Origin of the sequence: Actinomadura sp. DC4 (assembly GCF_030406325.1) — a bacterium.
Lineage (GTDB): Bacteria > Actinomycetota > Actinomycetes > Streptosporangiales > Streptosporangiaceae > Actinoallomurus.
Genome location: NZ_JAUEQY010000014.1, coordinates 56,512 through 113,674, shown reverse-complemented (window position 1 = coordinate 113,674; position 57,163 = coordinate 56,512). Strand labels below are relative to the sequence as shown.

Below are 57,163 nucleotides of genomic sequence, written 5' to 3'. Positions count from 1 at the left end.
CCACGTCGTTCAGCTTGCCGTTCGTCGTCTCCTGGTCGGTCGGCCCCGCCGCCAGGCGGCCCTGGGCCACGCCCACGCCGTCGTCGAGCTGGAGCAGCGCGGCGCGTTCCTTGGCCTCCAGCAGAGCGTTGGTGATCTGCTGCATCAGGAAGACGCCGAGCACCGCCACGACGACGCCGGAGATGACCAGCGTCGTCGTGACCACGCGGACGCGGATCGAGCGGCGCCAGCTCGCGTGCGCCGTGCCGAGCGCCAGGCGGAAGAGACGACGGACCACGCGCAGGCCGCGCCGGGCCGTCGCTTCAAGAGGGATCCGCATGGTCATGGCCGGGGGCGCACAGGCCCGGCCCTAGGCCGGGCCGGCCTTGTAGCCGACGCCGCGAACGGTGACGACGATCTCCGGGTGTTCGGGGTCCTTTTCGATCTTTGCTCGGAGCCGCTGGACGTGGACGTTGACCAGCCGCGTGTCGGCGGCGTGGCGGTAGCCCCAGACCTGCTCGAGCAGAACCTCGCGGGTGAAGACCTGGCGCGGCTTGCGGGCCAGCGCGACGAGCAGGTCGAACTCCAGCGGGGTCAGCGGAATGTGCCGGTCGCCGCGTTTGACCGAATGCCCCGCGACGTCGATCGCGATGTCGCCGATCTGCAGCAGCTCCGGTGTCGGGTCGTCGGTGCGGCGGAGCCGCGCGCGGACGCGCGCCACGAGCTCCTTTGGCTTGAACGGTTTGACGATGTAGTCGTCGGCGCCCGATTCGAGGCCCAAGACGACGTCGACCGTGTCGCTCTTGGCCGTGAGCATCACGATCGGCACACCGGTTTCGGCCCGGATCTGGCGGCATACGTCGATGCCGTCGATACCGGGAAGCATCAGGTCGAGCAGCACGAGGTCGGGGCGGGTCTCCCGGAACGCCTCGAGCGCTTTGTCACCATCGTGGACGAAGGAGGGCTCGAAACCCTCACCCCGAAGCACGATGCCGAGCATCTCGGCCAGAGCCAGGTCGTCATCGACGACCAGCACGCGTCCTTTCATGTACCCTCATCGCCGGTGTAGTCAGAGGCGGGTCCCCCCAGGCAGGCCAAGGTTACCCCCGTTCTCCCGTGTAATGACCCCCTGCTCAGTGACGATCGCCGTTACCAGATGTCCTGGAGTGACGTCGAACGCCGGATTGTACGCCCGGCTGCCCTCCGGCGCCATACGCCGACCGGCGATCGTGGTCACTTCGTCCGGGTCACGCTGTTCGATCGGAATGTCTGCTCCCGTACGGGCCTCCGGGTCGATCGTGCTCGTCGGCGCGACCACGACGAACGGCACTCCGTGGTGGTGGGCCAGCACCGCGAGGGGGTAGGTGCCCACCTTGTTGGCGACGCTGTGGTCCGCCGCGATCCGGTCGGCGCCCACGACCACCAGGTCCACCTCGCCCGCCGCGAACAGGCTGCCCGCCGCGTTGTCCGGCAGCACCGCGTACGGCATGCCGTGCCGCCGCGCCTCGTACGCCGTGAGCCGTGCCCCCTGAAGGAGCGGCCGCGTTTCGTCCACCCACAGGTGCTTCAGGCGGCCGGCCCGGTGAGCGGCGGCGACGACGGCCAGGGCCGTACCCTCCCCGCCCGCCGCCAGGGCGCCCGCGTTGCAGTGGGTCAGGACGCGGGCGTTCTCCGGGACGAGCGTCAGGCCGTGCTCGCCCATCCGCGCGCTCGCGGAGGCTTCCTCGGCGGCGATGGCGTGCGCCTCCGTGAGGGCGTCGCGACCCTCCCGATGGGCCTCCTGGACCCGGCGCGCGGCCCAGCCCAGATTGACCGCAGTCGGCCGCGCGTTCGCGAGTTCGCCGGCCGCCGCGTCCACGTCGAGACCGAGTGCGGCGGCGAGCGCGACGCCGTACCCGCCGGCGATGCCGAGTAGCGGCGCGCCGCGTACGGCAAGGCTCTTGATCGCCGCCACGAGCGCCGGAACGTCCTCGCAGAGAAGCGTGACCTCCTCGTTCGGCAGCCGCGTCTGGTCGAGCAGTGCCACCGCGGGGCCATCCGGGGGATCGATCCAGCGCAGGGGTTCCACGCCCCCATTTTGCCCCATTTGACACTGAAGCAAAGGAGTCCGAGCGCGTGATCACCCGGGCACCTTCAGGCGTGGCAGGATGAGCCGTACTCACAGGGGGGAGTAGGTGTGACCGACCCGCGGCCTTGGGCGACGCCGGGCTCTGACGAGCCCGCCGCCGACGCGCCCGCGCCCCTGGAGCCGGAGCCCCCCGCCGACGAAAGCGAGACCGAGGGCGAGGCCGAACTCCAGGCCGAGATCCCGCTGCGCCCGCTTGGCGTCTCGGAGATCCTCGACGGCGCCGTCACCTACATCCGCCGCAACCCGCGCGCCACTCTCGGCATGTCGGCGGCCCTGACCAGCGTCGTCGAGGTCATCGTCACCGTCGCGCAGTACTTCTTCATCGGCTCGAAGGCCCGCGAGGAGGTCACTCCGGGCGTCCTCGCGCGGACCGTCGGCTGGGCGTTCATCACGGTCTCGGGCGGCATGCTGCTCACGGCGTTCGTCGTGCTGCTGCTCAGCGGCCTGCTCGCCCCGGTCATGGCCCGTACGCTGCTGGGCCGTGCGACGTCGTTCACCCGATCGTGGCGCGCCGCGCGGCCGTCGGTGATGCGCCTGCTCGGCGTCTCGGCCCTCCTGATCGCGATCGTGATCCTGTCGGTGGCGGTGCCGTTCGTCCCGCTCGCGGCGGCGGTCGCGGCCGGCGCGCCCGTCGGGCTGCAGGCCCTGGCGTGGATCTTCGCCGTGCCGGTGTCCCTCGTGCTGATGGTGTCGAGCTATGTGTGGTTCGCCCTTGCCGCCCCGATCCTCATCATGGAGCGGCGCGGGGTGATCGCCTCGCTGCGGAGGTCGGCGGAGATCGTACGGGGCCGCTGGTGGCGGACGTTCGGCGTGCTGGTCCTCGCCCAGGTGATCGCGGTGCTGGCCGGGTTCGTCGTGCTCCCGATGCCGTTCTCGGTCGCCGGACGGATCGTGCTGGGCTTCGACTCCGAGCCGACCGGCTGGACCCTCATCGGCCTGGTGGCGCTCTCCGCGATCGGCCGCATCGTCGCCGGCACCCTGGCCAACCCCTTCAACGCCGGGGTCATCGCGATGCTGTACGCCGACCGGCGGATGCGGCGCGAGGCGTTCGACCTGGAGCTTCAGATGGACCCGCCGGACGACCCGCTGGCCGCGTGGCTGCCGGGGCCGCTGACCGCCGCGGGCTCCGGCCCGCAGCCCATGATGCCGCGAAGCGCCCCGCCGGCGCCGCACACGATGGCACCGCCGCCGGGATGGCACTGATGATCGAGTACCTCTCCCCTCCGGTCGGCCGGGACGACGCGCGCGAGCTCGCCCGCCGTGAGCTGCAAAAACAGATCTACCACCGCGACGAGCCGTCGTTCCTCGACCGTCTCCTGCGCCGGATCGGCGACTGGATCGACTCCCTGTTCGACCACGTGCCCGGCGACCACACCGGAGGCAGCGGAAGCTGGACCGCGCTGGCCGCACTCCTGCTCCTGCTCATCCTCATCGCCGCCGCGATCTGGTGGCGGATCGGCAACGTTCGCCGCAACGCCGCCGAGCGCGCGAGCCTGCTCGACGACGCGCACACGACCGCCGAGGACCACCGCTCCGCCGCCGAACGCCACGCCGCGGCCGAACAATGGCCCGAGGCCATCCGCGAACGCCTGCGCGCCATCGCCCGTGACCTGGAAGAACGCGTCATCGTCCAGCCGCGCCCCGGCCGTACGGCGGACGAGCTGGCCACCGAGGCGGGCCTGGCGCTGCCCGACCACGCCGACGAGCTGTCCGCGGGCGTACGGATCTTCGACGACGTCTGGTACGGCGGCCGTACGGGCGACGCGGAGGGCTACGGGCGGCTCACCGAGCTCGACCGCCGGCTGCGGTCGGCGCGTCCCGTGCCACTCGTCTCCGAGGGGACCCGGTGACCACGACGACAGAGACGGCCGCACCGCCGGCCGCCCCCGAGAGCGCCCGCAGCGTCGCGCGGCGCCGCTGGAACCGCTCGCGCGGCATCCTGGTCGTGGTCCTCGCGCTCCTCGTGCTCGGTGTGGCGCTCGCCGCACTGCGGCCGACGACCCGGCCGGAGTTCCTCGACCCCGACTCTCCCGGACGGCAGGGCACCCGGGCGCTCGCCGAGATCACCCGGCAGCACGGCACGCCGGTGACCGTGGCGCGCACCACGTCCTCGGCGGCGAACGCGCTGCTGACCCATCCCGACGCGACGCTCGTGATCGCCCGGTCGGAGCGGCTGCGGCCGGAGGACCTGAATACCCTGCGGAGCCTGCCCGGCGACCGGCTGCTCATCGAGCCCACCGCGGACACGCTGGACGCGCTCGCCCCCGGCGTCGTCGCGGCCGGCGGCAGCTCGGGCACCTTCGACGCCGGCTGCTCGCTCCCCGCCGCGACCTCCGCGGGTCAGGTCGGGCTCTTCGGCTCGACCGTCTACACCGCCCCGGCCACGGCGGCCAAGTGCTACCTCGACGGCGACCATCCGAACCTCGTCCAGCTTCCGGTGGGCGGCTCGACCGTCACGGTGCTCGGCTCCGGCCTGCCGTTCACCAACGAGCGCCTCACCGAGGACGGCAACGCCGCCCTCGGCATGAACCTCCTCGGCACCCGGTCCGAGGTCGTCTGGCTGCTGCCGGACCCCCCGCCGCCGGGCACCGGGCGCAAGTCGTTCGGCGACCTGGTCCCGTTCGGGGTCAAGCTCGCCGTGCTGCAGGCGGTCATCGCCGTCGTCCTCGTGGCGCTGTGGCGGGCACGCCGCCTCGGCCCCGTCGTGGTCGAGCCCCTGCCGGTCGTCGTGCGCTCGGCCGAGGCGGTCGAGGGCCGCGCCCGGCTCTACCGCGCGCGGCGCGCCGCCGACCGCGCCGCCGTGGCGCTGCGTACGGGCGCGCTCGAACGACTGACGGCGCTGCTCGGCTTGCCCAAGAGCGCCGCCGCCGACCCGGGCATGGCGACGGACATCGTCGCCGGGATCGCCGCCCATACCGGAGAGCCGCCCGCGATGATCGGTAACGCGCTGTACGGTCCTCCACCAGTGGACGACGCCGAGCTGGTCCGGCTCGCCGGCTACCTCGACGAACTCGAAAGGCAGGTTCGCAACTCGTGAGCGAGTCCAACATGTTCGGCGCCGAGCCGGTGGACGCGGGTCCGGCGGAGGACACCCGCGCCGCGCTGATGGCACTGCGCGGCGAGGTCGCCAAGGCCGTCGTCGGTCAGGACGCCGTGGTGACCGGCCTGGTCATCGCCCTGCTGTGCCGCGGCCACGTCCTGCTCGAAGGCGTACCCGGGGTGGCCAAGACGCTGCTCATCCGCACACTGGCCCAGTCGCTGAAGCTCGACTTCAAGCGCGTGCAGTTCACCCCCGACCTCATGCCCGGCGACGTCACGGGCTCGCTGATCTATGACAACCGGACCTCGGAGTTCGAGTTCCGCGAGGGGCCCGTCTTCACCAACCTCCTGCTCGCCGACGAGATCAACCGGACGCCGCCGAAGACCCAGGCCTCGCTGCTGGAGTCGATGGAGGAGCGTCAGGTGTCGGTCGAGGGCATGCCGCGCCTTCTGCCCGACCCGTTCGTCGTGTGCGCCACGCAGAACCCCATCGAGTACGAGGGCACCTACCCGCTGCCCGAGGCGCAGCTCGACCGGTTCCTGGTGAAGCTGAACGTCCCGGTGCCCTCCCGCGAGGACGAGATCGCCGTCCTGCAGCGGCACGCCTCCGGCTTCGACCCCCGAGACCTCGACGCCGCCGGCGTCTCTCCCGTCGCCGGCCCGGAGGATCTGGCCGCCGGGCGCGAGGCCGTACGCCGCGTCCGCGTCGACCCGAAGATCAGCGGCTACGTCGTCGACCTGTGCCGGGCCACCCGGCAGTCGCCGTCCCTGCAGCTCGGTGTCTCCCCGCGTGGCGCCACCGCGCTGCTCGCGACGGCGCGCGCGTGGGCGTGGCTGTCCGGCCGCGACTACGTACGCCCCGACGACGTGAAGGCCCTCGCCCGGCCGACGCTGCGCCACCGCGTCCAGCTCCGGCCCGAGGCCGAGCTCGAGGGGGCCACGACCGATGGCGTGCTCGACGGCGTGCTGACCACCGTCCCCGCACCCCGCTGATGGCGCTGACCGGCCGTACGGGGCTGCTGGCACTGCTCGGCGCGGTGATCATGGTGATCGCGCCGAGCTGGTGGACGCTGCTCGCGGTCGACGTTCTCCTCGTCGCGCTGGTCGCCGCCGATATCGCCCTGGCCGGCAACATCCGCGGCCTGGGCCTGCACCGCTCGGGCGAGACGAACGTCCGCCTCGGGGAGACGGGCTCGGTCTCGCTGATCGTGGAGAACCTCGGCACACGCCGGCTGCGCGCCGACGTACGCGACGCCTGGCCGCCGAGCGCCGGGGCCACGCCGCGCTCGGTCTCCCTGTCGGTGCCGGCGGGCGAGCGCCGCCGGGTCGACATGCGTCTCGCGCCCACGCGCCGCGGCGACCGCCGGGCCGTCTCGGTGACGATCCGGTCGTACGGGCCGCTGCGGCTGGCCGCCCGCCAGCTCTCACGGAAGGCGCCCTGGACCGTACGGGTCCTGCCGGCGTTCCCGTCGCGCCGCCACCTGCCCGCGAAGCTGGCCCGGCTGCGCGAGCTGACCGGGCAGCACGTCGCGCTCATCCGCGGCCAGGGCACCGAGTTCGACTCGCTGCGGGAGTACGTGGACGGCGACGACGTGCGCTCCATCGACTGGCGGGCGACGGCGCGCCGCAGCGACGTGGTCGTACGGACCTGGCGCCCGGAGCGCGACCGGCGCATCTACCTGGTGCTGGACACCGGACGTACGGCGGCGGGGCGGGTCGGCGACATCCCCCGGCTCGACTGCTCGATGGACGCGGCGCTGCTGCTGGGCGCGCTGGCGTCGCGGGCCGGTGACCGGGTGGACCTTCTCGCGTACGACCGTCAGGTGCGGGCGCGGGTGGAGGGCAGCACGCGTACGAGCCTGCTGACCGCGATGGTCCGCGCGATGGCCCCGCTGGAACCCGAACTCGTCGAGGCCGACGCGGCGGGCATGGTCTCGACCCTGCTGGCCCGCGTACGGCAGCGCTGCCTGGTGGTCCTGCTGACCGACCTGAACGCGACGGCCATGGAAGAGGGCCTGCTGCCGCTGCTGCCGCAGCTGACGGCCAAGCACCTGGTGATGATCGCCGCGGTGAGCGACCCGCGGGTGAGCGAGATGGCCACGGCCAGGGGCGACGCGGCGGCGGTGTACGACGCGGCGGCGGCCGAACGCGCCCACGCCGACCGGCGGCGGGTGACGGCGGAGCTGCGGAAGTACGGAGTGGAGGTCGTCGACGCCCCGCCGGAGGAGATCGCCCCGGCCCTGGCCGACGCGTACCTCTCTCTCAAGGCCGCCGGCCGCCTCTGACTTACGACTTGCCGTAGCCTGTGAGAACACAGGCTGAGCAACACGCCGCTCAGGGAGGTCTGACGTGACCGCGCTACCGGAATGGATGATGGCGCTTCCGGAGGAAGGTGTCACCGCCGAGGAATACGATCGCATGCCGGAAGAGATTTGCCGGCGCATCGAAATCGTCGACGGGAGCATTATCGTGTCGCCCTCCGCGACCCCAAGACACAATCGCATCGCGCGACTGCTCGCCAACTCCATTGAGGACGCCGCGCCCCCGCCCTGGCAGGTGACCACCGACGTGGACCTGCGGATTTCCGACATACCCCTACATAATCGGCGTCCGGATATCCTCGTCTTCTCCGGCGACCCGGACGAGCTGCCCGTGCGGCCACACCAGGTTCTCCTGGCCGTCGAAATCATGAGCAAGGGCAGCGTCAATGCCGACCGCTTGGACAAACCCGCCGAATTCGCCGTTGCCGGAATTCCGCACTATTGGCGCGTCGAACAAGAAAGCGTCGGATTGATCGCCTATACGTACGAACTCGACACGGCACAGAAAATCTATGTGCCACTCGGTACCCATCGTGCCGCTCTGAAGGTCGAGGCTCCGTTCCCGGTCACCGTCGACCTGGACGCGCTCGGCTGAGGGCCGCCCAGACGGGCTCGGGGTCGGTCAGCCCGCTCCGTTGACCTGGGGGTCGATGATGCCGCCGTCGGCGACGCCCCAGATGTCGGCGTACATCTTGTAGAAGCCGTCGCTGATCATGTTCTTGACCGTCTTCTGGATCGCGTCCAGCAGGTCGTCCTCATCCTTCGGGACCGCGATGCCGTACGGCGCGGTGTCGTAGGCCTTGCCCGCGAGCGCGAGCTTGCCGCCGGACTGCTTCACCACGTATCCGGCGACCGGGGAGTCGGCCAGGACGGCGTCGGCGCGGCCTTCGCTCAGGGCCAGATCGGCGGCGCCCTGGTCGTGCATGGGGAGCTTCACCGGCGCCGGCCTGCCGCCCCGCCTGCACTTCTCCACGCGGGAGCCGGCGCCTGAGTCGGCGGAGGACTTGGGGGTGAGCTCGTCCGCCTGCGTGGTCCCCTTCTGGACCGCGATCTTCTTGCCGCACAGCGACAGGTCGCCCGGCGAGAGCTTCTCCGGGTTGCCGGCCTTGACCATCAGGCTCGTGCCCGCGGAGAAGTAGGTGACGAAGTCGAGGCTCCGCTCACGCTGCTCGTTGTCGGTGATGGAGGACAGGCCGAGGTCGTACGTCTTGCTCCGCAGCGCCGGCAGGATGTCGTCGAACTTGACGTTCTTGAACTTCACGGTGACGCCCAGCCTTCTGGCGATCTCGGTTCCCAGGTCGATGTCGAAACCGACGATCCGCCCCTTCTGCTGGAACTCGTTGGGCGCGTACGTGGCGTCCGTGGCGATCACGAGCTCGCCGTTCTTCTTGATCCTGTCCAGGGCGTTCTGCGAGGGCGCGGTGGTGGCCCCGGCGCCGCACGCCGACAGCGCGAGGGCGCCTGCGACGGCGGCGGCGCTCACGGCGACACGGCGGTAGCGCGGACGGCGGGTGTGCACGGCGCCCTCCTCACAGCGACCGCGGACGGGCACGGCGGTCGCGCTCGGGCCAGTGGATGAGACACATCCTGGCTCTGATCCCGTCTCAGATGGTGTCGGCACCGTTAACAATCCCCCATTGAACGCACCCGCGCCGACGGGCGTTATGTGACGGCGGAGGTACGAACGTACAGGTCGTCGCCGTATCGGGAACAAGAGCCCCGGCCCTGGCCGACGCGTGCCCGTCCCCCAGGACCGCTGACGGGCTCTGAGTTCAGGCGGCGACGGGGGCCATGTCGGGGACGATTTCGGCGTCGCCGGTCTCGCCGTCGCGGACGGCGCGGCGGCCGAAGACGATCACGTACGTCAGGAAGGCCGTCTCCGCCAGGATGCCGATCGCGATGCGGAGCCACGTCACCGGGACGTGGCCGGTGACGAAGCCCTCGATGGCGCCCGAGATCGCGAGTACCCCGATCAGCCCCAGCGCGATGCTCATCGCCGCGCGGCCCTCCTCGGCCAGTGCCTGGCTGCGGCGGCGCGGGCCCGGGTCGATGACCGTCCAGCCGAGGCGCAGGCCCGCGGCGGAGGCGAGGTACACGGCGGTCAGTTCGAGCAGGCCGTGCGGCAGGATCAGGCCGAAGAAGATCGCGCCCTTGCCGTGGGCGAACATCAGGCCGGCCGAGACGCCGAGGTTGAGCTGGTTGCCCCACAGGACGAGGATCGTCGGGACGCCGAGCAGGATGCCGAAGATCAGCGCCTGCGCCGAGACCCACACGTTGTTCACCCAGACCTGGAAGGCGAACGCCCCGGCCGCGTGCTCGGTGTAGTAGTTCGCGAAGTCGTGGTCGACCAACTGCTTGATCTCCGAAGGCGACAGCAGCGAGCTCTGCACCTCCGGGTTGCGCGCCACCCAGATGGCGATCACCACCGAGATCAGGTTGCAGATGACCGCCGAGCCCAGCCACCACCAGCGCACGCGGTACACCGTCGCCGGAAAGGACACCGTCAGGAACCGGGCGGCGTCACGCCACATCGGCGCGTGCGCTCCGGTCACCGTCGCGCGACCCCGTGCGACCAGCGACGACAGCCGGCCGACGAGCGCGGGTTCGGGCGAACTGGAGCGTACGACCGACAGATGGGTCGCGGCCCGCTGGTACAGCTCGACCAGCTCATCGATCTCCGCGCCGCTCAGCCGTCGCGTACCCCGGTTGACGAGTTGCTCCAGGCGCCGCCATTCGGCGTTGTGCGCGGCTACGAAGGCGTCGACGTCCACAGACGGGCACACTACTCTCAAGCGGAGATCTCGACTGGAGGGCGCGTGCCCATCGAACTGGTGACCGGCGAGGCCGTCGCACTCGACATCCGGGTCGCACGGCTGGCCAGCCGTGCCCTCGCGCTGTTCGTCGACATGCTCCTGCAGGTCTTCGTGCTCTACATCTGCTTCATCTTCGTCGGCCTGTCGGCGGCGGTGATGGACTCCGCGGTCACGGTCGGCCTGGCGATCGTCTTCATGGTCACCGTCTTCGTGGGCTACCCGACGATCACAGAGACGCTCACGCGCGGCCGTACTCTCGGCAAGCTCGCGGTCGGGTTGCGCGTCGTCGGCGACGACGGGGGCCCTGAGCGGTTCCGGCAGGCCCTCGTACGGGCGCTGACCGGGTTTCTGGAGATCTGGACGCTGCTGGGCTCGCCCGCGCTGATCACCTCGCTGCTCAACCAGCGCGGCAAGCGCCTCGGCGACCTGTTCGCGGGCACGATCGTCATCCAGGACCGCGTGCCGGTCAACGTCTTCCTCGGCCCGGTCGCGATCATGCCGCAGCAGCTCGCCCCCTGGGCGTCGTCGCTGGAGCTGGCCATGCTGCCGGACAACGTCGCGATGGCGGCCCGGCAGTACCTCACGCGCTTCTGGGAGCTCGCGCCCCGCGTACGCGACGAGATGGGGCAGCGCCTGACCGGCGAGGTCATGCGGTACGCCAGTCCGCCGCCGCCTCCGGGCTTCCGGCCGGAGATCTACCTGTCCGCCGTGCTGGCCGAACGCCGGCGCCGCGAGGAGATCCGGCTCGCCGAACGCGCCGCCCGCCGCGAGGCGATCAGCCGGCGGGGCCTGCCGTACACCATCGTCCCGGTGCCGTCGGCGGTGACGGTCGCCGGTGGGCCGCCGCCTCCTCCGCCGTACGGGCCTCCGCCCGGACCGGGCCCCGAGTGGCTCGGCGGTGTGCCGGGGATGCCGCCGCGGTTCCTTCCCCCGCGCCCCTGAGTTCTCAGGGGAAGTTGGGCGGGTCCTCCAGCGCGGTCAGCTCGATGCCGGGCGCGGCCACGACGACGTCCCCGGCCAGGTGGAACTCCGACACCTCGCCGGTCTCCAGGTCGGTGACCTCGTAACGCTCGACCCGCAGCCGCGCATCGTCGGCCTCGTGCCAGGCGGTCTCGGCGAGCGCCCAGCGCTGCGGCACCGTACGGACGGCGAGCGCGGGAGCGGTGAGCTCGAGCAGCCGTACGTCGACGCGCTCACGCTCGGCTAGGCCCAGGAAGCGGGCGACGGCGACGAGGAGCCCGGGTGAGTCACCGAGAAACCCGGCCGCCTGCGCGGACCGCTCCCGGCCGGCGGTCACCCAGAGCAGCTCGGCCCCTGCCGCGCCACCGCGCAGGACGTGCTCACCCGAGGTGACCTGCAGGCGAGCGGGCCGCCACCGCCCGTCGGCGACGAGTTCGATCGTCCCCCCGTCCGACCGCTCGGCGGTGTACCGCCATCCACCCCCGTCGAGCGCACAGGAGAAGCGCTCCTCGACATCGGACCCATGAAGATACGTACCCCGCGGCATGCCCTCAATCTAGGGGTGACGGTGACACGCCGTGGAACGGCAGGAGGTCGACCAGGCTTTCGGCGTCGACCTGGGTCAGGGCCGCGTCCGGGGTGCGGTAGTAGCCCGGTCCCGGGCCCGGCACCGTGCCCGGGCCCAGGAGGACCCGGTGGTAGGACACGCGGAGCCACGGCTGGGGGCCGTGGCCGTCACAGCGGTCCAGGAGGATCACCTCCACGCACCGGCCGTACCGGTCGACCATCCGCCCGTTCACGGGCGTCAGCGTACGTCACCTGGGCAAACGTCTCAGGAACCCCGGCGCCACGACGACAGGTACTCCTCCTGGTCCTCCGTCAGGGCGTCGATGTCCACGTCCATCGACGCCAGCTTCAGCCGGGCCACCTCGGTGTCGATCTCCTCCGGGACCTCGTACACGCCCGGGGCCAGAGACCGGCCTACCAGCCACTCGCACGTCAGGGCCTGGTCGGCGAAGGACATGTCCATGACCGCGGCCGGGTGACCCTCGGCGGCGGCGAGGTTGACCAGCCGGCCCTCGGCCAGGAGCACGAGGCGCCGGCCGTCCGGCAGGAAGTACTCGTCGGCCTGCGGGCGCACCTCTTGGCGGACCTCCACCGCCAGGTCGGCCAGCTCCCGCACGTTGATCTCCACGTCGAAGTGGCCCGAGTTGGCCAGGATCGCGCCGTCCTTCATCACGGCGAAGTGCGCGGCGCCGATCACGTCGACGTTGCCGGTCACGGTGATGAACACGTCGCCGGCCGCGGCGGCCTCGGCCATCGGCTGGACGCGGAAGCCCTGGTGTACGGCGTCCAGGGCCTTCACCGGGTCGATCTCGGTGACGACCACGCGGCCGCCCATGCCGCGGGCGCGTTCGGCCAGGCCGCGGCCGCAGAAGCCGAAGCCCGCGATGACGATCGTCTTGCCCGCGAGCAGGGTGTTGGTCGCCCGGATGATGCCGTCGAGAGTCGACTGGCCCGTGCCGTACCGGTTGTCGAACATGTGCTTGGTGTCGGTGTCGTTGACCGCCACCATCGGGAAGCGCAGGGCGCCCTCGCGTGCCATCTGGTGCAGGCGGATGACGCCCGTCGTGGTCGACTCGCAGCCCGCGCGGATGCCCTTGGCCAGGTCGAGGCGTTCGGTGTGCACGGTGTTGACCAGGTCGCAGCCGTCGTCCAGGACCAGGTCGGGGCCGATCGACAGCGCCTGGTGGATGTGCCGGTAGTACCCGTCGCGGTCGACGCCCTGCCGGGCGAAGACGGCCGTGCCGTACTCCGACACGAGCGCCGCGGCCGTGTCGTCCTGCGTGGACAGCGGGTTGGAGGCGGCCAGGGCCACCTCGGCGCCGCCGGCCTGCAGCGCGCGCATGAGGTTCGCGGTCTCGGTGGTGACGTGCATGCACGCGGCGATCTTCAGGCCGTCCAGCGGGCGCTCGGCGGCGAAGCGTTCGCGAATTCGCCGGAGCACGGGCATCGAACGGTCGGCCCACTCGATACGCCGGACCCCGGACTCGGCGAGCCCGGGGTCCGTGAGATCAGCGCTCATGGTCGCGTTCGCCTTCTCGCTCGCTTCGCGGACGACCTCGTCCCTCGGCCGTCCACTTCGCTCGCTCGGCGGCTCTCCGCTCCAGCCATCAGTACCGGTAGTGGTCCGGCTTGTACGGGCCCTCGACGTCGACGCCGATGTAGGCGGCCTGCTCCTTGGTCAGCTCGGTGAGCTTCACGCCGAGCGCGTCCAGGTGCAGCCGGGCGACCTTCTCGTCCAGGTGCTTGGGCAGGACGTACACGTCGACCGGGTACTCCTCGGTCTTGGTGAAGAGCTCGATCTGCGCGATCACCTGGTTGGTGAAGGAGTTCGACATCACGAACGACGGGTGGCCGGTGGCGCAGCCGAGGTTCATCAGGCGGCCCTCGGCCAGCACGATGATGTTGTGGCCGTCCTCGAAGGTCCACGTGTGGACCTGCGGCTTGACCTCTTCCTTCTTGATGCCCGGGATCTTCGCCAGGCCGGCCATGTCGATCTCGTTGTCGAAGTGGCCGATGTTGCTGACGATCGCCTGGTGCTTCATCCGCGCCATGTGCTCGGCGCTGATGATGTTGAAGTTGCCGGTCGTCGTCACGAAGATGTCGGCGCTCTCGACGACGTCTTCCAGCGTGGCGACCTGGAAGCCGTCCATCGCGGCCTGCAGCGCGCAGATCGGGTCGATCTCGGTGACGATGACGCGGGCGCCCTGACCGCGCAGCGCGTCCGAGCAGCCCTTGCCGACGTCGCCGTAGCCGCAGACGACCGCGACCTTGCCGCCGATCAGCACGTCGGTGGCGCGGTTGAGGCCGTCGATCACGCTGTGCCGGCAACCGTACTTGTTGTCGAACTTGGACTTGGTGACCGAGTCGTTGACGTTGATCGCCGGGAAGGCGAGCGAGCCGGCCTTGTGCATCTCGTACAGGCGGTGGACGCCCGTCGTGGTCTCCTCGGTGACGCCCTTGATGCGCTCGGCGGCCTTGGTCCAGCGACCGGAGCCGTCGACCGTACGGCGCAGGAGCTCGAGGACGACCTTCCACTCCTCCGGGTCGTCCTCGGAGGCCGAGGGGACGGCACCGGCCTTCTCGTACTCGGCGCCCTTGTGCACGAGCATCGTCGCGTCGCCGCCGTCATCGAGGATCATGTTGGGGCCCTCGCCGCCGGGCCATGCGAGCGCCTGGTCGGTGCACCACCAGTACTCCTCCAGCGTCTCGCCCTTCCAGGCGAAGACGGGCACGCCCTGCGGGTCCTCGGCCGTGCCCTTCGGGCCGACGACGACCGCGGCGGCGGCGTGGTCCTGGGTCGAGAAGATGTTGCAGCTCACCCAGCGGACGTCCGCGCCCAGCTCGACCAGGGTCTCGATCAGCACGGCGGTCTGGATCGTCATGTGCAGCGAGCCCATGATCTTGGCGCCGCGCAGTGGCTGGGACTCGGCGTACTCCTTGCGGACCGACATGAGACCGGGCATCTCATGCTCGGCGAGATTGATCTCCCTGCGGCCGAAAGCCGCGAGCGACAGATCGGCGACCTTGTAATCCATGCTTGGTTTGCTCCCTGGAGTTCGGTGTCTCGGCCGAGTGTAGGTCGGACCGATGAAGGGACGCACGGTCGGAGGCCTGTATCTAACACAGATTTGTCAGAATAGGTCCCATGCGCATCACAGAGGCCGCCCAGCGACTCGGGACCTCGCCCCGCATGCTCCGCTACCGCGAGGCTCTGGGCCTGCTCCCCCCGACCCGTGAGCCCAAGGGACACCGCCGCTTCGGCGAGGACGAGCTGCGGGCGGTGGCGCTCGCGCTGACGCTGGAGAAGAGGTACGACGTCAACCCCGCCGAGCTGGCCTTCGGGCTGCGCGTGCTGGCGGAGCCCGACGTACGTGCGGCGGTGCGGGAGCTCGGCGAGCGCATCGGCCGGCTGTCGGCGCCTCCCGGACGTGCGCTGGACTTCGAGAAGGAGAAGGCGCTGCGCCTGCTGCGGGGCCGGAGGTAACCGGAACCCTCGCCGAGATGGCCGGATCGGGGAGACCCCAGCCCATGGTGTGCCCGATCGTGCCGCCGGTGGGGGGTACCCACAGGAGACCTGTGGCGGCCGACGGCCATCCCGGCGAGGGAGACCGGTCGCGCCACCCGAGCCGGGAGGGGCCGGATGGCGGACCAGGGAAGCCGACGCCTCCGGACCCCCTAAGAACAGAGGCGCGGCCGCCCTTGTCACAGTGAAAAACTACGCCGCGTACCCGCCGGACCGCGTCCCCCTGAGGGAGGGACCTGGCATCGTCCTCCAGGTGGACATGACACCGGTCGCAAGGATGGGGAAATCGCTCCGTACGGTGAGGCGAGCATGGCCGTCGGGGGGTCAAGATAAAGGGTGACTAGCGACAAACCTGACTTCCTCCAGGAAGCCGGACCCGCGGCGTGGCGCCTGGCAGCTCAGGTGGTCACGGCCGTCGGCCAGGTCCTCCTGTGGATCCTCACCGCGATCGGCAAGCTCTTCCGCCCGCTCACGAGCCGTCTCGTGGCCACCCTGTACGGCCGGAGCGCGCCGCCCGCCCCCTCGCACGTCTCCCCCGGCGGGACGATGTACGCGCGGCCGGGCCCCCCGGCGCCGGCCCCTCGTACGCCGCCATTGCTGCGCTGGGCGCACGCTTGGCGCCGGTTCGGCACCTCCTGGTGGTACGGGCCGGTCACCGGCGCGGTGCTCGCGCTGGCCGCCCTGTTCGAGCTCCCGCTGCACCACCTGCAGGCGGTGAGCCTCCAGGGGGCGTTCGCGGTCGCCTCGACGGCTCCGCTGATGTTCCGGCGCGAGTCGCTGCGGCCGGCCGCGGCCATCACGCTCGCCGCGTTCGCCGCGAGCCTGCTGTCCGGTCAGACGCTGCTCGCCATGACCGCCTTCGCCGCACTCTGCACGCTGTTCCTGCTGGCCCAGCAGTTGCCGCGCCAGTCCACCGGCGTGCTCGGCGTCGGCAGCGTCGTGGCCGTGGGCGTCGTCTACCTCGCCTCCGGCAGCCTGGACGCCATCCCCTGGCCGGCCTCCCTGGTCGCCGTCGTCGCCGCCCTCGGGCTCGGCGACGCCCGCCGTACGGTCGAGACGGCCGAGGCGAGCATGGACGAGGAGCGCGAGCGCAACAGCGAGACCCTGACGCGCCTCAACGCCGTCCAGCACGAGCAGGCGGTCCTGCGCGAGCGCGCCCGCATCGCGCGTGAGCTGCACGACGTCGTCGCGCACTCGGTCTCGATGATCGCCGTACAGGCGGAGACCGCGCCGTACACGATGCGCGACCTGTCCCCCGAGGCGAAGAAGGGCTTCGCCGAGGTGGCCGGCGCGGCGCGCGAGGCACTGGAGGAGATGCGGCGGCTGCTGAGCGTGCTGCGCGCCGACCCGGGCGCCGAGCCCGAGGTGACGCCGCAGCCGCGCCTCGACCGCCTCGGCGAGCTCATCGACAGCCACCGGGGCGCCGGCGGCGACGCCCAGCTCAACGTGCACGGCGCGGTACGGCCGCTGTCCACGACCATCGAGCTGTCGGCGTACCGCATCGTCCAGGAGGCGCTGACGAACGCCCGGCGGCACGCGCCCGGCTCGCGGGTGCGGGTCGACCTCAACTACCTCGGCGACCGCCTCGCCGTACGGGTGACCGACGACGGCTCGTCCGGGCCCCCGGTCACCTCGGTGGACGGGACCAAGATGATGGGGCACGGGCTCGTGGGCATGCGCGAGCGGGCCACGATGCTCGGCGGGCGCTTCGCCGCAGGTCCGCGTACAGAGGGCGGATTCGCCGTGCAGGCCGAGCTTCCGGTAGGCCAGAATCGGCGTCCATGATCCGAGTGCTGATCGCCGACGACCAGACGATCGTGCGCGCCGGTTTCGCCGCACTCCTCGCCGCCCAGCCCGACATCGACGTCGTCGCCCAGGGAGGTAACGGCCGGGAGGCGGTACGGCTCGCCGAGGCCCATCGTCCCGACGTCGTCCTCATGGACATCCGCATGCCGGAGATGGACGGCATCGACGCGACCCGGCGGATCCTCGCCGACCCGGCCAACGCCGCGACGCGTGTGCTGGTGCTGACGACGTTCGACGTGGACGAGTACGTGTACGAGGCCCTGTCGGCCGGGGCCAGCGGGTTCCTGCTGAAGGACTCGACCGCGGAGGACCTGGTGTCGGCGGTACGCGTGGTGGCGCGCGGCGACGCCCTGCTGGCGCCGCAGGTGACGGGACGGCTGATCCGGGAGTTCGCGCGCCAGCGCAGGGCGCGGCCCCGGCCCGCACCGGCGCTGGCGACGCTGACCGCCCGCGAGACCGAGGTGCTGGGCCTGATCGCGGCCGGCCTGTCCAACGGCGAGATCGCCGCGCGCCTCGTGGTGAGCGAGCACACGGTGAAGACCCACGTCGCCCGGGTCTTCACCAAGCTCGGCCTGCGCGACCGCGCCCAAGCGGTGGTCCTCGCGTACGAGTCCGGCCTGGTCACCCCCGGCGGCGCCGAGGAGTAGGCGGGGTCAGCCGGCGTTCTCGGGCCTGCTCCGGGCGCGGTCGAGGTCCGGCTCGATGTAGATGTGGCGAGCCTCGGGCACGGCCTCGCGGATGCGGCTCTCGGCGGCGTCGATCCCCCTGGCCACCTCGGCGGCGGTGTCGTCGGAGGTCACCGCGATCTTCACCGCGACCAGGAGCTCCTCCGGTCCGATGTGCAGCGTCCGCAGGTGGATGACCCGGTCGATCTCCTCCACCGACTCCAGCTCGGCGACGATCTTCTTCTCGATCTCGCCGACCGCGGACTCGCCGATGAGCATGCTCTTGGTCTCCACCGCGAGCACGATCGCGACGAACGCCAGCAGCAGGCCGATCACGACCGAGCCCACGCCGTCCCAGACACCGTCACCCGTGATCACGGCCAGGCCGACGCAGACGAGGGCGACGACGAGCCCGATCAGCGCGGCGAAGTCCTCCAGGATCACGACCGGCAGCTCGGGTGCCCGCGCCCGGCGGATGTAGGTGACCCAGCTCTGCTTTCCGCGGGTCAGGTTCGATTCCTTGATCGCCGTACGGAAGGAGTAGCCCTCCAGCAGGATGCCGAGGCCGAGGACGCCGAACGCCCAGATCGGGTCGTCGATGTCGTGCGGGTCGCTGATCTTGTGCCAGCCCTCGTACAGCGAGAAGAGGGCGCCGACCGTGAACAGGACGACGGCGACGATGAAGGCGTAGAAGAAACGCTCGCGGCCGTACCCGAAGGGGTGACGGCTCGTCTCGGCGCGCCGGGAACGGCTGCGGCCGAGGATGAGCAGGCCCTGGTTGCCGGAGTCGGCGATGGAGTGCACGCCTTCGGCCATCATCGAGGCCGACCCCGTGAAGGCGAACGCCACGAACTTGGCCAGGGCGATGCCGAGGTTGGCGCCGAGCGCCGCGGCGATCGCCTTGGAACCGCCCTCAGCACTCACGGTCGCTCCGGTCTGCGGAGGGCTTCATGTGATCCTCACTTTGAGTTCCTGGATGGCGGGTACGGGCGTCGGATCCGCGCCGAGGGCCAGGGCCAGATAGACACTCGCGTAGTCGACGTGGGCGATCAGCCCGGCGAGGCGTTCGAGCGGGTGCTCGCCCTGGGCGCTCAGCTGGGTCACCGGCACGCCGCGCTCGTCCGCGATCTCGATGGAGGCCTCGCGCCGGCGGGTCACCTGCGGGTGCTCCTCGGTGTCGCGGATGACGACCAGGCGCAGTCGGGTGGCCTCCGGCTCGTCCACGCGGTCGCGGAAGAAGTCGTCCTCGCCGGCGCCGGAGACGGCGAAGGGCCCGTCGAGGGTCAGCACCTGGTCGTGGCCGGCCTCAGGCAGCTCGCCCGCTATAGCGGGATATTTCGCGTTTATCGCGAGCTGGGCGGCGAACCGGTCGGCCACCACGCCCGTCAGCGGCGAGGTGCCCCAGATCAGCGGGATCGAGCCGGCGAGGTCCACCGCGGTCTGTTTTCCCGGGTTGACGAACGACTCGCTGGCCGGGCGGCACAGGTGGCTCATCTCCTCCAGGCGCTCGGCGGTGCGCTCCAGCACCGGAGGCGGCACCTGGGCCAGGCCGAGCGCGCCCGCGGCCAGCAGCGGCGGGACGGCCAGCCCCCAGAGGGCCGCGCGGGTCTGCGCGGCGGGCGCCACCGGGACGAACACCGCGCCGGACTGTACGGCGATCTCGGCGAGCGGCGAGCCGTTCGCGCCGACGCACAGCAGCCGGCAGCCACGGCGCGCGGCGTCGGCCGCGACGCCGAGCGTCTCCTCGGTCGCCCCGGACCGGGAGATCGCGATCACCAGGTCGGCCGCGCCGACCCAGCCCGGCAGGCGGTAGCCGTGCACGGTCGTGATCGGCACCGGGCAGCCCAGGCCGCAGACCGCGGCGAGCACTCCGCCCGCGATGCCCGAACCGCCCATCCCGGCCACCACGACGGCCCGCGGGCGCCCGCCCACGGCGATGCGCTCGACGCCGGCCTCGGTGGCCAGGAGCTGGGCCTCACGGACCTGTGCGGCCGCCGAGGCGACGTGACGCAGCATCTCGCCCGGGTCCGCCTCGGCCAGCGCCTCAGGATCGTCGAGGCGGCCGTAGTCGGGCTCGGAGAAGCTCATCCTCGCGCCGGCCCTCCGGTGCGGACGCGCGTCATGCAGGCGTCCTGGCCTCGTCCACGAGCAGGACCGGGATGTCGTCACGGACCGGGTAGGCGTACTTGCAGGTGCCGGTGCAGACGAGCTCGTCCGCGGCGTCGTCGGTCTTCAGCTCGCCCCGGCAGTTGGGGCAGGCGAGGATCTCCAGAAGCCAGGAGTCGATCTTCATTCGTTTCCCTTTCGCACGATTTCGAGCACCTCGTCGCGCACGGCGGCCATCGCGTCCTCGCCGTCGCCCTCGGCGTTGAGCCGGAGCAGCGGCTCGGTGTTGGACGGCCGCAGGTTGAACCACCAGTCGTCGTGGCCGACCGTGAGCCCGTCGAGCTCGTCGATCGTCACGCCCGGACGGCCCTCGAACTCCGCACGCACGGCGGCCATCGTGCCCTCTTGGTCGGACACCTTGCTGTTGATCTCGCCGGACGCGTTGTAACGCGTGAACTCGGCCAGCAGCTCCGACAGCGGCCGGTCCTGCCCGCCGAGGGCGGCCAGAACGTGCATCGCGGCGAGCATGCCGGAGTCGGCGAACCAGAAGTCGCGGAAGTAGTAGTGGCCGGAGTGCTCGCCGCCGAACATGGCGCCGGTCTCGGCCATCGTCTGCTTGATGAAGGAGTGCCCGACGCGCGTGCGGATCGGCTCGCCGCCGTGCTCGCGGACGATCTCCGGCACGCCCCGCGAGGTGATCAGGTTGTGCACGATCCGGCCCGCGCCGTGCTTGGCGAGCTCGCGCACGGCGACCAGCGCGGTCACGGTCGAGGGCGCCACCGGCTCGCCGCGCTCGTCCACGACGAAGCAGCGGTCGGCGTCGCCGTCGAAGGCGAGCCCGACGTCGGCGCCGTGCTCGAGCACCGCCGCCTGCAGGTCGACGATGTTGGCCGCCTCGATCGGGTTGGCCTCGTGGTTGGGGAAGGTGCCGTCGAGCTCGAAGTAGAGCGAGATGAGGTCGATCGGCAGGCCCTCGAACACCACCGGGACCGTGTGGCCGCCCATTCCGTTGCCCGCGTCGACGACGACCTTCAGCGGGCGGATCGCGGACAGGTCGACCAGGGTCTTCAGGTGCTCGGCGTAGCCGGACAGCAGGTCCTTCTGCGTGACCGTGCCGGCCGGGCCGTCGAAGGCGGGCACACCGGCCTCGAGCATCTCGCGGATCTCGGTCAGGCCGGTGTCGCGGCCGACCGGCTTGGCACCCGTACGGCACAGCTTGATGCCGTTGTACTGCGCGGGGTTGTGGCTGGCGGTGAACATCGCGCCGGGAAGGTCGAGGCTGCCGCTGGCGTAATAGAGCATGTCGGTGGAGCCGAGCCCCGCCTCGATCACGTCGGCGCCCTGCGACGTGGCTCCGCGGGCGAACGCCGCGGACAGCGGGCCGGACGAGGCGCGCATGTCGTGCGCGGTCACGATCGCCCGGGCGCCCGTCACGCGTACGAAGGCGGCGCCGACGGCCTCGGCGATCCCCTCGTCCAGCTCGTCGGGGACGACGCCCCGGATGTCGTACGCCTTGAAGATCTTGGTGAGGTCACTCACTCCTGGCCCCTTGCTTCCGGCACGGTGTATCGAGAGCCTACCGGGAAGCGGATCAGGGCTTGCGGGGCGTGTCCGAGCGGAGAACCCGTAGGTGGCCGCGTCTGCCGACCTCGGTGCCCTGGCCGACCGGCTCCTGTCGCGGGGCGGCCGGCTTGGCGGCCTCGCGTACGGCGTTGGCGAGCGCCTCGAGGTCGTCACTGCTCGGCTCGGACTCCTCGGCGGGGAGTCGTACGAGCTCCCAGCCCATGGGCGCGGTCAGGCGCTCCGCGTGCTCGGCGCACAGGTCATAACAGTGCGGCTCGACGTACGCAGCCAGCGGGCCGAGAACAGCGGTCGAGTCGGCGTAGACGTACGTGAGCGTATAGACAGCAGACTGCTTGCACGCGGTGCGGGAGCAGATGCGGACGGGGCTCACGACGGGAACGTATCCCCTCCCCCCACACCCGCGCCACTATCCTCACTTCGTGTCGCCGTATTTCAGGCACCAATTCGCATAACGGATCTTTATCGCGGCAGGCCCCGTACGAGCGGAGCGGGCGTCGGCCGGGCCACCGGCCCCGTCTCCTCGGTGACAGGACGGGCACCGCCGAGAAATCGTCGCGGGCGGCCGTGCCGGGTATCCCGGGATGAGCCGACCCCGGAGGAGACAAACGTGATCAAGGACAGCTCGTACGGGCGGTCCGGCCGTCTCCGCCCCCCAGGACGATTCGGGCGGACTATGCTCGAAGATGTGCGATCACGCGTGACAGGAGGCTCCGGCACGCGCCGTCGTGACCGCCGTGGCCGCGGAATGCGCGGGCCGCTCGCACCGGCGGAGGCGCCGATCTCCCGCACGCGCGCCGAACGCTTCGACGACCTCGTGCGCGAAGAGGCCCACCGGCTCGAACAGCGCTGGAGCGAGCAACTGGCCGGCGTGGAGTTCGCGGTGGAAGAGGTTCCCGCGATCGACCCGCTCGCCCTCGACCTCGACGCCGTACCCCTCAGCCGCCTCATCCCGGCCGAGAAGGGCCGCCCGCCGCGGATCGTGGTCTACCGCCGGCCGGTCGAGGCGCGGGGCGGGGACGACGAACGCGACCGCGCACGCCTGGTCCGCGACGTCGTGGTCGAGGAGGTCGCCGACCTGCTCGGCCTCGCCCCCGAGTCCATCGACCCCACTTACGACTCTCCGGACGACTGAGCCAGGACCCTGCCGAGCAGGGCGCCGAGCTGGTCGACCTGGTCCGCGGTCAGCGCTCCGAGCGACTCGTCCATGACCTTCCCGGCCAGGACGTCGCCCGCTTTCCACAGCTCCTCCCCCTTTTCGGTGAGGCGGTGGCGTACGGCGCGGCCCGGCCCGGGGACGCGCTCGATGAGGCCGCGTTCGGCCATCCGGGCGGCGAGGGAGCCGAAGGACTGGTCGGTCTGGAAGGTGAGCTGCGCGAGGTCGTGCAGCGAGGCGCCGGGGTTGCGGCCCAGGTGGCGCAGAGTGTCCCACTGCGGCAGGGAGACGCCGAGGGGGGCCAGGGCGGCCGTGAGCTCCCGGTGGTGCCGGTGCTGGAGCCGCTTGACGAGCAGAGCCACTTCCTGACGGGTCATGCCCGGAATCCTACGCGGTCGACACAGGATCCTTAACTAAGCTTTCTTATCTAAGGTTGTTTATGTAAGCTTCCTTGTATCAGCCTCTGTTCCATGGGAGTGACACGCATGACGACGCACCTCACCGTCGACGGCATCGGCGCCGTCGAGCTCACCATCACCGACCAGGGCCGGGGACGGGCCGTCCTGCTGCTGCACGGCGGCGCCGGCCCGCAGTCGGTCAACGGCTTCGCCGGCCTGCTCGCCGAGTCCGCCCGGGTGATCGCCCCGGTCCACCCCGGCTTCGACGCCACCCCGCGCCCCGAGGCCCTGACGAGCCCGCGCGACCTCGCCGCCCTCTACGTCGCGCTGCTCGACACGCTCGACCTCACCGACGTCACCGTGGTCGGCAACTCGATCGGCGGCTGGATCGCCGCCGAGATCGCGCTGCTCCGGTCGCCGCGCGTGAGCGGCATGGTCCTGGTCGACGCGGTCGGCATCGACGTCGCGGACCACCCCGTGGCCGACTTCTTCTCGCTCACGCTGGACGACGTGGCCCGGCTCAGCTACCACGACCCGGACCGGTTCCGGATCGACCCGTCCGCGATGACCGGCGCGCAGCGGCAGGTCATGGCCGGCAACCGCGCCACGCTGGCCGTCTACGGCGCGACGATGACCGACACGAGCCTGCGCGGCCGGCTCGCGGATGCCGGCCTGCCGACACTGGTCGTGTGGGGCGAGAGCGACCGGATCGTGGACCCGGACTACGGCCGCGCGTTCGCCGCGGCCATTCCGGGCGCGCGGTTCGAACTGCTTCCCGGCACCGGTCACGTCCCGCAGATCGAGACTCCGGGGCGGTTGCTGGCGGCGATCCTCGCGTTCGCCGCGGACATCTGCCGCGTGTCGGTCGTCGGGCCGGACGAGGGCGAGGTGACGTTCACCGGACCGATCAGGATGCGCATCCTGGAGGACGGCACCACGACCCGTCACCGCCTGGGCCTCGGCGAGATCACGATCGCCCCGCACACCGAGGGGCCGCCGCAGCACCGGCACGCCCAGCACGACGAGGGGTTCTACGTGGTGTCGGGCACCGCCCGCTTCACGGTGGGGAAGGAGAGCCACGACGCGGGCGCCGGCACGCTGGTGATGGTGCCGCCGGGGGCGCCGCACACCTTCGCCAACCCGGGCGACGAGCCGGCCGTGCTGCTCAACACGTTCACGCCCGACCTGTACGTGCAGTACTTCCGCGACCTGGGCGACATGATCGCCTCCGGCCGCCCCATGACCGACGAGGCGGTCACCGAGGTCATGTCCCGCTACGCGACCACCCCCGCCACCGAGTACACGCCGTAGCCCGTCAGGTTCGGTCGCCGATGTGGGCGGCCAGGTGGGCGGCCAGGGCGGCCGGGGTGCCGTGGTCCCAGATCGCCTGGGCCGGGATCCGGATGCCGAGGCCGCGTTCGATGCCGGAGCGGAGTTCGAGCGCGGACATCGAGTCGAGGCCCGACTCGGTCAGCGGGCTGTCCGGGTCCAGTTCCGCCTCGTCCCGGCGCAGGATACGGCTGCTCTGCGCGACGATGTACTCGGTGATCCGGGTGTGCCGCGTGCCCGGGTCGGCGGCTCGCAGGTCGATCCGCAGCAGCGGCCCGCCGGCCGAGCGGTTCGTCAGGGCCGCGAAGAACGGCGTCGTACGCACCCGTTCGCCGATGAACATCCGCGCGTCGTCGAACGGCAGGTACCCCGTCTGTGGCCGGTCGTGGCGCAGGACCAGGTCGATGGCGGCGACGCGGTCCGCCGGGCTCACCGGCGCCGGACCATGTCGCCGCTGGCCGGCGCGTACGCCCCAGTTGATGCTCTGCACGGGCACGCCGCCGGCGCGGCCGAAGGCGGTGAAGGCGTCCAGCCAGCCGTCCGCGGCGGCGTAGGCGGCCTGGCCCTGATCGCCGATCAGCGCGGCGGAGGAGGAGAAGGACAGCCACCAGTCGAGGGGCTGCCCGACGCCCGCGCGGAACAGATGCCACGCTCCGAAGGCCTTCGGGGCCCACACGCGGTCGAGGAGGTCGTCGTCGATGCGGCTGATGGCCGCCTCCTCGGCGGCGTCCGCGGCGTGCGCGACGCCCCGCAGCGGGAGGCCGGTGGCGGTCGCGGCGGCGATCAGCTTGGGCGCGGTCGCGGGGTCGGACAGGTCGCCGCGGACCAGGCCGATGTCGGTGCCGGCTCTCCGGAGCGCCTCGATGACCCGGCCGGCCTCTCCCGCCGGCCGGTCGCGGTCGCCCAGGACGATGCGGCCGGCGCCGCTCTCGGCCAGGTGCCGGGCGAGCAGCAGCCCGAGGCCGCCGAGCCCGCCGGTGATGACGTACGCGCCGTCGTGGCGGGCGACCGGCACCTGCGCGGGCGGCACGACCACCTTCACCGTGCCCTCGACCGGGAAGACGATGACCAGTTTCCCCGTGTGCGAACGCGCCGCCATGGCCTGGAACGCGTCGCCGACGGCGTCGATCGGGTACGCCGTGTGCGGCAGCGGCTGGATCCGGCCCGCCGCGACGTCCTCGCCGATCTCGCGCATCAGCGTCCCGGTCAGCGTCGGCAGCCGGTCGCCCGCGGTGGCCAGGTCGACGCCGGCGAACGTGACGTTGTGCAGGGGCGGCGACACCCGCAGCCGGTCGCGGGAGGAACCGCCGACGTCGATGAAGCGCCCGCCCGGGCGCAGGAGGTCCAGGCCGGCCTGCAGGGCGATGCCCTCCAGCGAGTTGATGACGACATCGACGCCCTCCCCGCCGGTGTCGGCGCGCACCTGCTCGGCGAAGTCGAGCGTGCGCGAGTCGTAGACGCGCTCGACGCCCATGGCGCGCAGCAGGTCGCGGCGCTCGTCGTTGCCGGCCGTCGCGTGGACGCGTGCCCCGGCCGCCTGGGCCAGGGCGATGACCGCCATGCCGACGCCGCCGGTCGCCGAGTGGATGAGGACGCGCTCGCCCTCCTGGAGCCGCGCGAGGTGGCGTACGGCATGGCCGGCCAGCAGGTACGCGGCCGGGATCGTCGTCGCGTCCTCGTAGGACAGCGCCGGCGGTACGCGGAACGCCCCGCAGGCCGGCAGCGTGACGAAGGAGGCCATCGCGCCCGGGACGAAGGCGGCCACCCGGTCGCCGGGCGCCAGGCCGGTGACGTTCTCGCCGACCGCGGCCACCTCGCCGGCGCAGTCGAGCCCGAACGGCCCCGGCTCTCCGGGCGAACGGTCCGCGGCGGCACGTACGTCGCGGAAGCTGAGCCCCGCGGCGCGCACCCGGATCTCGATCTCGCCGGGGCCGGGCGGCCGCCGGGGTGCGGTGACGAGCTCGAAGGAGCCCAGGTCGCCCAGCGTACGGACGGCGGGGGCGAACCCGTCCTGCCCGCAGCGGGCCTCGGCGGTACGGCGCTCGTCCGTGCCGAGAGGCGCCCGGCGCAACCGCGCGGCGTACCTCGTGCCCCCGCGCCAGGCGATCTCGTCCTCGGCGGAGTCGGCGAGCAGTTCGGCCACCAGGTCGGCGGGGTCGCCGCCGTCGGCGTCCACGTCGACGTGCGTCACGCGGAGCCCGGGATGCTCCGCGCCGGCGACCCGGCACACCGCGCGCAGCGGGGCCTGTTCGAGGTTGGGCGCGCCGGTGCCGCGTGGCATCCGCGCCTCGCGTGTCACCACGTACAGGCGCGGGTCGGTGCCCTCATCGGCGAGCGTGCGCACGAGGTCGGTCAGGCGGCGTACGCGGTCGCGGGCGCGCTCGACCGTTTCGACGCCGACGGCCTCCACCGGCGCCGGGCAGAGCATGACGATGCGCCCGTGCCGGTCGCTGAGGTGACGCCGTACCGTCTCGGCGCCCATGTCGCGGTACGACAGCGGCGTGGCCAGGAGCGCGGACCCGAGCGCGCCGGCGAGCGCGTCGGCGAGCTGGTCGTCCTCTTCGGCCAGCACCAGCCAGGCCCCGGTCTCCGTGGTGGGCAGGCCGGGCGCGGGCAGCTCGTCCCACTCGATGGCCAGCAGGCGGTCGCGGGCCCGCGCGGCCGACGCGTCGCGGACCGCCGCGCCCAGCCGTACGTCGAGGAGTTCGAGGACGACGGTGCCGTCCTCGGCCACCAGCCGTACGTCGGCGCGCGCGCCGTGCTCGCCGGTCGTCCGCACCTGCGCCTCGCACCACGTCGCGTGCCGCGTGTCGCCGAGCCGGCGCAGCTTCCCGACGCGCAGCGGCACGAAGGCCACCTCCTGCCCACGCAGGCGCGGATGGGCCGCGACCGCTCGCAGGCAGGCGTGGAGCAGCACGGGGTGCGCGCGGAACCCGCAGGCGGCGGCGCGCAGGCCGGTCGGCAGCCCGATGCGGGCGATGACGGTGTCGCCCTCGGGGTCCGGCACGTGGATGGCGCCGAGCGCCGCGAAGGACGGGCCGTGGCGCGGGTTCTCGCTCTCGGGTACGGGGTCGCCTCCACGGCCGGTGATCGCGGCCGGCCGGTCCACCCAGCCCGGCGACGGCTCGGCGGACAGCAGGCGCACGGTGGCCGAGGCCACGCACTGCGCGCGCCCGTCGATCTCGGCCAGGAACTCCACGCTCGCGGTCTCCGGCGCGAGCCGGGCGGCGCGGGTGGTGAGGAGAGTGTGCTCGTCGAGGAACACGGTGGTGTGCACGGCCAGGTCGCGCACCTCGCACGGCGCGCGCTCGCCGAACAGGTCGGCGGCCACGCCCAGCGCCATCTCCGCGTACCCGGCGCCGGGCATCGCCGGACGGCCCTCGACCCGGTGGTCGCGCAGCCACGGCCACGCCGCGGTGCCCGCGTCGGCCTGCCAGAGGTGCTCGCCTGGGGCGTCGGGCAGGCTGATGTGCGTGCCGAGCAGCGGACGCCCCTGGTGCCCCTCGGTGCCGGGCTTGCGCCGGAGGTACTCCGGCAGCCAGAGCCGGCGCCTGGCCCACAGCGGCAGCGGCACGTCGGCGAGCGTGCCCTCGGCGTGCTCGCGCCAGGTGACCGGGACGCCCGCGCAGTACGCCGTGGCGACCTGTCCCATCAGGCCGGACGGATCCTCCCGGCCGCGTGTCAGCGTCGGCAGGACGGTCGCGTCGCGTCCCATCCGCCGGGCGTTCTCGCGTACGGCCGGGGACAGCAGCGGGTCCGGCGACACCTCGACGAACGTGCGGTGGCCGTCGGCGAGCGCGGCCACGCAGGCGGCGGCGAAGCGCACCGGCCCGCGTACGACGTCCGCCCAGTAACCGGCGTCGAACGGCGGTGTGGTGTACGGGTCGTCCAGTACGGTCCCGTAGACGCTCAGGTCCGGCTCGCGTGGTTCGAGCCCGGCGAGGACCGCCTTCAGCTCCGGTACGACCGCCTCGGCCCGCGCGCCGGCCAGGCACGGGTCGCCCGGGACGATCTCCGCCGCCACGTCCTTGGCGCCCCAGGCGGCGACGAGCGAGCGTACGTGCCCGGCGTCTCCGGCGACGACGGTGGAGAACGGGGACGGGATGGCCGCGACCGTGACGTCCTCGACGCCGCCCCCGGTGAGCTGGGCGCGTACCTGCCCGTACGCGAGTGAGACGCGCGCCGTGGCGCTGTCGTCCGGCACGGTGGCAAGGATGTTCGACAGCCGGCAGGCGACCCTCGCGCCGTCGGCCGGCGACAGCGCCCCGGCCACCACGGCCGCCGCCACCTCGCCTGCGGAGTGCCCGATCACCGCGACCGGCTCGACGCCCCGGGCCCGCCAGGCCGCCGCGAGGGCCACCTGTGTGGCGAACAGCACCTGCGTCTCCCGCGCGCCGGTCGGCACCTCACCGGCGTCAAGGGCCTCGCGCACGGAGAACCCGGCCTCGGCCGCGATGACCGGTTCCAGCTCGTCCACGGCCGCCGCGAAGGCGGGCTCGGCCGCCAGCAGCGTCCGGCCCAGCCCAGGCCAGACCGCGCCCTGACCGGAGAAGACGAAGACCGGGCCACGGGCGCGGCGCGTGCTTGTCCCGGTCCACACGCCGCCGTCGGCATCGGCGTCTGCGCCGCCCGCGGCGAGCCGGCGGAGCCCGGCCACGAGCTCGGTACGTGACGTGGCGCTGACCACGGCGCGGTGCAGACGTGTCTCCCGCCGGTGGGCGAGCGTGTGGCCGACGTCCCTCAGGGGCGCGCCGGCGTTGTCGAGCCAGTCCGCCACACGGCCCGCCGTGGCCGCGAGGGCCTCCTCGGAGCCGGCGGAGAGGGGATAGAGACGCGGCTCCGGCTCGGCGACGGGCACGGGCTCCCGCGCGGGCGCCTGTTCGAGGATGACGTGCGCGTTGGTGCCGGAGGACCCGTGAGAGGAGACGGCCGCGAGCCGGGGGCCGGCGGCGACCGGCCACGAGATGAGGCCGGTCGGCACGAACAGCCGGGCGCCCTCGTGCTCGATCCGGGGGTTCCAGCGGGTGAAGTGGAGGTTCGCGGGGACCTGCCCGTGGCGGACGGCCATCACCGCCTTGATCAGCCCGGCCACCCCGGCGGCCGCCTCGCAGTGCCCGAGGTTCGTCTTGACCGACCCGAGCGCGCAGCCCTCCTCGCCCGCGCCGTAGGTGGCGCGCAGCGCGGCGTACTCGGCCGGGTCCCCGGACGGGCTGCCCGCGCCGTCCGCCTCCACGAGCCCGACGTCGGCCGGGTCGACGCCGGCCCTGACGAGGACCTCCTCCTGCAGCAGGCGCTGTCCCTCCGAGGAGGGCCCGGTCATCGTCTCCGAGGCGCGTCCCTGGTGGTTGACGCCGGTGGCGCGCAGGACGGCGAGCACCCGGTCGCCGTCGGCGATCGCGTCGGGCAGGCGCTTCAGCGCCACCATGCCGCAGCCCTCGCCGCCGACGATCCCGTCGGCGTCCACGCCGAACGCGGCGCACCGGCCGGTCGGGGACAGCGTGCCCATCGTCGTGGAGGTGAAGGCGCTCATCGGGGTGAGATCGAGCGTGACGCCGCCGGCGAGCGCCAGGTCGACCTCGCCCGTACGGAGCGCCTGGCAGCCGAGATGGACCGCGACAAGAGAGGACGAGCCGGAGCTGTCGAGGGTCACGGCGGGGCCGCGCAGCCCGAGCAGGAAGCTGATCCGGCCGGTGGCCGACGAGCGGTCGGTGCCGATGACGCTGTGGGCGTCCCAGCGGCCGGGCTCGTCGCGGTTGGACAGGGTGAGGTAGTCATCCTGGGTGTGACCGGCGAACACGCCGATGGCCGAGCCGCTCAGGCCGTGCGGTGGGAGGCCGGCGTGCTCCAGCGCCTCACACGCCGTCTCCAGCAGCAGCCGGGACTGCGGGTCCATCCGCTCCGCCTCGTGTTCGGTCAGCCCGAAAAAGGACGGTTCGAAGCCCGCGACGTCGTCGATGAAGGCGCCCCAGCGCGAGGCCAGCTTGCCCGGCACACCGGGCTCGGGGTCGTAGATCGCGTCGGCGTCCCACCGTTGAGATGGGACTTCGGTCACCAGATCGCGCTCCTCGGCGAGCGCACGCCACAACGCGTCCGCCGAGTCGATCCCGCCGGGAAACCGACATCCGATGCCGATGATGGCGACCGGTATTTCCGTGGCAGAGCCGAAATTGGGGCGGGAAGCATCTTCCCGGCGGGGTTCGCGCATGCGTGAGAGTCCTCTGCGGGGGAGAGTACGGTCATCTTCGGTTTGACCGAGTGCTGCTCGGCGATGAGCGCGGCATACCGCAGGTCATGACCCTTCCTTCGGTCTCTCCAAGGTGGCGGGGGAGGAGAGTTTTCGACCCGAGACGACGACTGTTGTAAAAGACGCTGTCAACATCTGTCATAAAGCGTACGTTGGGTGTCAAGCAGCCGTCGAGCTTCCATCTCCAAAAGCAATGCTCAGCCAGCGCCGGCCGAAGAATTCAGATCCATTGCGGCTCTATGCCGACGGTTACGGAAGCGGCATATCCCGTACGACGGGCAGCAGCGCGGTCATCCGCGCCGGCGTGACCGGCAGGAGCGTGACGCCCTGCTTCTTGATCCGCAGCACCCGCGCGGCGTACACCGGGCCGGAGCCCCGGCCGGGCACGATGGTCAGGCCGTAGCCGTCGCCGCCGGCCGGCGGCGGCATCTTCACCTCGATGGTGCGGCCCGCGGGCACACGGACGTCCTGCGGCGTGCCGGCAGGGCCCTGGCCCATGAGCTGCGTGAGCCGGACGCCGGCGGCGGCTCCGGGAGCGGTCAGCAGCAGCGTCGTCTTGTCCCGTACGTCGGCGACCAGGCCGCCCTGTCCCTCCGCCGTGAGCGGCGGGGTGGCGCCGGTCACCGCGAAGTCGTCGCCCTCCTCGATGACCAGCGCGGCCACGACCGGCTTGTCGGAGACGAGCCGCAGCCCCGCGTACTTGCCGCCGAGCCCGACGTCGAACGAGGTCACCGCGAGCGCGGGCGCCTGGAGGCTGCGCGTTCCGATGGGCGCGAACGCGCCGTCCTTCGCGATGCCCTGCACGCGCACCTGGGCCTCGTCCCGGCCGGGCACCGCGATGAGCAGCCGGCGTTTGCCGCTGCCCGAGGGGACGCCCGGCACGACGACGCTGGAGCCCGGCACCGTGGCCGGCAGCCAGTCGGCGCCCTTCTTCCGCTGGACGCGTACGGCCGCCGCGATCCGGCCGTTGTCGGCGTGGATGTGCAGGGCGATGAGCCTGGCGTCCGCGGCCGTCCGGCCGAAGCCCTCGACCTGCACGCCGACCTGCACGAGGCGGGTGGTGTGCGGGGCGACGAGCACGTCGTCCTCGCCCTCGGGAGTCTCGATCGAGCCCTCCGGGCTCAGCGCTGCGACGATGGCGGTCACCGGGCGGTCGTCGACGTTGGTGAGGTAGAGGCCGACGTCCTTGGCGTCGGCGGGCCCGGGGCCGGCGAACCACAGGTCGGCGGCGGGCTGGAGGCAGCGGGTGCCGGCCAGGCCCCCCTCGGACGTCGTCTGCTCCACGGTCAGCCCGGGCGCGAGCGAGCCGTACGCGCCGAACGCCCACGGCCCGGCGTCCTTGCCCTTGACGTCGGTGGACCAGGCGGTGCCCGGCGAGGTCAGCACGACCGGACGGCCCGTGACCGAGGCCTGCCCGACGCCGTGCGCGCCGGGCGGCGTGACCGCGCTCACCCGCGCGCCGTGCGTGTCGGGGCAGGCGGCGTCCGCCGAGGTGACCGGGACGGTGGTGCCGCGGCGCGGCGCCGAGGCCGCCGGGCGGGCGAACGTCGCGACGCCGTACAGGGCCACGAGGGCCAGCACGACCAGGCCCGCGAGGGCGAACCGGTTGCCGGGCAGACGGTTCATCCACCGCGGCCGGGTCTCGGCCGAGGACAGCCGCCCGGCGAACGCGAACACCGCGCGCACCGCCCCGCGTACGAGCCGGTAGATCGAACGCGCGACGGCGCGGCCCAGGCGGTAGACGGCACGGGCCACCGGCCGCAGAACGCGGCGCGCGGAGGCCGCCGTCGATCCGAGGTTCACGACTCCGCCCCCGTCAGTGCCGGGAGCTGCTCGGTGCGCACGTGCCCGCCGCGTTTTCTGCGGTGGCGGCGCGGGCGGTCGATCCACTGCGCGGACGGCAGCGACAGGAGGATGACCACGACCAGCGCCAGGCCCTGCGCGGACACCCACAGGTGCCGCAGCGTCATGCCGCGGTGCAGCGTGAAGGAGCCACCGGACGACGGGACGTCGAACGCCTGGGCCCAGCCGTCGAACGTCCACCCTCGCGCCGCGTGGCCGTCGAACGTGCCGTGCCAGCCGTGCCCGGACGGCTCGGCCAGCAGGAGGATGCGCCCGTCGGCGCCCGGCGGGACGCGGACCTTCGCGTCCGTACGGCCGGCCGGCAGCGGCGTCACCGTACGGCCGTCGACGAGCATCAGCCGCCCGGTCTGCGCGGCCGGCTGCCACAGGCCGAAGCGCGACGTGCGGCCCAGCCTCGTCAGGTCGGGCACGGCGTCGAGGGAGGCGGCGATCGGGTCGTGGCCGGGGTCGGGCACCAGGATGTACCCGACGCCGAAGTGGGTCAGCTCCGTCGCGTCGCCGGTGCCGGCGGTGAGGCCGGCCACGGCCTCGCGCAGCCGGCGACGGGCCGCGTCCGAGGACGGCACGGCCTCCTCGCCCGGTAGCGGCCGGCGGTCGCGGAACACCGTCGCCGTCACGGCGCCACCCGGGTGTCCGGCGAGCACGAGCATGCGGGGCCGGGTCACCTGCGACTCGACGACCAGCGGCAACGCGTCGGGACTCGTGCGGACGAGCGGCCCGTGGGTCCCTCGCATGATCCAGGTGCCGGCGGCGAGCAGGGGCGTGGAGACCGCGACCACCAGCACCAGGGCCGCGGCGGCGCGCGGCGCGAGACCGGGCGCCCACAGCTTCGCGAGCGCCGTGTGCAGCACGCCGGAGGCGGCGAGGACGAGACCGGCGGCGGCGAACGTCAGCGCCACGCCGGGCCAGGCCGGGCGGGCCAGGACGAGGATCGCGGCGAGCAGCCCGATGAGCGCGAGCAGCCAGCCGGTCAGCACCGCCGAACGCTGCCGGGGCAGCAGCAGTGCCGCCAGGCCGGTCGCGGCGAGCCCGGCGGTGACCCAGAAGACGGGCGTGCCCGGGCCGCCCGGGCTGAGCATGACCAGCCCGCTCGGGACCGGCCGCGCGACGGCCGCCGTCAGCCCCGCCTCGCGCAGGAACTCCGACGGGTGCGCCAGCAGGTGGAGCGTCCAGGGCAGCAGCAGGAGCGGCGGCACGCCCAGCGCGACGGCCAGGCGGCGGCCGGCGTGCGCCCGCCGGCCGCCGAGGGCGTACCGCGCGGGCAGGCCGACGAGCACGGCCAGCGGCCAGGTCAGCGGCGCGAACGCCATGGCGACGGTGAGCAGCGCGGCCACCGCCCAGGCGGCGTGGCGCGACGCGGGCGCGAGCATGGCACCCGCGAACACCCCGATCAGGGGCAGCAGGACGATCACCACGACGGTGCCGAGGCGGCCGGTCGTGACGGCTCCGGAGACGACGGGCAGCAGCGCGTACGTGACGCCGGCCCAGACCGCGACGGGCACGCCGACGCGGCGGAGCCGGCGCACCGCGGTGTAGGCGGTCAGCCCGGCGAGCGGCACGGCCGCGAGCAGCAGCACCAGGACGGCGAGCCACGGCTTGCCCAGCAGGACGGTGGCCAGCACGGCGAGCATCCCGGCGTACGGCGGGGCGCCGGCGGCCGAGCCGAGCCCGACCGGGTGCCAGCCGGTGATGTATTCGGCCCACAGGTCGCTCGCGCCGCCCCACGCGGGCACCAGCGCGCCGCCGCCGAGGTAGCCGCGGGTGGAGAGCAGGCCGCGCTCGGCCACGAGCGCGACCAGGGCCAGCACGATGGTCATCAGCACGCCGGGACGCCGCGCCCAGCGGCGGACCATCCCGCTCTCGGTCTTCGGCAGGGGAAGCCGGTGGCCGACGAACAGGTCCGGCAGCCGCCGCAGGGTCGGCCAGCGCGGCTGGAACCGGCTGACGCCGCTGGCGGTCAGCCCCGGGCGCCGGGCACGGCGCAGCCGGGGCGCGCGGAACAGTGCGCTGCGCAGTGCCGCCATCTCGGCCCCGGCGGCGCCGGGCCGTTTGGCGCCGGCGAAGAAGACCGCGCGCAGCAGAGAGACGAGGATGTTGAACGGCAGTGAGAGCGCGAGCCCGGACAGCGGCAGGTTCGCGAACAGCACGAGCAGCGCGCTGCGCCGGTCGTCGGCGGCGAACCCGGCGTCGCGCTCGCCCCGCGCCGCCGCCTCGGCGTGGAACATCACGGCGTCGGGCGCGACCAGCACGCGGTGCCCGGCGGCGTAGGCGCGCCAGCCGAAGTCGACGTCGTCGCGGAAGAGGCCGAAGGCCGGGTCGAGGCCGCCGAGCTCGTCCCACACGTCGCGGCGGACCAGCATGCCGGCGCTGCTGACCGCCATGACCTCGCGGATCGTGTCGTGCTGGCCCTGGTCGAACTCCAGAGGGTCGAGTCCGGTCTCGCGGCGGCCCACACGGTCGATGGCGACGCCCGCCTCCAGCAGCACGCGCCGGTCGTTCCAGTCGCGCAGCTTGGGGCCGAGGATCGCCGCGGGCGGGTGCGCGTCGGCGGTGCGCAGCAGCTGTTCGAGCGTGTCGGGCGCCGGGGTGGAGTCGTCGTGGAGCAGCCAGATCCACTCGACGCGGTCCTGGCCGATCGCACCCTCGGGGCCGGGGACGGCCAGCGTGGAGGCGGGGTGGGACACCGTCTCCCTCACCGCGTCGGCGTAACGCGTGCCGTGCGGCAGGTTGAGCAGGTTGCCCTCACCGACGACCTCGGTGAGCATGGCGGGGCCGGCGTCGGTGCTGCCGGTGTCTGCCGCGACGAGGCGGTCGACCGGATGGCTCTGGGTGAGCAACGCCTTGAGCGTCTCGGGCAGCCAGCGCGCACCATCGTGCGTGACGAGCACGGCTGTGACGATGTGGCGGTCGAGTTGGGGCGCCAATATTTTCATCCGAATGTTCGGCCGGCCCGGGCTCAGCTGCCCGGCGCGGCTGACCAGAATACGCGAAGCCGCCCGTCGCGTACGCCTTACCACAGAGCCGACGACAAGCCACATCCGTCGCAACCGGCCCGTGACCTCGACGTGAGGGTGGCCCTTACCTTGCCAGGGCCAGGTAAGGGCCACCCTCACAGCGTCCGGGCGCCACGCCGTGAGGCGCGGTCCCGGTGAGTCTCACCTATCCGCGGCGTCAGCCCGCGGCACGCTTGAGCTTGCGGCGCTCGCGCTCGGACAGACCACCCCAAATACCGAAACGTTCGTCATGGCCGAGTGCATACTCCAGACACTCCGCACGTACATCGCAAGCGCGGCACACCTTCTTGGCCTCGCGAGTGGAGCCACCCTTCTCCGGAAAGAACGCTTCCGGATCCGTCTGCGCGCACAGCGCGCGTTCCTGCCAGCCCAACTCTTCGCCGTCTGTGCCGTGCGCCAGCGGGATGAGCACCTCGCCCATAGCGCACCTCCTAGCTCCGTGGAGCCCCCCTGGGTCGCGCCTCCCCTGTCACTTGTCCCCCGGGAAGGCGCAGAACTACACCCATGAAATTACACGCGTGTGGGACCACAGACGTCAAGCGGAATCGGACGGCAATGGTCTGGCGAAGCTAAAGAAACCAGACTGACCTGCGAAGACGCGATTACGAACCCCGCACGACGAGGGGAGGACTTTCTCTGAGGCCGGTCGGTATGAGTCCGTCGTGGGGGTGTTTCTCCGATCGGTGGCTACTCCGGAGGCTTGTACGGATCGCCGGGAGAAGACTGCTCAGATGAGGACGTCTCGGGCTTGTCGTCCTCGACCTTCTCGCCCTTGCCGCCGTACGCACGGGTCCACTCGCCTTCGAGCTCGTCGCTCTCCGACTGCTGCTGCTGAGCCGGGGCCGGAGCGGGCGGCTGAGGTGGCGGCGGCGGGGGCGCGGACGGCCCCTGCGGAGGCTGCGGAGGCGGGGGCTGGTGCGCTCCCGGCTGCGGAGGCTGGCCGTAGCCGGGGGGCGGACCGTACGGCGCGCGCACGTAACCCTGCGGCGGGTACTGCTGCGGAGGCGGCGGCTGGCCGTACATCTGCTGCTGTTGCTGGGGCGGTGGCCCGTACGCGGGCTGGCCGTACGGCGGCTGCCCGTAGCCCTGCGGCGGGAAGGGCATGCCCGGCTGCGCCGCGAAGGACTGGTAGGTCAGGAAGGCGTAGTAGCCGCCGACGGCGAGCACCGCGAGCTTGGCGAGGCCGTAGGCGAACATCGTCAGCTTGGTGCTGGCCGGGCTGTCGAGCACGATGCCCGACGAGGAGCCGCCCGATCCCAGGCCGGCGAGCATGCAGATGACGTCGAGCAGTGCGGCCACGCCGAGGATGATCAAGCCGGTGAGCGCGATGTTGCGCGCTCCGGGCGTCGGACCGCCGCCGAGCCTGGTCACGAGCAGGATGGCCACGACGACCAGGCCCGCCAGGGTCACGCCGGTGAAATACTGGTCCGCGTTGACGTACGCGAGAGCGACGAGCGTGAACGGTCTGCCCCCGGTGGAGATCAGGCCGATCAGTCCCGCGATGATCTGAAGTGCGACCGAGCCGAGCAGAACCCACGCGCCGGGTTCCCGTAGCCGCTGAGCGTCTTTGTTCACGAACCAGCTCCAGTGAGTAATCGCTTTGTGTCAGCTTCGCACAAGCATGTGGCCCGTCGCATTTGCTCCACGCCGGTGGTGTCAGACTTGTCCGCATGCGCATCGTGGCACTCGCGGGCGGGATCGGCGGAGCCCGTTTCCTGCGCGGACTCCAGCACGCCGCCCCCGAGTCGGACATCACCGTCATCGGCAATACAGGTGATGACATTTCACTGTTCGGACTTCGCATCTGTCCCGACCTGGACACCGTGATGTACACCCTCGGCGGGGGCATCAACGAGGACCAGGGCTGGGGCCGGGCGGAGGAGACCTTCACCGTGCGCGAGGAGCTCGCGGCGTACGAGGTCGGGCCGTCCTGGTTCACCCTCGGCGACCGCGACTTCGCCACGCACATCGTCCGTACGCAGATGCTCGACGCCGGTTACCCGCTCTCGGCGGTCACCGAGGCATTGTGCGACCGCTGGCGGCCCGGCGTACGGCTCCTGCCGATGACCGACGACCGCGTGGAGACGCACGTCGTCATCAAGGACGCCGAGGGGAAGCGCGCGATCCACTTCCAGGAGTGGTGGGTGCGCCTGCACGCCGAGACGCCGGCCCAGAGCATCGCGGCGGTCGGCGCGGACGACTCCAAGCCCGCGCCCGGCGTGATCGAGGCGATCGAGGCCGCCGACCTCGTGCTCCTGCCGCCGTCCAACCCGGTGGTCAGCGTCGGCACCATCCTGTCCGTGCCCGGCATCCGCGCCGCCGTCGCCGCCAAGACCGTCGTCGGGGTGTCCCCGATCATCGGCGGGGCCCCGGTGCGCGGCATGGCCGACGCGTGCCTGACCGCGATCGGCGTCGAGACCTCGGCCGGCGCCGTGGCCGGGCACTACGGCTCCGACCTGCTCGACGGCTGGCTGGTCGACACCGCCGACGCCGCGCTGGAGGGCGACCTCGGCGGCATCGCCGTACGCTCCCGGCCGCTGCTGATGACCGACGTCGAGGCCACGGCGGAGATCGCCCGCGCGGCGATCTCCCTCGCCGAGGAGCTGCGGGCGTGAGCGCCTTCGAGGTCTTCGGCGTCCCCGGCCTGCCGGAGGTCCGCGAGGGCGACGACATCGCCGCGCTCATCGCCGCGGCCGACCTGCGCGACGGCGACATCGTCGTCGTGACCTCCAAGATCGTGAGCAAGGCGGAGGGACGTACGCTCGTCGCCGACGACCGTGAGAAGGCGATCGACGCGGAGACCGTCCGCGTCGTGGCCCGGCGCGGCGACACCCGCATCGTCCAGACCCGGCAGGGCCTCGTCCTGGCCGCCGCCGGCGTGGACGCCTCCAACACCGAGCCGGGCACCGTACTGCTGCTGCCGGTGGACTCCGACGCCTCCGCCCGCCGGATCCGCGCCGGGCTGCTCTCGCAGGCCGGCGTACGCGTGGGCGTGATCGTCTCCGACACGCTGGGCCGCCCGTGGCGGCTGGGCCTGACCGACGCCGCGATCGGCGCCGCCGGCATGCGTCCCCTCGATGACCTGCGGGGCCGCACCGACTCGTACGGCAACCTGCTGGAGGCCACGATGACGTCGGTGGCCGACGAGGTCGCCTCCGCCGCCGAGCTGGTCAAGGGCAAGCTGTCCGGCGTTCCGGTGGCCGTCGTACGCGGCCTGGACCACCTGACCACGGCCGAGGACGGGCCGGGGGCGCGGGTGCTGGTGCGCTCCGCCGACGAGGACATGTTCCGGTACGGGTCCGCGGACGTCCTGCGGGCGCGGCGGACGATACGGGAGTTCTCCGACGAGCCGGTCGACCGCGCTCTTGTCCGCCGTGCGGTGTCGGCCGCGATCACCGCGCCCGCGCCGCACCACACGACGCCGTGGCGTTTCGTGCTGGTCGAGGAGGCGAAGGACCGCCTGCTGGACGCGATGCGCGACGCGTGGGAGGCCGACCTGCGTTCGGACGGCTTCTCCGAGGAGTCGATCACCCGGCGGCTGCGCCGGGGCGAGGTGCTGCGCCGCGCGCCGTACCTCGTCGTGCCGTGCCTGGTGACGGACGGCTCCCACGACTATCCCGACGAGCGCCGCTCACGCGCGGAGCGGGAGATGTTCCTGGTGGCGATGGGCGCCGGGGTGGAGAACCTCCTGGTCGCGCTCGCCGTGGAGGGCCTGGGCTCCTGCTGGGTGTCGAGCACGATGTTCTGCGCGGACGTCGTACGCGAGGCGCTCGACCTGCCGCCGAACTGGGACCCGATGGGCGCGGTCGGCATCGGCCACGCCGCCGCTCCCCCGCGCGACCGCCCGCCCCGCGACCCGGACGACTTCATCGAGCTCCGCTGACGCGCAGGACGCTCTTGCCCCGGCTACCGCCGCTCGACGACCTCGTCGACGTCGGCGGGGCCGTACTCCGCGGTGACGTCCACACGGGCGCGCCCCTCCTCGATGACCCTCAGCGCTCGGCGAGGCGCGGGCATCAGCGCACCACGTCCCGGCGGCCGGTGACGGTCGCGAGCCAGTGGCGGGTCTCGGTGGCCGTGCGCAGGTGGATCACGTTCACGTCCGGGAAGCGGGCTGCGCGTTCGGCGGTTTCCCGGCTGCGGACGTGGGCCTGGGACCAGGCCCAGCGGATCGGGTGGTACGGCTGTACGAAGTCCCGCCAGCTCTCCCGGTTGCCGTTCCACAGCTCCCGGCGCGTCGTCGCGCGGGCCACCGACCGGCGTACCACCCGCTGCATGATCGTGCGGCGGGGCAGGTCCAGCCACACGACCGTCTCCGCCCGCTCCCACAGCAGGTCGCCCAGCACCCCGTGGTACTGGTCCTCCGTCACCCAGCGGTCCCCTGTGACGAAGCGGCGCACGTCCGCCTCGAACTCCGGGCGCGGCGTCCACCCCGGCCCGTGGTGCAGGGCGTCCATCTCCCAGCACGGAAGCTCCCAGCACACTGAGAGCCTCCGTGCCAGTGTCGTCTTGCCGGCGCCGGAGATTCCGGCGACCAGCACGCGGCCGGGGCGGCGGGTCACGACACGATGGGCAGGAAGTGACCCACTCCATCCGTGGCGCGGGCGGCGGCGACGCGTTCGGCGGGGACCTCGCCGTACATCGTCGTACGCTGACGCGACGGGCGGCCGGCGCGGGTGGCGATGTCCTCCAGCGCCGACATGGTCTTGAACGAGCCGTTCTCCGAGCCCGCCATCCGGCTGATCGTCTCCTCCATCAGCGTGCCGCCCAGGTCGTTGACGCCGCCCTGGAGCACCTGCGTGCAGAGTTCGTCGTCCAGTTTGACCCACGAGCACTGGATGTTGGGGATCGCGCCGTGCAGCAGGATCCGGGCGAGGGCGTGCACCGCGCGGTTCTCCCGCTTGGTCGGTCCCGTACGGGCCAGCCCGGCGAGGTAGATCGGCGCGTTGTGGTGCACGAACGGCAGCAGCACGAACTCGCTGAAGCCTCCCGTACGCTCCTGGATCGAACGCAGCAGCTTCAGGTGCGCCACCCAGTGCGCGGGCGTGTCCACGTGCCCGTACATCATCGTCGACGTCGTCGGGATGCCGACCTCGTGCGCGGTCGTCACCACCTCGACCCACTCCGAGGCCGGCAGCTTGCCCTTGGTCAGCACCCAGCGGACGTCGTCGTCGAGGATCTCGGCGGCCGTGCCCGGCAGCGAGTCGACGCCCGCGGCCTTCGCCTCGATCAGCCAGTCGCGGATCGAGCTGTTCGTACGCGAGGCGCCGTTGACGACCTCCATCGGGCTGAACGCGTGCATGTGGATGTCGGGTGCGCGCTTCTTCACCTCGCGCGCCAGGTCGAAGTAGGCCGTGCCGGGCAGGTCGGGGTGGATGCCGCCCTGCATGCAGACCTCGGTCGCCCCGGCCGCCCACGCCTGGTCGACCCGGTCGCCGACCTGGGACAGCGAGAGCGTGTACGCGTCGGCGTCGGTACGCCGCTGGGCGAACGCGCAGAACCGGCAGCCCGTGTAACAGACGTTCGTGAAGTTGATGTTGCGCGTGACGACGTAGGTCACGTCGTCCCCGACGGCGTCCCGGCGCAGGTCGTCGGCCAGCCCGGCCAGCGCCTCCAGCTCCGGGCCCTCGGCCTGCAGCAGCGCCAGGGCCTCCTCGTCCGACAGCCCGCCCGGGTCGCGCTCGGCGCTGCGCAGCGCCGCCGCCACGTCCGCGTCGAACCGCTCGGCCGACCGGATCCGGGCGCCCACCTCGGCCCAGTCGCCGTACACCTCGTCGAAGTCCTCACGCCGATCGGAGGTACGCCCGGTGGAGTCGATCGAGACGTGCAGGTCCGTACGGCCCTGGTCGGCCCAGCCGCCGTCCGGCTCCTGCCAGGGCAGGCCCTCGGGACGCGCGTCCTCGCGAGCGAGGCCGTCCGGGCCGGCCAGCGCCGCCACGTGCGCACCGAGCCGCGGGTCCAGCCAGGGGTCGCCGCGCCGGACGTACTCCGGGTAGATCGTCAGGCGTTCGCGCAGGGTGAAGCCGCTGTCGGCGGTACGCTCGGCGAGCTCGTCGATCTGCGGCCACGGGCGTTCGGGGTTGACGTGGTCCGGGGTGAGCGGGGAGACGCCGCCCCAGTCGTCGATCCCCGCCCGCAGCATCAGCGCGTACTCGGAGTCGACGAGGTTCGGCGGCGCCTGGATGCGTGCTTTCGGGCCGAGCACGAGGCGGGTGACGGCGATGGTCGCGGCGAGTTCGTGCAGGTCGGCGTCTGGCATCGACCGCATCTTGGTGTCCGGCTTGGCGCGGAAGTTCTGGACGATGACCTCCTGGATCCCGCCGTACTCCCGCGCGACCTTGCGGATCGCGAAGATCGACTCGGCGCGGTCGCGTACGGTCTCGCCGATGCCGATCAGGATGCCGCTGGTGAACGGCACGTTGGAGCGGCCGGCGTCCTCCAGCACGCGCAGCCGTACGGCCGGGTCCTTGTCGGGCGAGCCGAAGTGCGCCTCGCCCTTCTGCTCGAAGAGCCGCCGGGAGGTCGTCTCCAGCATCATCCCCATCGAGGGGGCCACCGGCTTGAGCCGCTGGAAGTCCTGCCAGGTCATGACGCCGGGGTTGAGGTGCGGCAGCAGCCCGGTCTCCTCCAGCACCCGGATCGCCATCGCGCGTACGTAGGACAGGGTGTCGTCGTAGCCGTGGGCGTGGAGCCACTCGCCGGCCTGCTTCCAGCGGTCCTCGGGCCGGTCGCCGAGGGTGAACAGCGCCTCCTTGCAGCCCAGCGCGGCGCCCTGCCGGGCGATCTCCAGGACCTCGTCCGGGCTGAGGTAGGGCGCGTCGAGACGGCCGGGGACGGTGGCGAACGTGCAGTAGCCGCAGCGGTCCCGGCACAGGCGGGTCAGCGGGATGAACACCTTGCGGCTGTAGGTGATGACGCCGGGTCGCCCGGCTTCTTCCAGGCCCGCGTCGCGGATGCGGGCCGCGTGTTGAAGGAGCGTCTCGAGCTGGTCGCCACGGGCGCCCAGCAGGATCTCGGTCTCGGTGACGTCGAGCGGTTTGCCGTCTCGGGCACGAGCGAGGGCTCGCCGGACGGCGGCCGACGGGGGCGGTGGGGCGTCGAGGTCACTCATGTCCGCAACATACGCCGGGGCCGCTCAACCTATTCCCGTCGCCCCTTACTCCGGGCGATCGTTCAGCGATGCTTACCTGTCAGGTCCAGAAAGACTCGCTGGACCTGAACGTTCGCGCGATCCACACTTAAGGAGCCAAGAAGGATTCACTCCTTACCTCTGGAGGCCGCAATGATCTGGATCGTGCTGACGATGATCGTGGCCCTCGCGGTGCTCGGCCCGCTCTTCGGCTCCGACACCCGCGACGGGCACACGGACCAGCCGCGTCAGAACCCCCGGTAGTCGCGCACGGACATCCGCGGGCCGCGCCGGGGCGGCCCCCCGCCCGTCAGCTCCAGCATGCGGGTGACGCGGTAGCGATGCCCGGCGTACGGCTTGAGGAGTTCGAGCATTCCGGCGTCGTCGACCTTGCGCCCGGTCAGGGCCCAGCCGACGATGCCGGGAATGTGGTAGTCACCGACCGACACCGCGTCGGCGTCGCCGTGGGCGCGCTGGCGCACCTCGGCCGACGTCCAGACCCCGATGCCCGGCAGTGACCGCAGCCGGCGGTCCGCCTCGGCGGTGTCCGGCACCTCCAGGCGGCTCGCCACCCGCGCCGCGCGGATGATCGTACGGGCCCGTACGGCCTCGATCCCGGACTTGTGCCAGTCCCAGGACGGGATCGAGACCCACACCGCGGGCGGCGGCGGGACGTGCAGCGGCTGGGGTCCGGGCGCGACCTCGCCGTAGTTGCGCACGAGATAGCGCCAGGCCCGGAAGGCCTCCTTGCCGACGACCTTCTGCTCCAGCACGGCCGGTACGAGGGCCTCGAAGACGTTGCCCGTACGGCCGACGCGGAAGTGCCCGAACCGCAGCGCGGCCGTACGCAGGACCTCGTGCGCCGGGGCGAACGAGGTCGGGTCGTCGGCCGCGCCGAGCAGCTCGGGCAGGCCCTCCAGCAGCCAGGACGCCCCAGGCCCCCACGCCTGGCCCTCGATCGCGTCGCCGCGGCGCAGCACCCGCAGGGTGCCGGGCCCGTCGGGCGTCGACGAGGCGCGCCACACCGAGCCGTCGGTGGTCACGGCGTACGCCGGATCGCCCCGGCCGCGCCGGTGCGGCCCGAGCGTCAGGCCGAGGTCCACCGGCCACGACGGCCGCCACTCACGCGTGAGCACGCTTTCCAGGGTGTCAGACGTCCGAGGAAAAACGGACGGCGGTCGGCGGGAGCTGGGTGCCGGGCCACAGGCGCAGCCCGCCGCGGAGCTCGTTCCCGGCGCCGACCATCGCGCCGTCGCCGATCACGGTCTCGTCGAGGACGGCCCCGGCGCAGATGCGCGCACCGCGCCCGATCACCGAGCGGGAGACCCGCGCGCCCTGCTCGACGACCGCGCCGTCGAACAGCACGCTGGACTCGACGGTCGCGCCCGACTCGACCACGGCGCCCGCACCGACGGCCGTACCCCCGGACACCGCGGCCTCCGGGGCGACCACCGAACCGTTGAGGAACAGCACGCCGCCGCCCGGCGTCACCGCGGGCGACACCATCCGGCCGAGCACCAGGTCACACGAGCCCTGGACGAACGTGCCGGGCGTGCCCACGTCCAGCCAGTACGCGCCCTCGACGTACCCCATGATCGTGGCACCGTCGGCGAGCAGGCCCGGGAACGTCTCGTACTCCACCGAGACGACCCGGCCCTCCGGAATGGCCTCGATCGCGGACCGCCGGAAGACGTAACAGCCGGCGTTCACCTGGTTGGTCGGCGGTTTCGGGGACTTTTCCACGAACTCGATGACCTTGCCCTCGGAGGTCGTCGGCACGGCGCCGTAGCGCCGCGCGTCGCTGACCAGGGTGAGGTGCATCGTCACCGCGGCGCCCGACTTCTCGTGCATGGCGATCTGCGCCACGAGGTCGTGACCGGACAGGATGTCGCCGTTGAGCACGACGACCGGGCTGTCGGCGTCGCAGGTCAGCTCGCGCGCGGCGTTGCGGATGGCGCCCGCGGTGCCGAGGGGTTCGTCCTCGGTGACGTAGACGAGCTCCAGGCCGAGCCGGGAACCGTCGCCGAACGCCTCGGTGAACATCGACGCGCGGTACGACGTCGCGAACACGATGCGCCGGATGCCGGCCGCACTGGCCTTTCTGAGCTGGTGTTCCAGCAGTGGCACGCCGGCGGTGGGAAGCAGTGGCTTGGGGGTGGAGATCGTCAGCGGCCTCAGCCGCGTGCCCTTACCTCCGACCAGCAGAATCGCTTCCAGCGTGACCCTCCCTCTCGAATGTCTGGACCGGTCACCCTACTGCTCGGTGGCGCGCTGGTAGGAAGCGAGATGCGCCTCGGCGGATGCCGTCCAGGTGAACTCCGCGGCCCGTGCCGCGGCGGCGTCGGCGAGCGTGCGGCGGCGCGCGACGTCGGCGATCAGCCCGCTGAGCGCGGTGCCGATGCTCTCGGGGTCGGGCTCGGTGTAGGCGACCGCGTCGCCGCCCACCTCGGGCAGCGACGAGCGGTGCGTCGTGAGGACCGTGGAGCCGCAGGACATCGCCTCCAGCACCGGCAGCCCGAAGCCCTCGCCGCGGCTCGGCAGCGCCACGACGAGCGCTCCGCCGAAGAACCCGGGCAACGATGACCAGCGGAGGTAGCCGGGGCGCAGCACGCGCAGCTGGTGCGGGACGGCGGCCAGCGCGGCGTCGACGTCGTCGTCCCAGCCGCCACCGCCCGCGAGCACGAGCGCGGGCACGTCGTTCATCCCGTCGACCGCGCGCACCCAGCCCCTGATCAGGTTGGGGACGTTCTTGCGGGGCTCCAGCGTGCCGAGAAAGGCGATGTAGGGGTGGCCGTGCAGACCCAGCCGGTCGGAGACGCGCCGCCGCTCGTCCTCGCCGGGCGGGTGGAAGATCGTGTGGTCGACCCCGTGGTAGGCGACGTCGATGCGGGTCGGGTCGGCGTTCAGCAGCCGTACCATCTCGTCGCGGGTCGCCTTGGAGGGCACGATCAGCCGGGCGGCGCGGCGTACGGAGGTGCGGGTCGCCGACTTGATGTAGGTCGCCTTGACCGGGTTGTGCACCTCGGGCTCGGCGAAGTAGGTCACGTCGTGGATCGTGACGACGACGGGCACGCCCGGCCGTAGCGGCGTGGAGTAATAAGGGGCGTGGATGACGTCCGCGCCGACGTGGTTCGCGATCAGCGGCAGCCCGGTCTGCTCCCACGCCAGCCGCGCCGACCGATGCGCGATCGCCGGCGGTCCGGCCACCACACGCGCCTTGGGCGCGAGCGTGGAATAACGCTCCTCGTCGGAGCGCTGACACGCGACGGCGAGATCGGCGTCCGCGCGGTGCAGCGCGGCGATCAGGCCGTCGACGTACCGCCCCAGCGCGCCGCGGTCAGCGGGCACTGCGGTCGCGTCGACCAGGACCCGAGGCACCACCTTGACAGTCGCCCCCTACGTTAGGTGCCGGAGTGGTGGGGATCACTCCCCGATCGGAAGCCTACGCCGATCAGTCCCGAACCGGGGGACGTCAAGTGGTTCTGGCGCGGGAGACCTTGGCACGCCCGGTCAGCTCGCCACCGCCTCTTTCTTACGCGCCCTGATCAACACGATGCTGCCTCTGTCGTTGGGGCTGCGGCGGTCCGCCAGCGCCACGAGCGGCGTGAGCGGCGCGGCGGCGTTGAACCCGACCCGGCCGCCGTACGCCGACAGCGACAGGTAGAGGCGCTCGGTGGCGCGACTGCGGAACTGGTAGGAGTAGTCCGCGAGCTCCATGTCACGGTCGCCGAGCAGCCCGGCCAGGCTCTCGTGCGTGTAGGTGTGCTGCACGTGGTACTTCTCGCAGTGCGCGCTACGGAGCTTGGGCCAGTCACGCGAGCGGCTGAGCACGTCGGCCGACATGAACAGCTCGCCGCCCGGCTTGAGGATGCGCGACATCTCGTCCAGCGCCTTGCCGCCGTCGTCGAAGTGCTCGATCGCGCACACCGACAACAACGCGTCGAAGGACGCGTCCTGGAACGGAAGCTTGAGCGCGTCACACTCGATCAGCGCCGGATTGTGCTTGAGGGTCTGGCCGTAGAGCATCTTGCCGCGGGCGAGGTCGATCGAGACGGCCTGCGCACCGCGCTTACGGGCCTGCCCGGCCCAGTAGCCGTCACCGCCCGCGACGTCGAGCACGCGCTTGCCGCGCAGATCGTCGCCCATCCAGCGGAGAAGCGTCCCGGCCTCACGGAAGCGGCACACGTGCACCTGATGGCCCACGAAGGCCTTAGCGTCGTTGAGTTTCATGGCGACCCCACTCTACGGGCGCGGGAGGACAGGTAGCGGCTGATCACCGAGTGTTCACCCGCCTGACCCGGCGCCTTACCGGTGACGGCGGTGTCGTGGCGTTCACCGACTACGCTGACGGGCGTGATCTCCCGGCTGCGCTCGAGTCGCCTGCCACGCGTGGCGCTGGTCGTCGTCGCGCTCGCCTTCTGCGTCTATGGCCTGGCCTCACGCTGGGGCGAGACCCGCCACGCGGTGACCGCGTTCTCCTGGCCGTACATCGGTGCCGCGCTGCTCTTCGGGGTCCTGGGCCTGGGCGCGTGGATGCAGGCCTGGCGCTCCCTGCTGGCCGGGATGGGCTCCCCGCTGCCGCTGCGCGCGGCCGTACGGATCTATTTCGTCTCCCAGCTCGGCAAGTACATCCCGGGCTCGGTGTGGGCGCTGGTGGCCCAGATGGAGCTGGCGAAGGAGCACCGCGTCCCGCGCGAGAGGGGCGCCAGTGCGGCGTTGCTGGCGATGGCCACGACGATCGCCACGGGCTGCGCGGTGGCCGCGGTCACGCTGCCTCTCACTTCCGCTGACGCGACCCACCGCTACTGGTGGCTACTGATCCTGGCGCCGATCTTCCTGGCGTCGCTGCATCCGCGCGTGGTGGCGTTCGCGCTGGACCGCGCGCTGCGGCTGGCCCGGCGCCAGCCACTGGCCCGTACGGCGGGCCTGGGCACGATGGTCGTGACGGTGGCCTGGACGGCGGCGGGCTGGCTGCTGTTCGGCGTGCACGCGTGGCTGCTGGTACGCGCGGCGGGCGGGTCGGGCTTCTTCCTGGCGACCGGGGCGTACGCGCTGGCGTTCACGGCGGGGTTCCTGGTCGTGATCGCGCCGGGCGGCGTCGGGGTACGGGAGGCGGCGCTGACGGTGGCGCTGGGGCCGGTGCTGGCCTCGGGCGCTCCCCTGGTCGTGGCGCTGGCGTCACGGGTCGTGATGACGGTCGCGGACCTGGCCTGGGCGGGCGCGGCGGTGCTGCTCGGCTCCCGCCACCCGGCCGTCGACGAGGCCGAACTGCTGGAAGAACAGACCGACGCCCGCTGACGCCTACGCGCTCCGCTCGACCACTACGACCTCGACACACGTGGCGTTTCCATCGCCGCTGCGAGAGCTTTTCCGCCATGGCAGGCATTCCAGGATCAGCATGAGGGCGGGCTTCTCCTAAATGAGTGCGGCGATGAACTCCGCCGATTCTTCCGGAGACAACGCCGCTGATTGCAGGATCTCGAAGTCAACTCTAAGCGTTCGTAGCGCGGCGGCGTTTTCCGCGTAGCCGTCACCGATCCGCGTCTCGACGTAGCCAACGCCCGGCGCGATGTCCTCGGGGAAGCTCAGGATGATGAACGCGCCGCCGAGCCCTGGATGCACGCCGGCCGAATAGGACAGCACCTGAACCACGACGTTGGGACGGCGACCGGCGGCGATCAACGCGCTGAGCTGCCCACGCATGACCTCTTCGCCGCCGATCCGGCGATGCAGCACGCTCTCGTCGATGATCACCGACAGCTCCGGCGCCGGCGGGTCGGTACGGCCCAGCAGGACCGTGCGGGTCATCCGGGCCATTACGCGCCGCTGCACACTCGCGTCGTCGGTGCGTAGCGACGCCTGGATGACCGCTCGGGCGTACGCCTCTGTCTGAAGGAGCCCAGGGACAAGTTGCGGGCTCCACTCGCAAATGCCGCTCGCATCGTCCTCTTGCGCCACATAACTTCCACGAAAGACGTCGCCGTAGTCGGTCCACCAGCCGCGCCGCCAGGCGTTCTTGGCCAACTCCATCAGCGCGGCGCGCGTCGCGCTGTCGACGCCGTACAGGTCGAGCAATGCGGTGATGCCAGTGAGAGTCGGCTTGGTCTTCGCGGTCTCGATCCGGATGACCTTGTACCGGCTCCAGCCCGCACCGAGCTGGGCGGCGGCCTGGTCAGCGGAGAGCCCTGCCTGCTCACGCAGGCGCCGTAATTCACTCGCGACCTTACGACCGCGCACGGTGGGGCTGTGCGGTTGAGGCATCCGATCAGTGTCCCGTCGTCACATGGGGTCAGCAAGCGATTCTGCTACGCAGTCGACATTCGTCATAAGCATTGCGATCTTGCACTGTGCAGTAGCAGCATGCATCTAACCAACTCCACATCGTCACCGAGAGGCTCGGATGTTCCCTGACCCCACAACGGTTCTCCGCACCTGTCCGGCCATCGCGGCAGGCGAGTCCACCCTCAAGCTGCCTGCGCATCCCGTTTCTGTCGCGATGGGGCGTGACTTCGTCGCACAGGTGCTCACCGGGCTCGCCGACGACGCCGTACGTCTCTACGAGGAAGGCTCGACCATCCGCCAGGTCGCCGAGAAGTTCGGTACCGGCTACGGCGCCATGCGCCGGATCCTCCGGCAGCACACCACCCTGCGGAATCGTGGCGGGCGGCGCCCGTAGGCTCGGGTTAGGGAACAACCATGACCATCCACGACTTATCACCACCAGAGTCGCCGCCGTACGGGCGGTGGGCCCGGAAGGAGATATTCATGGCGGACGTGGCCGACAAGCCCTTCACCGTGACCGACGCGGACTTCGACACGGCCGTGCTGGCGAGTGAGACGCCCGTGCTGGTCGACTTCTGGGCATCCTGGTGCGGGCCCTGCCGCATGATCGCCCCGGTCCTGGACCAGATCGCCGCCGAGCACGGTGACAAGGTCAAGATCGCCAAGCTCGACTACGACGCGAACCCCAGCGTCCCGGCGCGCTACGGTGTGATGGGGCTGCCGACGTTGCTGCTGTTCAAGGGTGGCGAGCCCGTCCAGCAGATCGTTGGCGCCAAGCCCAAGCGTGCCCTCCTCAAGGAGCTTCAGCCCCACATCGAGGGCATCAACGGCTGAGACAGGCCAGATCCACTCGCCCCGCAGCGCCCGGCGACAGGTCCTCGTCATATCCGACGAGGGACGGCCGATCCGGGCGTCGGGGGTGTGCGCGCCGTCGCGCAGGTGTCGTCCCGGCCGATGTGAACGGCAGGTACAGGTGACACGCGCCGCGACAAGCGGCGTGCACATTCGGGGGGAACCATCATGGCCAAGATTCTTTTCGTGCTGACCGGCGCGAGCTACTGGACGCTCAAGGACGGTCACCGGCATCCGAGCGGATACTGGGCCGAGGAGTTCGCCAGTCCGTACAGCGCGTTCACGGGCGCCGGCCACCAGGTCACGGTCGCGACTCCGGACGGGGTCGTTCCCGTGGTCGACGTGCTGAGCCTGCGGGCCGACCTGGTGGGCGGCGAGGAGACCGTCCGCACGCTGGAGGCCGTCATCGAGAAGGCCGACGAGCTGCGCCACCCCGTCTCCATCCAAGACGTGAACCTGGACGAGTACGACGCGGTGTTCTACCCGGGCGGCCACGGCCCCCTGGAGGACCTCGCCTCCGACGCCGACTCCGGGCTTCTGCTCAAGAGGTCGCTCGCCTCGGGCAAGCCCCTCGGTCTCGTCTGCCACGCTCCGGCCGCCCTGGTCGCCACCCGGGACGAGCACGGTGACACGCCGTTCGCCGGCTACCGCGTCACCGGCTTCTCGAACGAGGAGGAGGCCCTGTTCGGCTTCGCCGACAAGGCCAAGTGGCTCATGGAGGACGCGGTACGGAACCTCCCCGCCGACTACTCGCGGGGCCCGGTGTGGGAGCCGTACACGGTCGTGGACCGCAACCTGTACACGGGCCAGAACCCCGCGTCCGCCGGCGCGCTCGCCGAGGAAATGCTCAAGAACCTCACCTGACGAACCGGCTCACTTGGAACGGTGTCCCAAGAGAATTCCCGGATCGAACGAGACCGCGAACGGCTCGGCCAGCTCAAGCGTCTGCCCCGCGTTCGCCTTCGCGATCAGGGTGTACGCACCATCGCGCAAGTGGAGTACTTCGACGCTCGGCGGTGCGGTCCCTGTCAGCTCGACACGGAGGAAGGTCGGGATGCCCGCTCCGGCATAGATCCGAGGCTTGTCCAGATAATCGCGCCGGTGGTTGTGCGGGCTCACGATCTCGGCCACGAGGTGGGTCTGCTCCGGGAGCAGCACGGTGGCGCCGCCCACGATCACGTTCGCGTCACCCACGACCACATCTGGCACTGGTACTTCCGTCGCCGTCCGCACGCCGAAGGCTTCAAGCACCTCAAGGTCAGGCGGTGCGGCATCGTCCAGAATGCGCACCAACCGCTTGGCGCAGAGCTGATGTGTCGACAACGGCGTGGGACTCACCACAAAGCTCCCGTCGATGAGCTCGACCCGCTGCCCGACGGTCTCGGGCAGTTGAAGCCAGTCCTCGACGGTGTAGTGGTCACTGGGCAGGTCGACCTGAAGCGGCACGGCCATGCCTTCCTCACCTCCACCACGCATACTTCAGTTAAACACAGACCGCTGATCACCCAGAGAAACGATCCGATTACGTCGGGGAGTCGTCAGGTTAGCGCGTCAACGGACCGTTTGGCGGGAGAATCAGCGGCTGAGCAGTTGCTCCAGGTAGCGCGCCCAGTGAGGCTCCGCGTCGACCGGTTTGACGCCCGCTCGGAGCTTCGCCGGTACGCCCGGGGCGTAGAAGCGCCTCAGGGCCTCCGTCAGCGAGTCGACGTCGTCCGGGTCGCACACCACCCCGTCGATGCCCTCCCGCACATGGTCGGCCAGCGTGCCGGCCCGCGTCGCGATGACCGGGACGCCGTGCTCGTACGCCATGAAGACGTTCTGCGACGCCGTCGCGGTCCGGTACGGCAGTACGAGCGCGTCGGCGTCCGAGAACAGGCCCGGTACGTCCGACGCCGGCACGTACCCGGGCCGCAGCGTCACCCGGTCCGCGAGCCCCAGCGACGAGATCAGCGAGCGCGTCTCCTCGACCCCGCCCCAGAACTCCCCCGCCACCGTCAGCTTGAGCCCCTCGACACGAGCCAGGGCGCGCAGCAGCACGTCCAGGCCCTTGTACGGGCGGACCATGCCGAAGAACAGCAGGTTGCCCGCCGGTTCGGCGTCCGGGACGACGATCGGCGTGCCTCCCGGAGGGGTCGGCAGGTGGGCGGGCAGGTCGGCGGTCAGGACCGGGGTGCCCGGCGCCAGGTCGCGGGCCAGCCTCGCCTGCTGGGCCGAGTGGACCAGCGCCCCGTCCACGCGCCGCAGCAGCCGTCGCATCAGCGGCACGTCGTACGGCTTGCGCTCGTGCGGCAGGACGTTGTGGCAGAGGGCGACCAGGCGCGGCCCGCCGCGGCCCAGGCCGTACGCCATCCCGAGGTAGGCCGGGACCTGGACCGGGGACAGCACCACGAGCACCACGAGGTCGAAGGAGCGCAACCTGCGGCCGGTACGGAACCAGCCGTCCGGGCGGTACCACGCCAGCGTGCGGTGGGTGCCCGCGAACGGCACGCCCTCCGGCGTCGAGATCGTCTGTTCGCCCGGGTAGAGGAAGGAGGGGTACTGCGCCTTCCACGACTCCAGCGTCACGTCGTGGCCCTCGGCGACCAGCCGGTGGGCCAGCTCGGTCGTGTGGTGGGCGCCGCCGCCCTTGTACGGGAAGGCGGGCCCGACGATCGCGATCCTCACGTGTCTCCCCGCGAGCGGACGATGAGGTCGGCGAGCAGGGCCAGCGAGGCGATGATCATGCCGGTCACGAAGATCATGACGGTGTTGTTCGCGAAGCGCACCGGGTGGGCGATCATGTCGTACACGCCCTTGCCGATGCCCAGGCCGAGCAGCCACAGCGCGGGCGGCATCAAGACCTTGAGCGGGTTGAAGTACATCACCATCCGCAGCACCTGCAGGATGTAGCGGTAGGCGTCGTGCACGAAGTGGAACTTCGAGCTGCCGGCCCGCTTGGCGTAGTCGATCGGCACGTAACGGATGTCGTGCTGGTTGGACAGGAACGCCAGTGTGATCGTGGTGACGCAGGAGAACCCGGGCGGGAGCAGCTTGAGGTACGGCTCCGCGACGTCCTTCCGGAAGGCCCGCAACCCGGAGTTGAGGTCGGGGATCTTCTGCCCGGCGAGGCGCTCGGCCGTCTTGCGGATGAACCACTTGGCCGGCACCCGCAGCAGCTTGTGCGTGCCCTCCTCGGTGGTGCGCGCGCCGACGACCTGGTCCACGGAGCGGTCGGTGTCGAGAATGTCGACCAGCTCGGGGATGCGCTCGTTGGGGTAGGTCATGTCGGCGTCGGTCCACACGACGATGTCGCCGTTGGCCTGCTGGGAACCGATGCGGCGTACGGTGCCGGAGCCGCCGTTGCGGTGGAAGGGCACCACCTGCATATTGGGGAAGTTCGGTGCCGCTTCTTCGAGACGGGCCAGCGTGTCATCGGTCGAGCAGTCGTCTACGGCGAGCAGCTCGTACGTGTGGCCGCTCGCGTCCATGGACTTACAGATGCGCTCGACCTCGTCGATGACGTGGTCCTGCTCGTTGTAGCAGGGCAACACGATCGTCACATGAGGCGTGTTAGTCACGCCCGGCGAGGATACTCGGACTGACCTGTTCACGAGCCAAGAGTACGCAGCGTTCACCGTGAGTACACCGGAGTGGCCATCCAGACATTGATCGTCAATGTCCAGGTCCCCTTCGGGGCGGTGACGAGGCTGCTCGAATCACGCCGCGTCCGCACGCGGAAGACCTGCCGAGCCGCGCCGTACGGGGCCACGTCCACCGCGTTGGCGCCCAGCAGCACCGGGCGGCGGCCCGCGGCGGCGATCTTCTCGCTGATCCGCTCCACGTCCTCCGACGCCGCGGTGTTCGAGCCCGGGCGTGCCGCCACGCGCCCCGCCGGCAGGCCGCACACGCCGCGGATCAGCTGGGTGAACCGGTCGGCGGTGACGCGCTCGACCAGCAGGACCGTGGCGCGGGGGCCGATCGAGCGGCACATCGCGCGCGCCTGGCCGACCTCGCCCTGCTCCGTCGGGGTGAACATCATCCCGGCCGAGGTCAGCACGGTCGGCACGAGGACCAGCAGGACGCCCGCGACCGCCGTGGCGCCGGCGATCTGCGGGCCGTACCCCAGCCGCCGTACGCTCCGCACCGCCCAGGCCAGCGTCCACAGGGCGAACAGCAGCAGACCCGGCAACACGACGACTATCAGGCGGCGGCTCGCCCACGGCTGGTCCGGGGTGATCCCCGGGCGCCAGAGCGTCGTCACCGTCGTCCACACGATCACCGCGTACGGCAGGGCCCAGTCGGTGCGGCGCCGGCGCAGCAGCTTGCGCGCGAGCAGGGCCGCGCCGATCGTGGCGAGCAGCGTGGCGGGGACGCCGACGTACCAGGTCACCCAGTGCAGGGTCAGCTCGGAGTACTGCCGGTCGGGGTCCGGGGGCAGCCGCAGCGACTTCTGCAGCGCCGCGATGTAGAGGGCGTTGGCGCGGTCGTCGGGGTTGTTCGGCACCCGTCGTACGGTCTGCAGAGAAGGCCGGGCGGCGAAGAACGCCATCGCCGCGAACGTCGCGAGCAGCGCCAGGTCCGGCAGGTGGAACCTGGTGAGGTCCGGCATCCCCCGGCGCCGGATGATCAGGCACGCCACCGCCGAGACCACGATCACCGCGATGCCGATGCCGACGAGCGGGACGAGCGAGGCGTGCACGTAGTGGAGGTACGGGCGGGACATCGTGTATCCCTCCAGCACCCCGGCGCCGACCCCCGCGAGGAGCCCGAGCAGCAGCGCCGGCCCCGTACGCCTCCGCAGCGCGACCAGCAGCGCCGCGAACGCCACCACCGGCAGCACGTCGCGCAGCCCGTCGATGCGCACGAGGATCGTCAGGCCGAGCGCGAGACCACCGAGCAGCGCGGGCGGCCGGCGGTTCGCGCGGACCGCGTCGAGCGTCAGGGCCAGGCCGCCGCACACGAGGACGAGCGCCGTGGTCTCGCTGTAGATCGACCGGGAGATCATCATCATCGGCCAGGTCAGCGCGAGCAGCAGCGCGCCGGCCGGCGCCCACTTCGGGCCGACGAGCCGGGCGGTCAGGCCGCCGAAGGACAGAACGGCCAGCGCCCCGAGCACCGGCATAGTGGCGAGCATGGCGTACGGGCCGGCGAGGCGGCCGACCGGCGCCAGGATCATCGGCGTACCGGCCATGAACTGCGGCCACAGCACCCCGCCGCGCTGGTAGAAGGCCGGGCTGCCGAACGACAGGGCCGGGTCGGCGCCGCCGAACGCCCGCAGGTCCGGGTGGATCGGCAGCGACCCGTGGCCGGCCAGCCAGGTGGCGAAGTTGAAGTAGGACGCGGGGTCGCGGCGCACCACGATCTGCTGGGAGTACGTCAGGAGCTGGAAGACGCAGAACACCACCGCGACGGCGAGCAGGGCGGCCACGGTCCACCACGAGCCCCACCGTGTGCCCTCGACGGGCGCGGGCGGGCGTACGGCCCGCAGGCCGAACGTCAGGACGAGCCCGGCGACCGGGACGAACAGCGCGATCGCCGGGAGTGGCGTGAAGACCCCGGCCATGAGCAGCGGCAGCGCGACGGCCAGCCAGGAGATGACCAGCAGAGCCGGGGCGAGTGTCAGGCGGGCGAGGTAGAGACCGGCCCGTGACGCGGCCGGGTCACCGTCCGCCGGCTCCGGCGTGCGGTGGTCGTCCCGCCGGCTCTCGTCCGTGTCGAATGTCTTCATTGAGTACCTCGGAGGCCGCGCCGGGCTCCGCCTGGCCACGCGGCACAGAGCCGGGAGTCAGACCGCAGCTGCACAGCGTGACCTTACCAATGGTCGTATGGCCTGCCACGGGCCATGGCCAGGCGCTCTTGCCGCGCGGCGAACCGCCCGCGCGGGCCGGTTCGGCGACCGGCACAACGAGCCAGGCTAGAGCAGCCGGGGAGTCTCCGCAGGACGGAACACCGCAGCGGCTCACGCGAGCCCGGTACGTGTACCTCTAGTCTTCACTCTCATGTCCCATCCCGTTGACCTGTTGCGCCGGGCGCTGGCCGCCGATCCCTCCCGCCCGCTCGTCACGTTCTACGACGACGCCACCGGAGAACGCGTCGAGTTCTCGGTGAAGACGTTCGACAACTGGGTGGCCAAGACCGCGAACCTTCTGGTCGACGGGCTCGGCGCGCAGCCGGGCGCGCGGGTCGCGCTGGCCCTGCCCGCACACTGGCAGACCGCGGTCTGGCTGTACGCCTGCTGGTCCGCGGAGCTGGTCGCGATCCCGGTCGAGGAGGGCGAGATCCCCGCGGACGCCGACTTCGTCGCGGCGGCGCCCTGGCGGCTGGCCGCGGCGCTCGAGACGCAGGCGGAGGTCGTCGGCCTGTCGCTGCACGCGCTCGGCGCCCCGCTGCAGGAGTGCCCGCCGGGCGTCACCGACTACGCGATCGAGGTACGCGCCTACGGCGACCGCTTCGCGGGGGCCGTACGGGAGGACGTCCCGGCGGCCGAGTTCACCGGGCGGGTCATGACCGGGGCGCAGCTCGTGGCCGCCACCGAGGGAACCCCGCCGGGCACGCGCGCGCTCACCACTGTGTCCTACGCCACAGCGGAGGGCTTGATCAACGGGCTGGTCGGCCCACTGGCCTCGGACGGATCAGTAATAATCTGCCAAAACCAAGAAAAAACAAGCCTGGAGCGGCGTATATCGGTGGAGCGTGCCACAACCGTGGTCGATTCGCCCCATCCCGCGACGCGACCTAGCCTTTAGGGCCGAATGTTCAGCGACTACGACTCCGAGTACGGCGCCCCCCTCGACCACGGTCCGAAGCGGGGGCTCCTCTGGCGTGTGCTCGGCTGGGTGGCCATCGGCCTGGCGGTCGTGCTCGTCGGCACGAGCCTGGTCGCGTACGGGACGTACCGCAAACTGCAGGGCAACATCACGCACGAGGACGTCACCGCCGAGCTGGGCAGCCACCGGCCGCCAAAGCTCAACCAGGCGCTCAACGTCCTGCTGATCGGCTCGGACCAGCGCAACGGGGCCAACGCCAAGTACGGCAAGGCGGTCGGCGAGCGCTCGGACACGATCATCCTGCTGCACTTCTCGCCCGGCGGTAAGAAGGCCATCGGCATCAGCTTCCCACGTGACTCCATGGTGCAGCTGCCGCAGTGCAAGACGGCGGCCGGCAAGACCATCCCCGGCGGCCTGAACATGATCAACGCGTCGTTCAACAACGGCGGGGCCGGCTGCACGATGCACACCATCGAGACGCTGACCGGCATCCGCGTCGACCACTTCGTGAAGGTCGACTTCTCCGGCTTCAAGCGGGTCGTGGACGCCCTCGGCGGCGTCGAGATCTGCCTGCCCCAGCGCGTCGACGACACGGACAGCAAGCTGCACCTGTCCGCCGGGCGGCACATCGTCAAGGGCGACACCGCGCTCGCGTACGTCCG

52 protein-coding genes (2 of these 52 running past the window's edge) are annotated in these 57,163 nt (G+C 71.9%); 20 read left to right on the top strand and 32 right to left on the bottom strand.

Annotation, left to right across the window (positions count from 1 at the left end):
* The 3 genes in view from mtrB to mtnA are tightly spaced (at most 24 nt apart) and all read right to left on the bottom strand, a layout consistent with a single transcriptional unit that may run on beyond the window.
* Positions 1 to 325, bottom strand: partial view of an MtrAB system histidine kinase MtrB gene (mtrB, locus tag QWU11_RS23400; protein WP_290116511.1) — the 5' end (the start) only. The gene continues 1,322 nt to the left of window position 1, outside the view; 325 of the gene's 1,647 nt are visible here — the first part of the coding sequence; its start codon is at positions 323 to 325; its stop codon lies beyond the left edge, outside the window.
* Between the two features lie 24 nt (positions 326 to 349).
* Positions 350 to 1,027: an MtrAB system response regulator MtrA gene (gene mtrA, locus QWU11_RS23395; protein ID WP_141956985.1), complete on the bottom strand. Its 678-nt coding sequence runs from the start codon at positions 1,025 to 1,027 to the stop codon at positions 350 to 352.
* A 21-nt stretch (positions 1,028 to 1,048) separates the two neighbouring features.
* The gene (mtnA, locus tag QWU11_RS23390; protein ID WP_290116510.1) at positions 1,049 to 2,047 is read right to left on the bottom strand and encodes an S-methyl-5-thioribose-1-phosphate isomerase; all 999 of its coding nucleotides are present in this window, start codon (positions 2,045 to 2,047) and stop codon (positions 1,049 to 1,051) included.
* A 108-nt stretch (positions 2,048 to 2,155) separates the two neighbouring features.
* On the opposite strand from mtnA, the gene QWU11_RS23385 reads away from it, so the two are divergent.
* The 6 genes from QWU11_RS23385 (at position 2,156) to QWU11_RS23360 (ending at position 8,062) form a co-directional block, all read left to right on the top strand.
* Positions 2,156 to 3,310: a hypothetical protein gene (locus QWU11_RS23385; RefSeq protein WP_290116509.1), complete on the top strand. Its 1,155-nt coding sequence runs from the start codon at positions 2,156 to 2,158 to the stop codon at positions 3,308 to 3,310.
* Positions 3,301 to 3,957 (top strand): DUF4129 domain-containing protein, encoded by a 657-nt coding sequence (locus tag QWU11_RS23380; RefSeq protein ID WP_290116508.1) that lies wholly within the window; start codon positions 3,301 to 3,303, stop codon positions 3,955 to 3,957. The genes QWU11_RS23385 and QWU11_RS23380 overlap by 10 nt, the downstream gene beginning before the upstream one ends.
* Positions 3,954 to 5,144 (top strand): DUF4350 domain-containing protein, encoded by a 1,191-nt coding sequence (locus QWU11_RS23375; protein WP_290116506.1) that lies wholly within the window; start codon positions 3,954 to 3,956, stop codon positions 5,142 to 5,144. The genes QWU11_RS23380 and QWU11_RS23375 overlap by 4 nt, the downstream gene beginning before the upstream one ends.
* Positions 5,145 to 5,155: 11 nt before the next feature.
* Complete coding sequence (locus QWU11_RS23370) at positions 5,156 to 6,139, top strand: MoxR family ATPase (RefSeq protein WP_290116646.1); 984 nt, start codon at positions 5,156 to 5,158, stop codon at positions 6,137 to 6,139.
* Positions 6,139 to 7,431, top strand: a complete 1,293-nt coding sequence (locus QWU11_RS23365) for a DUF58 domain-containing protein (protein ID WP_290116504.1) — start codon at positions 6,139 to 6,141, stop codon at positions 7,429 to 7,431. The genes QWU11_RS23370 and QWU11_RS23365 overlap by 1 nt, the downstream gene beginning before the upstream one ends.
* Before the next feature lie 64 nt (positions 7,432 to 7,495).
* On the top strand, positions 7,496 to 8,062 hold the full coding sequence (locus QWU11_RS23360) for a Uma2 family endonuclease (protein ID WP_290116500.1): 567 nt from the start codon (positions 7,496 to 7,498) through the stop codon (positions 8,060 to 8,062).
* Positions 8,063 to 8,089: 27 nt separating this feature from the next.
* Here the strand turns inward: QWU11_RS23360 and QWU11_RS23355 are convergent, their stop codons facing one another.
* Entirely contained in the window at positions 8,090 to 8,986 is an 897-nt protein-coding gene (locus QWU11_RS23355) for an ABC transporter substrate-binding protein (RefSeq protein WP_290116489.1), read from the bottom strand.
* A 253-nt stretch (positions 8,987 to 9,239) separates the two neighbouring features.
* The gene (locus QWU11_RS23350) at positions 9,240 to 10,238 is read right to left on the bottom strand and encodes a stage II sporulation protein M (RefSeq protein WP_290116474.1); all 999 of its coding nucleotides are present in this window, start codon (positions 10,236 to 10,238) and stop codon (positions 9,240 to 9,242) included.
* 45 nt (positions 10,239 to 10,283) lie between these two features.
* On the opposite strand from QWU11_RS23350, the gene QWU11_RS23345 reads away from it, so the two are divergent.
* On the top strand, positions 10,284 to 11,222 hold the full coding sequence (locus tag QWU11_RS23345; protein WP_290116472.1) for an RDD family protein: 939 nt from the start codon (positions 10,284 to 10,286) through the stop codon (positions 11,220 to 11,222).
* A gap of 4 nt (positions 11,223 to 11,226) precedes the next feature.
* On the opposite strand, the gene QWU11_RS23340 is transcribed toward QWU11_RS23345, so the two are convergent.
* From QWU11_RS23340 to ahcY (QWU11_RS23325), 4 genes are all read right to left on the bottom strand, one after another.
* Positions 11,227 to 11,787: a hypothetical protein gene (locus QWU11_RS23340; RefSeq protein ID WP_290116470.1), complete on the bottom strand. Its 561-nt coding sequence runs from the start codon at positions 11,785 to 11,787 to the stop codon at positions 11,227 to 11,229.
* Positions 11,788 to 11,791: 4 nt separating this feature from the next.
* The gene (locus tag QWU11_RS23335) at positions 11,792 to 12,040 is read right to left on the bottom strand and encodes a hypothetical protein (RefSeq protein WP_290116468.1); all 249 of its coding nucleotides are present in this window, start codon (positions 12,038 to 12,040) and stop codon (positions 11,792 to 11,794) included.
* 32 nt (positions 12,041 to 12,072) lie between these two features.
* On the bottom strand, positions 12,073 to 13,326 hold the full coding sequence (gene ahcY, locus QWU11_RS23330) for an adenosylhomocysteinase (RefSeq protein WP_290116467.1): 1,254 nt from the start codon (positions 13,324 to 13,326) through the stop codon (positions 12,073 to 12,075).
* Positions 13,327 to 13,414: 88 nt separating this feature from the next.
* Complete coding sequence (ahcY, locus tag QWU11_RS23325; RefSeq protein ID WP_290116466.1) at positions 13,415 to 14,842, bottom strand: adenosylhomocysteinase; 1,428 nt, start codon at positions 14,840 to 14,842, stop codon at positions 13,415 to 13,417.
* Positions 14,843 to 14,952: 110 nt separating this feature from the next.
* Between ahcY (QWU11_RS23325) and QWU11_RS23320 the strand changes: the two genes are divergently transcribed.
* The 3 genes from QWU11_RS23320 (at position 14,953) to QWU11_RS23310 (ending at position 17,783) form a co-directional block, all read left to right on the top strand.
* Positions 14,953 to 15,291 (top strand): MerR family DNA-binding transcriptional regulator, encoded by a 339-nt coding sequence (locus tag QWU11_RS23320; RefSeq protein WP_290116458.1) that lies wholly within the window; start codon positions 14,953 to 14,955, stop codon positions 15,289 to 15,291.
* A gap of 375 nt (positions 15,292 to 15,666) precedes the next feature.
* The gene (locus QWU11_RS23315; protein ID WP_290116449.1) at positions 15,667 to 17,115 is read left to right on the top strand and encodes a sensor histidine kinase; all 1,449 of its coding nucleotides are present in this window, start codon (positions 15,667 to 15,669) and stop codon (positions 17,113 to 17,115) included.
* Positions 17,112 to 17,783 (top strand): response regulator transcription factor, encoded by a 672-nt coding sequence (locus tag QWU11_RS23310; RefSeq protein WP_290116448.1) that lies wholly within the window; start codon positions 17,112 to 17,114, stop codon positions 17,781 to 17,783. Before QWU11_RS23315 ends, QWU11_RS23310 begins: the two co-directional genes overlap by 4 nt.
* A 6-nt stretch (positions 17,784 to 17,789) precedes the next feature.
* Here QWU11_RS23310 and QWU11_RS23305 read toward each other — a convergent pair whose 3' ends face one another.
* The 5 genes from QWU11_RS23305 to QWU11_RS23285 are packed head-to-tail and all read right to left on the bottom strand — an operon-like array spanning position 17,790 to position 21,861.
* The gene (locus QWU11_RS23305; RefSeq protein WP_290116447.1) at positions 17,790 to 18,725 is read right to left on the bottom strand and encodes a cation diffusion facilitator family transporter; all 936 of its coding nucleotides are present in this window, start codon (positions 18,723 to 18,725) and stop codon (positions 17,790 to 17,792) included.
* Between the two features lie 24 nt (positions 18,726 to 18,749).
* On the bottom strand, positions 18,750 to 19,889 hold the full coding sequence (locus tag QWU11_RS23300; protein ID WP_290116446.1) for an SIS domain-containing protein: 1,140 nt from the start codon (positions 19,887 to 19,889) through the stop codon (positions 18,750 to 18,752).
* Between the two features lie 31 nt (positions 19,890 to 19,920).
* Positions 19,921 to 20,094 (bottom strand): Trm112 family protein, encoded by a 174-nt coding sequence (locus QWU11_RS23295; protein ID WP_290116445.1) that lies wholly within the window; start codon positions 20,092 to 20,094, stop codon positions 19,921 to 19,923.
* Positions 20,091 to 21,446: a phosphomannomutase/phosphoglucomutase gene (locus tag QWU11_RS23290; RefSeq protein ID WP_290116444.1), complete on the bottom strand. Its 1,356-nt coding sequence runs from the start codon at positions 21,444 to 21,446 to the stop codon at positions 20,091 to 20,093. Before QWU11_RS23290 ends, QWU11_RS23295 begins: the two co-directional genes overlap by 4 nt.
* A gap of 52 nt (positions 21,447 to 21,498) precedes the next feature.
* Entirely contained in the window at positions 21,499 to 21,861 is a 363-nt protein-coding gene (locus QWU11_RS23285; protein WP_290116442.1) for a DUF3499 domain-containing protein, read from the bottom strand.
* A gap of 375 nt (positions 21,862 to 22,236) precedes the next feature.
* On the opposite strand from QWU11_RS23285, the gene QWU11_RS23280 reads away from it, so the two are divergent.
* Positions 22,237 to 22,623, top strand: coding sequence for a metallopeptidase family protein (locus QWU11_RS23280; RefSeq protein WP_290116645.1), 387 nt, complete (start codon positions 22,237 to 22,239; stop codon positions 22,621 to 22,623).
* Here the strand turns inward: QWU11_RS23280 and QWU11_RS23275 are convergent.
* On the bottom strand, positions 22,602 to 23,021 hold the full coding sequence (locus tag QWU11_RS23275) for a MarR family transcriptional regulator (RefSeq protein ID WP_290116441.1): 420 nt from the start codon (positions 23,019 to 23,021) through the stop codon (positions 22,602 to 22,604). The genes QWU11_RS23280 and QWU11_RS23275 overlap by 22 nt on opposite strands.
* Before the next feature lie 93 nt (positions 23,022 to 23,114).
* Between QWU11_RS23275 and QWU11_RS23270 the strand changes: the two genes are divergently transcribed.
* Entirely contained in the window at positions 23,115 to 24,353 is a 1,239-nt protein-coding gene (locus tag QWU11_RS23270) for an alpha/beta fold hydrolase (protein ID WP_290116440.1), read from the top strand.
* Positions 24,354 to 24,357: 4 nt separating this feature from the next.
* Here the strand turns inward: QWU11_RS23270 and QWU11_RS23265 are convergent, their stop codons facing one another.
* The 5 genes from QWU11_RS23265 to QWU11_RS23245 all read right to left on the bottom strand — a co-directional run bounded on the left by QWU11_RS23265 (position 24,358) and on the right by QWU11_RS23245 (position 37,067).
* Entirely contained in the window at positions 24,358 to 30,576 is a 6,219-nt protein-coding gene (locus QWU11_RS23265) for a type I polyketide synthase (protein ID WP_290116438.1), read from the bottom strand.
* 288 nt (positions 30,577 to 30,864) lie between these two features.
* Positions 30,865 to 32,418, bottom strand: a complete 1,554-nt coding sequence (locus QWU11_RS23260; protein WP_290116431.1) for a DUF5719 family protein — start codon at positions 32,416 to 32,418, stop codon at positions 30,865 to 30,867.
* A complete protein-coding gene (locus tag QWU11_RS23255) occupies positions 32,415 to 35,366 on the bottom strand; it encodes a glycosyltransferase (protein WP_290116428.1) in 2,952 nt (983 codons plus the stop codon). The genes QWU11_RS23260 and QWU11_RS23255 overlap by 4 nt, the downstream gene beginning before the upstream one ends.
* Positions 35,367 to 35,649: 283 nt before the next feature.
* Complete coding sequence (locus tag QWU11_RS23250; RefSeq protein ID WP_141956963.1) at positions 35,650 to 35,913, bottom strand: WhiB family transcriptional regulator; 264 nt, start codon at positions 35,911 to 35,913, stop codon at positions 35,650 to 35,652.
* 266 nt (positions 35,914 to 36,179) lie between these two features.
* Positions 36,180 to 37,067, bottom strand: coding sequence for a hypothetical protein (locus QWU11_RS23245; protein WP_290116425.1), 888 nt, complete (start codon positions 37,065 to 37,067; stop codon positions 36,180 to 36,182).
* 95 nt (positions 37,068 to 37,162) lie between these two features.
* On the opposite strand from QWU11_RS23245, the gene cofD reads away from it, so the two are divergent.
* Both cofD and QWU11_RS23235 read left to right on the top strand, forming a co-directional pair.
* Positions 37,163 to 38,107: a 2-phospho-L-lactate transferase gene (cofD, locus tag QWU11_RS23240; protein ID WP_290116424.1), complete on the top strand. Its 945-nt coding sequence runs from the start codon at positions 37,163 to 37,165 to the stop codon at positions 38,105 to 38,107.
* Entirely contained in the window at positions 38,104 to 39,375 is a 1,272-nt protein-coding gene (locus QWU11_RS23235; protein ID WP_290116423.1) for a coenzyme F420-0:L-glutamate ligase, read from the top strand. Before cofD ends, QWU11_RS23235 begins: the two co-directional genes overlap by 4 nt.
* Before the next feature lie 133 nt (positions 39,376 to 39,508).
* Here the strand turns inward: QWU11_RS23235 and QWU11_RS23230 are convergent, their stop codons facing one another.
* The 6 genes from QWU11_RS23230 to QWU11_RS23205 all read right to left on the bottom strand — a co-directional run bounded on the left by QWU11_RS23230 (position 39,509) and on the right by QWU11_RS23205 (position 46,851).
* Positions 39,509 to 40,054, bottom strand: a complete 546-nt coding sequence (locus QWU11_RS23230; protein WP_290116422.1) for a hypothetical protein — start codon at positions 40,052 to 40,054, stop codon at positions 39,509 to 39,511.
* Positions 40,051 to 42,603 carry a bifunctional FO biosynthesis protein CofGH gene (locus tag QWU11_RS23225; protein WP_290116421.1) on the bottom strand — a complete coding sequence of 851 codons (2,553 nt, stop codon included), beginning with the start codon at positions 42,601 to 42,603 and terminating at the stop codon, positions 40,051 to 40,053. The genes QWU11_RS23230 and QWU11_RS23225 overlap by 4 nt, the downstream gene beginning before the upstream one ends.
* 266 nt (positions 42,604 to 42,869) lie before the next feature.
* Positions 42,870 to 43,757 (bottom strand): DNA-3-methyladenine glycosylase 2 family protein, encoded by an 888-nt coding sequence (locus tag QWU11_RS23220; protein ID WP_354670886.1) that lies wholly within the window; start codon positions 43,755 to 43,757, stop codon positions 42,870 to 42,872.
* A gap of 13 nt (positions 43,758 to 43,770) precedes the next feature.
* Positions 43,771 to 44,823 carry an NDP-sugar synthase gene (locus QWU11_RS23215; protein WP_290116643.1) on the bottom strand — a complete coding sequence of 351 codons (1,053 nt, stop codon included), beginning with the start codon at positions 44,821 to 44,823 and terminating at the stop codon, positions 43,771 to 43,773.
* Between the two features lie 51 nt (positions 44,824 to 44,874).
* Complete coding sequence (locus QWU11_RS23210; RefSeq protein ID WP_290116420.1) at positions 44,875 to 45,999, bottom strand: glycosyltransferase family 1 protein; 1,125 nt, start codon at positions 45,997 to 45,999, stop codon at positions 44,875 to 44,877.
* A gap of 132 nt (positions 46,000 to 46,131) precedes the next feature.
* The gene (locus QWU11_RS23205; RefSeq protein ID WP_290116419.1) at positions 46,132 to 46,851 is read right to left on the bottom strand and encodes a class I SAM-dependent methyltransferase; all 720 of its coding nucleotides are present in this window, start codon (positions 46,849 to 46,851) and stop codon (positions 46,132 to 46,134) included.
* A gap of 123 nt (positions 46,852 to 46,974) precedes the next feature.
* On the opposite strand from QWU11_RS23205, the gene QWU11_RS23200 reads away from it, so the two are divergent.
* Positions 46,975 to 47,919, top strand: coding sequence for a lysylphosphatidylglycerol synthase transmembrane domain-containing protein (locus QWU11_RS23200; protein ID WP_290116418.1), 945 nt, complete (start codon positions 46,975 to 46,977; stop codon positions 47,917 to 47,919).
* Between the two features lie 3 nt (positions 47,920 to 47,922).
* On the opposite strand, the gene QWU11_RS47395 is transcribed toward QWU11_RS23200, so the two are convergent.
* Together QWU11_RS47395 and QWU11_RS23195 are read right to left on the bottom strand one after the other, a co-directional pair.
* Complete coding sequence (locus QWU11_RS47395) at positions 47,923 to 48,021, bottom strand: DUF397 domain-containing protein (protein WP_354670885.1); 99 nt, start codon at positions 48,019 to 48,021, stop codon at positions 47,923 to 47,925.
* Between the two features lie 15 nt (positions 48,022 to 48,036).
* The gene (locus QWU11_RS23195) at positions 48,037 to 48,882 is read right to left on the bottom strand and encodes a helix-turn-helix transcriptional regulator (protein ID WP_290116417.1); all 846 of its coding nucleotides are present in this window, start codon (positions 48,880 to 48,882) and stop codon (positions 48,037 to 48,039) included.
* A gap of 235 nt (positions 48,883 to 49,117) precedes the next feature.
* On the opposite strand from QWU11_RS23195, the gene QWU11_RS23190 reads away from it, so the two are divergent.
* The 3 genes from QWU11_RS23190 (at position 49,118) to QWU11_RS23180 (ending at position 50,619) form a co-directional block, all read left to right on the top strand.
* Positions 49,118 to 49,297, top strand: a complete 180-nt coding sequence (locus QWU11_RS23190) for a helix-turn-helix domain-containing protein (RefSeq protein ID WP_290116416.1) — start codon at positions 49,118 to 49,120, stop codon at positions 49,295 to 49,297.
* An 89-nt stretch (positions 49,298 to 49,386) separates the two neighbouring features.
* Positions 49,387 to 49,737, top strand: a complete 351-nt coding sequence (gene trxA, locus QWU11_RS23185; RefSeq protein ID WP_290116415.1) for a thioredoxin — start codon at positions 49,387 to 49,389, stop codon at positions 49,735 to 49,737.
* Positions 49,738 to 49,923: 186 nt separating this feature from the next.
* Positions 49,924 to 50,619 (top strand): type 1 glutamine amidotransferase domain-containing protein, encoded by a 696-nt coding sequence (locus QWU11_RS23180; RefSeq protein ID WP_290116414.1) that lies wholly within the window; start codon positions 49,924 to 49,926, stop codon positions 50,617 to 50,619.
* 9 nt (positions 50,620 to 50,628) lie between these two features.
* Here QWU11_RS23180 and QWU11_RS23175 read toward each other — a convergent pair whose 3' ends face one another.
* The 4 genes from QWU11_RS23175 to QWU11_RS23160 form a co-directional block, all read right to left on the bottom strand.
* Complete coding sequence (locus QWU11_RS23175; RefSeq protein ID WP_290116413.1) at positions 50,629 to 51,207, bottom strand: Uma2 family endonuclease; 579 nt, start codon at positions 51,205 to 51,207, stop codon at positions 50,629 to 50,631.
* A gap of 123 nt (positions 51,208 to 51,330) precedes the next feature.
* Entirely contained in the window at positions 51,331 to 52,419 is a 1,089-nt protein-coding gene (locus QWU11_RS23170) for a glycosyltransferase family 4 protein (protein WP_290116412.1), read from the bottom strand.
* Entirely contained in the window at positions 52,416 to 53,312 is an 897-nt protein-coding gene (locus tag QWU11_RS23165) for a glycosyltransferase family 2 protein (RefSeq protein WP_354670884.1), read from the bottom strand. Before QWU11_RS23165 ends, QWU11_RS23170 begins: the two co-directional genes overlap by 4 nt.
* 53 nt (positions 53,313 to 53,365) lie before the next feature.
* A complete protein-coding gene (locus QWU11_RS23160) occupies positions 53,366 to 55,462 on the bottom strand; it encodes a hypothetical protein (RefSeq protein WP_290116410.1) in 2,097 nt (698 codons plus the stop codon).
* A gap of 271 nt (positions 55,463 to 55,733) precedes the next feature.
* Here QWU11_RS23160 and QWU11_RS23155 point away from each other — a divergent pair, with 271 nt between their 5' ends.
* Entirely contained in the window at positions 55,734 to 56,480 is a 747-nt protein-coding gene (locus tag QWU11_RS23155) for a TIGR03089 family protein (protein WP_290116409.1), read from the top strand.
* 6 nt (positions 56,481 to 56,486) lie between these two features.
* Positions 56,487 to 57,163, top strand: the 5' portion of a protein-coding gene (locus QWU11_RS23150) for an LCP family protein (protein WP_290116408.1). 730 nt of this gene lie beyond the right edge of the window; the window shows 677 of its 1,407 coding nt (coding positions 1-677); it begins with the start codon at positions 56,487 to 56,489; its stop codon lies beyond the right edge, outside the window.

Coding starts and splice junctions, on each gene's coding strand:
- mtrA (WP_141956985.1), bottom strand. CDS start 1,027: ATGAAAGGACGCGTGCTGGTCGTCGATGACGACCTGGCTCTGGCCGAG.
- QWU11_RS23380 (WP_290116508.1), top strand. CDS start 3,301: ATGGCACTGATGATCGAGTACCTCTCCCCTCCGGTCGGCCGGGACGAC.
- QWU11_RS23370 (WP_290116646.1), top strand. CDS start 5,156: ATGTTCGGCGCCGAGCCGGTGGACGCGGGTCCGGCGGAGGACACCCGC.
- QWU11_RS23365 (WP_290116504.1), top strand. CDS start 6,139: ATGGCGCTGACCGGCCGTACGGGGCTGCTGGCACTGCTCGGCGCGGTG.
- QWU11_RS23340 (WP_290116470.1), bottom strand. CDS start 11,787: ATGCCGCGGGGTACGTATCTTCATGGGTCCGATGTCGAGGAGCGCTTC.
- ahcY (WP_290116467.1), bottom strand. CDS start 13,326: ATGAGCGCTGATCTCACGGACCCCGGGCTCGCCGAGTCCGGGGTCCGG.
- ahcY (WP_290116466.1), bottom strand. CDS start 14,842: ATGGATTACAAGGTCGCCGATCTGTCGCTCGCGGCTTTCGGCCGCAGG.
- QWU11_RS23320 (WP_290116458.1), top strand. CDS start 14,953: ATGCGCATCACAGAGGCCGCCCAGCGACTCGGGACCTCGCCCCGCATG.
- QWU11_RS23310 (WP_290116448.1), top strand. CDS start 17,112: ATGATCCGAGTGCTGATCGCCGACGACCAGACGATCGTGCGCGCCGGT.
- QWU11_RS23300 (WP_290116446.1), bottom strand. CDS start 19,889: ATGAGCTTCTCCGAGCCCGACTACGGCCGCCTCGACGATCCTGAGGCG.
- QWU11_RS23295 (WP_290116445.1), bottom strand. CDS start 20,094: ATGAAGATCGACTCCTGGCTTCTGGAGATCCTCGCCTGCCCCAACTGC.
- QWU11_RS23280 (WP_290116645.1), top strand. CDS start 22,237: ATGCGCGGGCCGCTCGCACCGGCGGAGGCGCCGATCTCCCGCACGCGC.
- QWU11_RS23275 (WP_290116441.1), bottom strand. CDS start 23,021: ATGACCCGTCAGGAAGTGGCTCTGCTCGTCAAGCGGCTCCAGCACCGG.
- QWU11_RS23270 (WP_290116440.1), top strand. CDS start 23,115: ATGGGAGTGACACGCATGACGACGCACCTCACCGTCGACGGCATCGGC.
- QWU11_RS23265 (WP_290116438.1), bottom strand. CDS start 30,576: ATGCGCGAACCCCGCCGGGAAGATGCTTCCCGCCCCAATTTCGGCTCT.
- QWU11_RS23250 (WP_141956963.1), bottom strand. CDS start 35,913: ATGGGCGAGGTGCTCATCCCGCTGGCGCACGGCACAGACGGCGAAGAG.
- cofD (WP_290116424.1), top strand. CDS start 37,163: ATGCGCATCGTGGCACTCGCGGGCGGGATCGGCGGAGCCCGTTTCCTG.
- QWU11_RS23225 (WP_290116421.1), bottom strand. CDS start 42,603: ATGAGTGACCTCGACGCCCCACCGCCCCCGTCGGCCGCCGTCCGGCGA.
- QWU11_RS23205 (WP_290116419.1), bottom strand. CDS start 46,851: ATGAAACTCAACGACGCTAAGGCCTTCGTGGGCCATCAGGTGCACGTG.
- QWU11_RS47395 (WP_354670885.1), bottom strand. CDS start 48,021: ATGCTGATCCTGGAATGCCTGCCATGGCGGAAAAGCTCTCGCAGCGGC.
- QWU11_RS23195 (WP_290116417.1), bottom strand. CDS start 48,882: ATGCCTCAACCGCACAGCCCCACCGTGCGCGGTCGTAAGGTCGCGAGT.
- QWU11_RS23190 (WP_290116416.1), top strand. CDS start 49,118: ATGGGGCGTGACTTCGTCGCACAGGTGCTCACCGGGCTCGCCGACGAC.
- trxA (WP_290116415.1), top strand. CDS start 49,387: ATGGCGGACGTGGCCGACAAGCCCTTCACCGTGACCGACGCGGACTTC.
- QWU11_RS23180 (WP_290116414.1), top strand. CDS start 49,924: ATGGCCAAGATTCTTTTCGTGCTGACCGGCGCGAGCTACTGGACGCTC.
- QWU11_RS23175 (WP_290116413.1), bottom strand. CDS start 51,207: ATGGCCGTGCCGCTTCAGGTCGACCTGCCCAGTGACCACTACACCGTC.
- QWU11_RS23160 (WP_290116410.1), bottom strand. CDS start 55,462: ATGAAGACATTCGACACGGACGAGAGCCGGCGGGACGACCACCGCACG.
- QWU11_RS23155 (WP_290116409.1), top strand. CDS start 55,734: ATGTCCCATCCCGTTGACCTGTTGCGCCGGGCGCTGGCCGCCGATCCC.